The sequence below is a fragment of the Haliea salexigens DSM 19537 genome (assembly GCF_000423125.1).
GTDB lineage: Bacteria > Pseudomonadota > Gammaproteobacteria > Pseudomonadales > Halieaceae > Haliea > Haliea salexigens.
In genome coordinates, this window is record NZ_AUHJ01000001.1 from 342,049 (window position 1) to 399,310 (window position 57,262).

The following is a 57,262-nucleotide window of genomic DNA, read 5'->3' on the forward strand; positions in this document are numbered from 1 at the left end:
ACTGTTGACGAAGCCCACCGCGGAGACGCCACTGGCTGCCACGGGCGCACTCTGGCCCTCAAGGCTGCCCGCCTGATACAACTGTTGGCCACCGAGCACGACCACCGCCGTCACCGAGGCCGCCACCGCCAGGCTGGCCAGTGGGCGCACCCAGCGCTCGCGCAGGCTGCTGCGGCTGGTTTTCGCGCCCGTCTCGGCCGCAATGGCCGCGCTTACACTGCGGGAAATATCCAGTCGCGCGTGACTCACGGGTTGGCCCGCCATGGCCGAGCGAGCCAGCTGATAGCGCACCCAGGTCTGGCGCAATGCCGTATCACTCTCGAGCTCGCCCAGTACCCGGTGCAGCTCCAGTTCCGTTGCCTCGTCGTCCATCAAGGCCGAAAGAGACTCACGCAGTTGCTCGGTCATTACCCACATCCTCTGCCTGTTGTCCTGATTCATACTGCGTGCGCTCAGATACCTTCACGCCACGCCGTCGATCTGCTGTTTCACCTGCCTGTCTATCGCTTCCCGGGCCCTGAATATCCGCGAGCGGACGGTACCGACCGGGCAATCCATGACTTCCGCGATATCCTCATAACTGAGACCATCAAACTCGCGCAAAGTTACCGCTGTGCGCAAATCATCGGGCAATTCCGCAATCGCCCGGTCAACAACCTGTTTCAACTCCTCACCGAACAGCGCACTCTCCGGCGTTTCAATCTCGCGCAGCGCGCCGCCGCCTTCAAAATACTCCGCATCATCAATCTCGACATCGGATCCTGGCGGGCGCCTGGAGCGTGCTACCAGGTGATTCTTTGCCGTATTGATCGCGATCCGATACAGCCACGTGTAGAAAGCACTGTCGCCACGAAACCTGGGCAGTGCCCGGTAGGCCTTGATGAAAGCCTCCTGCGCTACATCCTGTACCTCATCCGCATCGTGCACATAGCGGCTGATCAGGCCGAAAATCTTGTGCTGATACTTCAGTACCAACACATCAAATGCCCGTGAATCGCCCTTCTGCACCCGCGCCACGAGTTGCTGGTCGGTCTCTGCCGCTGTCACTCCGTGACTCCTTTCCTGCTCAATACCAGCATGTCATTGCTGCGAACCGGCGGCTCGGTAGCGACCACAATCTGTACAATCACACTCACGCCACGATGCCAGTAAGAGGGGCTGTTGCCCAAAAAGTTCCACAATGGTGTATTTCCTTATTCCGGGATACCTCGTTTATACTCGCCATCCCGGTGACCTGCTGTAAGCTGTGTTACGTAAGTTATTGAGCAACATACTATATTTCACATCCTGAGGCAGCAAGCACCCAGCCATGTCCGCCATTTTCCTGCAACACGATGTCCTTGTCATTGGTGGCGGCGCTGCCGGGCTCAGCGCCGCCTTGCGCCTGCCACAGCATTTGCGTATCGCCCTGATCTGCAAAGGCGATCTCAACGAGGGCTCGACCTACTGGGCGCAGGGTGGCATGGCGGCGGTGCTGGATTCATCCGACACCGTGGACTCGCATGTGGCCGACACACTGGTCGCCGGTGCGGGACTGTGCAACCCGGAGGCCGTGCACTTCACCGTGAGCAACAGTCGCGCCTGTGTAGAGTGGCTGGTTGAGCAGGGTGTCGACTTCGACCTGCGCCACGGCGCCAGCAGCGAGTTCCACCTGGCCATGGAGGGAGGCCACAGTCACAGGCGCATTATCCACGCAGCCGATCGCACCGGTCGAGCAATTTCTGAGGTTCTCACCGAACGTGTGCTTGCGGCAGACAACATCGAGGTTTTCCCACACCGCGTCGCGGTCGACCTGGTTACCCGTGAAGGCCGCTGCGAGGGCGCGTATCTACTCGACCGTGAACGCGACCGGGTGGACCTGTTCCAGGCCCGGGCCGTGGTGCTGGCAACGGGCGGCGCCAGCAAGGCGTATCTCTATACCAGCAACCCGGACGGTGCCAGCGGCGACGGCATTGCCATGGCCTGGCGCGCGGGCTGTCGTGTGGCCAACCTGGAGTTCAACCAGTTCCACCCCACCTGCCTGTACCACCCGAAAGCCAAGTCGTTCCTGATTACGGAAGCGATTCGCGGTGAGGGCGGCAAATTGCGCCTGCCGGACGGCAGTCAGTTCATGCACAACTTCGACCCCAGAGCGGAGCTCGCGCCGCGGGATATCGTGGCACGCGCCATCGATCATGAAATGAAGCGTCTGGGGGTAGACTGTGTTTTTCTCGATATTTCACACAAACCCCGGGCCTTTCTCGAAGAGCACTTCCCCACTATCAGCACGCGCTGCATGGAACTGGGCATCGACATCGCGCGCGAGCCGATTCCCGTGGTGCCAGCCGCCCACTACACCTGTGGCGGCGTGGTAGTAAACACCGCGGGCCGCAGTGATGTAGGCGGCCTTTATGTCATTGGTGAGGCGTCGTGCACCGGCCTGCACGGCGCCAACCGCATGGCCAGCAATTCGCTGCTCGAGTGCATCGTTTTCGCCGAGTCAGCAGCCAACGATATCGCCGCCAACATTGCACAATGCCCGCCTCCCCAACCAGCCCCACCCTGGGACGAAAGCCAGGTAACGGACTCCGACGAGGACGTAGTGATCTCACACAACTGGGACGAACTGCGGCGTTTCATGTGGGATTACGTGGGCATCGTGCGCACCAACAAACGCCTGGCTCGCGCCGAGCATCGAATCCGGCTGCTGCAGGACGAGATCAACGAGTACTACAGCAACTACAAGGTCAGCAATGACCTGCTCGAATTGCGCAACCTGGCGATGGTCGCGGAACTGATGATCCGCTGTGCACAGGCGAGAAAGGAAAGCCGGGGCCTGCACTACACACTGGACTACCCCGAACTACTGGAGCAAGCGCGGGACACTGTCCTCACGCCTGCGCAAAGCGAAAATCAAGAACGGCGCTGATGTCTGCACAGTGCGCTGGATAAGAATAAGTTAGCCAATCGCATAACCTGCGATTTTCGAGACCACAGGAGTGTCTATGAAAATCAGTGCCCTGCTGCTTGTACTATTGGGCGCCTGCTGCATCCCCGCGGCGGCACAGCAGCTTCCCCTCGAAGACTTTACCCGCCACGGTGATTTCCTCGATATGAAGCTGTCACCGGATGGCAAACACATCGCCGCACGCGTGCGAAACGAGGGCAAAGTCGGGTTCCTCGTCCTTGAGACCGACACCATGCAGGTGGTGGGCGGCGTCACTTCGAAAGCGGGCGAAGAGATCCATTCGGTAGAGTGGATCAACGACGAGCGTCTTGTGTATCAAAACGCTGAAGAACACATCAAATATGACCACCCCGTGGCAACGGGGGAGCTCTTCGCCATCAACTATGACAACACGCAGCACACGGTTCTGTTCGGCTATGGCGCAGGGCAGGCGTTCAAGGCCTCGCGACTGAACAAGCGTGAAGACTCTATCGCTTCAGCGGAAATCATCAGCTATCTGCCCGAAGACGACCGACGCATACTCATTGCCGAGTACCCTTGGGAACGCCGGGGTAATTACTACTACGCCACCAGGGAAAGGCCCCCCAACATTGTTCTGCTGGACGTGTATAAAGGCCACAAGAAGACGCTTGAGACCCTACCGTATCGGGTGGCCGTGCCACTGGCATCCGATACGGGGGAAGTCAATTTCGTCCGCTACCAGGATGAAAGCGCGCATTTTCGCGCCGCTTTCAGAACCGATCGGGACAGCGACTGGCAGGATCTCTCGGAAGAGCTGGGCAGCGGCTATGTGCCTCTGGCTTTGAGCAACGATGGCAAACGGGTTTTTCTCCAGGCGAACGCAGGGGTTGCGCGGCTTACCACCATGGTCGAATTCAACCTTGAAACGCGGTCGCTGACAACGCTCTTCGAGGGCATGCAGACCGACATTCAGGAATTCCTCTGGGACCCTCAGCTCGAGCGCCCGGTGGTGGGCGTGTCCTACCCGGCGAGACACCAATACCACTATGCGCCAGGAGACAGCGACACCGCGCGCTGGCACCGCATGCTGGCAGCGAGTTTCGACGGGCAAAAAGTTATTCTGGAAAGCCATAGCAAAGACCGCAAACGTATCCTGCTGCACGTTTCGAGCGACACCAATCCCGGCGAATACTACCTGTTCGATACGCAGAGCAAACGCGCATCATTCCTGTGGGCGAACCGATCGTGGCTGGACCCGCGCACTCTCGCGCCCTCAACACCGTTTGCATTCACCACAAACGATGGGGTACAGGTGCACGGCTATGTGACGCTGCCAAAAGATCGCAAAGACGGTGAAACGCTACCGTTTGTCACCATGGTTCATGGAGGCCCACATAACGTTCGCGACTACGCAAACTTCAACAGCGAAGTGCAACTGCTGGCGAATCGCGGCTACGCCGTTGTGCGCGTCAACTTTCGCGGCAGCGACGGCTACGGTGACGCATTCCGGCAGCTCGGCTATCGCCAATGGGGCGGGGCCATGATTGATGACATTCTCCAGGGCACTACAGAGGCGGTCGACAGGTTCTCACTGAATCCGGACAGAGGCTGTGTCTACGGCGCCAGCTACGGTGGCTATGCGGCCATGATGTCCGCGGTCCGTGCACCGGACATGTTCCAGTGCGTTATCGGCTACATCGGGGTGTACAACCTGCACTATGCCTTTTCAGAGAGCGATACGACAGATTCCTTCGGCGGACTGGCCTACCTGAAAAGAGCGCTGGGCACCGACGACGCCCAGCTGAGCGCCTATTCACCCGTAAATCATGCCGCCAAGATTTCCGCGAAGGTCCTGATCATTCATGGTGAACAGGACACGCGGGTGCCGGTGATCAACGCGGAAAAAATGGCGGAACAGCTTACCCTGGCGGGGAACAAGCCCGTTTACCTCAGCTTCGGCCGCTCTGGCCATGGCGTGTTTGACGAAGCCGGGAGAAAAACGCTCTACCAGGCGCTGTTGGATTTCCTGGCGGCACATATCGACTGAACCTGGCGGCGGTGTCAGGCCCGGGCACGGACTGTAATATTGCCGGAAAGCAGTTGACCAGGGGCCTGCCTGTGGGTGTATCTTCCACAACAGGCAAGAGGCTCACGCAATGAAGAGCATACGCAGGGTGACAGGACTTTGGCGATTCGGATTGGCACCCGCATTGCTACTCGCCTGTCTTCTGGGTACTGCTTCGCTCCCGCTTGGTGCCCACGACGACCTCGCCAGCGGCTTTGCCGACAGTGTTGATACGGCAGAAAACCCGATCGCCGAGGACAACAACAGTGAAGCAGCGGCAGCACCGGGCGCGTCAGCGGTAACTGCCACACCCCTTCGCCACGTCGCCGCCATCGGTGAACGACGCCGTCTCGCAACCGCACAGCCCTATCCACCGCACAACCCCAGAGCACCACCTGCCCGCTGAACCTCCACCGTCACGTTTTTTCTTATACGACAGGACGCACGCCTCGCGTGTGCCCAAGGAGAAGTTCAATGGACGCTTTCAAAGCCCTGCACACACTGCCGCTGACCGACGTCAAGCGTATTCACCAGCCCGAGCTGCCGCGCGACCTGCAGCTATCCAGCCCCGCCAGCAAGGCGCTGCTGGACTTTGACTACAACGCCCCGCCGCTATTGGAAAGCAACACCGGTGTCGCTGAAGCGCTCATGCTCCTCGAGCGTGAGCACGCCAGCCTGAAGTTGGTCATTAACATGGATGAGCAGTTCAAAGGCATCATCACGCGCCGGGATCTGGTGTCATCGCGCCTGATGCAGATTGCAGTCGCCAGCGGCAAGGTGCGGCAGGACCTCACGGTCGGCGATGTCATGACCCCGTGCTCAACGCTACAGGGTGTGCGCCACGACCAGGTTCTACACGCGAGCGTTGGCAGGATCCTGCAAACGATGCAGCAGCTCGGTCAGGATTACCTGATGGTGATCGCCAACGATGGCATCAGCCTGCGCGGACTGCTCGATGCGCGACAGATCGCGCGGCGCCTGCATGTGGACTACCAGGACCACACCCAGGCGCGCACGTTTGCGGACATCTGTGAGGCCTTGCTGCACTAGCGGCCCCGGGAAGGCCCTAGGGACCCCCAGCCGCCTGCGCGGCTGCAGCGCGCATCTGCTGCATTTGCTGCATCTGTTGCATGATGCGGTCAATGGTGAAGCTCGCTGTCGGCTGGCGCGGCGGAAACTCGCGGAATGTTGCCAGCCACTTGCCGACCTCCTGCTGTACCGGCACAAACAGCCACAGCTGGTCGGCAAAGAAGCGCGAATACAAACCCGAGTCGATCGAGGTTTCGTAAGGATCGCTGCGCAGGTTAATGATACGCGGGAAGTTCAGTGCCTCCCGCGGGCCGGTCCAACCCTGCATCGCCCAGGCGAAATGCACCTTCCAGTCGCCCCAGCGCAGCGCATTGAAATTGGCGTTGTCATCGAAGTAGAACAGGGTGTCGCGTTTCCCCGGCCCCTCACCCGCCAGCAGTTCGGTCTGGTCGTAGCCATCGAGGTACACCTTGAATTCCCGGCCACCGACGCGGTGCCCGCCAAGCAACTTCTGCTTGATACCCGGCTCACCCGCCGCCGCAAGCAGCGTGGGCAACCAGTCCAGGTGAGAGAAGACGTCGTTGATGACGGTGCCGGGGGCGACTACGCCGGGCCAGCGGATCATCGCCGGAACGCGGAAGCCACCCTCCCAGGTCGAGCCCTTTTCGCCGCGAAATGGCTCCACGCCACCATCGGGATAGGTGTTGGTTTGCGCCCCGTTGTCCGTCGAGTAAATCACGATGGTATCGTCGGCGATACCCATCGCATCCAGTTTGTCCAACAGCTGGCCGACGTGATTATCGTGCTCCATAAGGCCATCGGCGTACAGGCCGTAGCCCGACGCGCCGTCCCATTGCGGCGCCAGGCGGGTCCAGTTATGCATGCGGGTAGCGTTGAACCAGACGAAGAACGGTTTGTCGTCGCGTTGGGCCCTGGTCATGAAATCCAGGGCCGCATCGGTAAACTCCTGGTCGACCGTCTCCATGCGTTTGCGATTCAGAGGCCCCGTATCCTCAATGCGTCCGTCCGCGTAGGAGCGAATAACGCCGCGCGGGGCGAAGCGCTTGCGGAATTCCGGGTCTTTTGGATAAAAATACGTTTCGGGTTCTTCCTCCGCATTCAGGTGGTACAGATTGCCGAGGAACTCGTCGAAGCCATGATTGCTCGGCAGGTATTCATCCTTGTCACCCAGGTGGTTCTTGCCAAACTGCCCGGTTGCATAGCCGTGGGGCTTGAGCAACTCCGCAATCGTCGGGTCCTCCGCCTGCAAACCGATCTCCGCCCCCGGCATGCCCACCTTAAGGAGGCCGGTGCGCAGGGGATGCTGCCCGGTGATAAATGCCGAGCGCCCGGCGGTGCAGCTCTGCTCACCATAGTAGTCTGTGAAGCGCGCACCCTGCTGAGCAATGCGATCAATATTTGGCGTGCTCCCGCCAAGCATACCCTGGTGGTAGGCGCTGAGGTTCGACCAGCCGATGTCGTCTCCCCAGATCACCAGAATATTGGGCTTTTTCGCCGCCGCAGTCACCGAGCAAACACCGAGCAGCAAAACAGCCGCCAGCAGTCGAGTGGTATAACGGATCGGGTTACGCGTGCTCATACAAATCGCCTCAGGTCGAAGAACACGAGCATTAGGGCACGACTGACCACCGTGTTGCCACTGTGCGACCGGGATCCACCGCGGCGGCACAAATACGCAAACCCGCTACCGCGGCACGCCGCAACGCCACGCTGCGGTCGCCGGCACGCACTACGACATGCCGGCGCGCACGGGAATTGCTACAATCCCCGCGCCACATTGGAAGGGAACGCCCCATGAAACTGCTGTTCATCAACCGTATTGCCCTGCTCCTGCCCCTGTGCCTCGGCGCCATACTGCTGCCGCAGGCAGTGACGGCGGACGAAAACACCGCGAGCGCACCACCCGAGGCCGCCGCAATTCCGGAACCCCTGCATGCAGAAAGCCGCGGGCGGGTGCGTATTGACGGCAAGAACATCGACTACCGGGCAACCGCCGGCACCCTGGAAATGAAAAACGATGACGGGGAAGTGATTGCGCATTACGGCTACACTGCCTATGTGCAAGAGGGCGCGGATTCCCGCGCCCGGCCGCTGCTGTTTGCCTACAACGGCGGGCCGGGCTCCGCATCCATGTGGCTGCACATGGGCATACTGGGCCCCCAGCGCACCGTGGTGGAAGACACGGCCTTCACCACGCAGGGGCCCTTTCGCTATGCCAATAATGAGTACAGCATTCTCGACCGGGCCGACCTGGTCATGATCGACCCCGTCGGCACCGGGTTTTCGCGGGCGGTCGGCAAAGGCAAGAGTGAAGACTTCTGGGGGGTGAGCAACGACATCCACACAGTATCCGACTTCATCGCGCGCTATGTCACCGCGAACGGCCGCTGGACTTCACCCAAGTACCTGCTCGGCGAAAGCTACGGCGGCATACGCAGCGGCGGCGTCGCCTGGGACCTGCTCAGCCGCCACAGCATTGCGCTCGACGGTGTCGTGCTGGTGTCACCCTACATGGACTACGTAGCCGGCAATGCGGGCACACCGAACGATCTGCCCTACGTCAACTACCTCTCCACGTATGCGGCGACAGCCTGGTACCACGGCGTCAGCGAGTACCGCCCCGAGACCCTGGAGGAAATGGTGGCGGAAGCGGAGCGCTTCGCCATGGAGGAGTATGCACCGCTGCTGCTGCAGGGGCACGCCGCCAGTGCGTCTGCACGGCAGAACGTGTTGCAGGGCCTGCAGCGATTCACCGGCATCAGCGCCGACTACTGGGAGCGGGCCAACCTGCGCATCGACGAGGCGCGCTTTGCCAAGGAATTGCTGCGCGCCAAACGCAAGACCGTGGGGCGCATTGATTCCCGCTTCGTCGGCGATGCCATCAACCACGTGGCGGAAGATTTTTCCTACGATCCCTTCTTTCCCGCGGTGGGCCCTGCCTTCGTCGCCACCTTCAACGACTACTACCGTGAAGTTGTCGGGGTCAAAACCGACATGGCCTATGTGACTTCCGCGGGCCTGTGGCGGGACTGGAAGCAGGAACACACCCACCCGGGCCCAGTGGGCACGCAACCCGTGGGCAATACTGCGGTCGACCTGGCCTACGCCATGACCCAGAACCCCCATATGCGCGTGCTGGTGCAACAGGGCTACTACGACCTCGCCACGCCGCTGGGTGCCACACGACACTTTCTGCAACATATCGACCTGCCCGACACACTGCGCAACAACATCACCGAGGCCTACTACGAGGCGGGCCACATGATGTACCTGCACCCGCCGTCCATGGCCCGGTTCAAGGACGACCTGGCGAGCTTCATTCGCTAGCGGCGACCTTGCACCAGCCACCAGCGGCGCAGTGCGCGGTAGTCAGCATCGCTGAAATCCGCCGCCCAGAGCCAGAGGCTCTGGCGTCGCTGGCTGCCCAAAGGTATCCACTGCAGCACACAAACGCGCGACAGCAACACGCTGTGAGCGGTGATGGCAATCGGCGCCAGCGCACCGCGCGGCGTGCTGCTCAGCCAGCACTGGCTGCCCTGAATTTCCAGCTGCCAGTGGTAACTGGCGGCGGGCATTCCTGCGCGCGCAACGCCCACCCACAGCGGCAATGCCAGCACCGCGTACAGGCCGTAACCGCGTGCGGCCACTTCGGCAATGGCCAGCAGCAGGCACAGGCACAGCAGGCACCAGGCGGGACGTGGGCGTCGGTCAGTCCAGGTCAGGACGAGTAAAGGTGAGTATGCTGCGGACAATAGCGGCCAACTCCGGGTCGTCGGGCATTTCCCTGCTCAGGAACCAGCCGAACAACTCCTGATCCTCGCAGAGCATCAGTTGCCGGTAGCGCTCGCGGTCGATGGCATCGAGCTGGGGGTAGCACTGGTTGACGAAGGGCTCCAGCACCAGGTCAAGCTCCAGCATGCCGCGCCGACTGGCCCAGCGCATGCGATTGTGTTCTTCCGTGTCGAGCATGACAGCCCCCATGCAGTACGCAAACATCAAAAACCGCTATTATAGCGTGTCGCCGTCACGCAAGGCTAAGCCGTGGCCGTTTTCCATCGCACAGGAGGCGCAGTAGGTACCGTGTCAGACAAGCAGAACACCCACAGCAGCGCCGCAGGGCTGTCCCTGACCCGGCTGCAATCGGAAGCACTACTGGAGGTGAGCGGACCCGATGCCGTGAACTTCCTGCACAATCAGGCCAGCTGTGATATTCGCCAGCTCAACACCGGCCGGGCGTGCTACGGCAGCTTTTGCAATCCGCAGGGACGCGTGCTCGCCGACTTTATCGCCCTCGCGGTCACCGCCGACACCCTACTGTTGCGACTGCAGCGGGATATTCTTGCGCGCACGCTGGAGAGCCTCGGTCGGTTTGCCGTATTTTCCAAAGTCACGCTGCGCGATGCCACGGAGGACTGGCAGCTGTTGGGGCTTCAGGGGGAGAACTGGCAGGCAGCCCTGCGCGAGCACGTCGCCGAAATCCCTGAAGACGCTCTGGACTGGACGGCAGCGCCCGGAACCCTGTTGCTGCGACCGACTACCGACCCGCAGGCGCTTGAACTCTGGGTGCGCGTGGCGGCAGAGGGGGCCCTTGCTGAAGCGCTCATGACGCAAAGCACGTCACAGCCGGACGAAGAAAAGTGGCAAGCCGCGAACCTGCGTCAGGGCATTGCGCGACTGCAGGCAACCACCAGCGGCGAGTTCCTGCCACAACAGCTGAACTACGACCTCTGCGGGCACATCAACTTCCGCAAGGGCTGCTACCCCGGACAGGAAGTGATCGCGCGCATGCACTACAAGGGCAAGGCCAAACGTCGCATGCTGCTGATGACTCTCCCCGCCGACGCCAATCTGCAGGCGGGTGCCCCCGTGTACCGGGCCGGCCAGGACCAGGCAGCGGGTGCCGTGATCAATACGGCACTGGCGAGCGACGAAGAGCGCCTGGTGCTGGTGACAACAACCGCAACAGCCGCCGAAGACGGCCTCTACACGGCCCCCGAAGCCAGCGTCCCGCTGCAGGTGCTGACGCTACCCTATTCGGTACCGTTTGGTTGAGGCGGAAGCTGCCAGTCGACGGGTGGCTGGCCGTGTGCCGCCAACCACGCATTCGCTGCACTGAAATGCCCACAGCCAATAAAGCCGCGGTACGCGCTCAGCGGTGAGGGGTGTGGGGCCGTGAGCACACAATGACGCTCGCGGTCTATCGCGGCGCCCTTGCGCTGGGCGTAGCTGCCCCACAGCATGAAGACAACGCCGCTACGCTCGCGGTTGACCAGCTCCACCACCCGATCAGTGAACTGCTCCCATCCCTTGCCCTGGTGTGAGGCCGCGCGGCCTGCCGCGACCGTCAGTACGCTGTTCAGCAGCAGCACACCCTGATCGGCCCAGCGGGTGAGGCTACCGTGCGCCGGCCGCACGATGCCGAGGTCACGCTCGATCTCCTTGAAGATATTCTGCAGAGATGGCGGCGTGGCAACGCCCGGTCGCACAGAGAAGCACAGGCCGTGGGCCTGACCGGGGCCGTGATACGGGTCCTGCCCAAGAATAACGACCCGGGTACGCTCCAGCGGGGTGTGGGCAAAAGCGTTGAAGATTTCGGCGCCGGGGGGAAAGACCTGCACACCGGCGGCTTTCTCCGCACCCAGAAACGCCCTGAGTTCCCGCATATAGGGCTTTTCGAACTCAGGCGCCAGGTGCTTCAGCCAGCTCGCTTCAAGCTGTATCGAAGCAGACACGGCTCAGTTGCAGGCCGCCATCATCACCACCTGCTCCGGCGGCATAGCGGCGGGGACATCGACGTGCGGCAAGAGCCGTTTATCCCGGGCGTGCTTGCCTGCATCGGCGTTCTCTATGGGCACCAGGGGAATCGCCCGGTTGGCCACGGTGCGCCGCTCGGCGGCTGCATCCCCGTAAAGCGTGGTGCGCAAGCGGGGATTGCGACCCAGTGCGTGAATCCGCGCCTCCATGACATCCGGTGCCCACTCCTGTCCGTGCGCAGCGCCGGCAGCGCGGGTAATGCTCTCGTTCATCAGCGTGCCGCCAAGGTCGTTAGCGCCGGCATTCAGGCACACGTCCACCCCCGCCTCGCCCATTTTCACCCAGGACGTCTGAATGTTGTCGATGAAGCCGTTCAGCACCAGCCGCGACACCGCATGCATCAGCACCGCCTCGCGGAAGGTAGGACCGCGGCGGGCCTTGCCACGCAGGTACATAGGGGCTTCCATGTGCACAAACGGTAGCGGCACCAGTTCGGTAAACCCTCCCGTACGGGCCTGTACAGCGCGTAGCTGCAACAGGTGGCGCGCCCAGTGCTGCGGTTGTTCTATATGGCCGTACATGATGGTGGCTGTGGTACGAAACCCGAGGCTGTGGGCCGTCTCCATCACCTCCAGCCACTGCGCCGTGTTCAGCTTGTCCGGGCAGAGGGTGGCACGCACATCGTCGTCGAGGATTTCCGCCGCAGTGCCCGGTAGAGTACCGAGGCCCGCCGCCTTCAGCTGGCGCAGGTAATCCGCCAGGGTCAGGCCCAGGGTCGCCGCCCCCTGCCACACCTCCAGCGGGGAGAATGCATGAATATGCATATCAGGCGTGGCGGCGCGCACCGTGGCCAGAATGTCCAGATACGTCTGGCCGGTGTAGGCCGGGTGAATGCCCCCCTGCATGCACACTTCGGTGGCACCTCGCGCCCACGCCTCGCGGCAGCGCCGGGCGATCTCCGGGGCGCTGATATCATAGGGCCGGCCGCGCAGCTCTTCCGTGTGCTTGCCTTTGGAAAAGGCGCAGAACTGGCACTTGAAATAGCAGACGTTGGTGTAGTTGATGTTGCGGTTGATGACATAGCTCACGTCATCACCACAGCGCGCGCGGCGCAGGCGATCGGCGGCATCCACCACAAAACGGAACTCCGCGCCCCGCGCCGCAAACAGCCGCACCACATCGGCCTCACCGAGCGGCTCCGCGCGCTCGCAACGTTCCACCACCGCGCGCAGCTCGGATGACACCGCAAAGGCACTCTGCGGCGCCGACAGCAACTCTGCCTCAACCGCTGGCAGCGGCGCCTCTTCACCGGGCACCCAGCCATCGCGCCGCGCAAACCCGCCTGCATCCTGCTGCCTGAGCACCGGGGTTCGCAGCGCCGGGTCCAACCACTGTTCCGGCTGCTGCACATACGCGGGATAGATGGTGAGCCGCTGTTCCAGAAACTTGCCTGCCGCCGCGGTTTCCCGCGCGAGGTGCTCAAGGTGTGGCCAGGGCGCTTCCGGATTGACGTGGTCCGGCGTGACCGGTGAGACGCCACCCCAATCATTAATGCCGGCCGCGAGCAACTGCGGCAACACGCCGGGGCTTAAGTTGGGCGGCGCCTGCAGGTTCATGCTGGCGCCGAAAATAATGCGCGCCACCGCCAGGGTCCAGAGCAGGTCTTCAAGGTCGGGCTCTGGCGCACGGGCCATGAGGGTGCCGGGTTTGGCACGGAAATTCTGGACGATCACCTCCTGCAGGTGACCGTACTGCTCGTGCACGCGGCGCAGCGCAAGCAGGGACTCGATGCGTTCACGGCGCGTTTCACCGATGCCAATCAGAATACCGGAGGTAAAAGGCACGGCAGCCTCACCGGCCAATTGCAGGGTGCGCAGACGTTCCGCGGGTAACTTGTCCGGGGAACCGTAGTGCGGCATCCCCTTCGCACACAGACGCTCGGAAGCGGACTCCAGCATGATGCCCATAGAGGCGCTGACGGGGCGCAGCGCCGCGATTTCCTCTGCGGTCATGCAGCCCGCATTGATATGTGGCAACAGGCCGGTTTCGTCCAGAATGCGCCCGGCCACATGGGCCACGTATTCCAGCGTGGTGGCAAAGCCCATTTCAGCAAGCGCCTCACGCGCGGCGCGGTAGCGCAGTTCGGGCTTCTCACCCAGGGTCAGCAACGCCTCCTGGCAACCCTGGGCAGCGCCCTCCCGGCACAGTGCCAGAACCTCATCCACGCTGAGATAGGGTGAGGCAACCTGCTTCGGTGTCGTCGCGAAGGTGCAGTAATGGCAGACGTCCCGGCACAGTCGCGTGAGCGGCACGAAGACCTTGCGCGAGTAGGTCACCACATGCCCGTGCCCGCGATCGCGCAGCTCACCCGCCAGCGCCACGAGGTCGGGGGTGTCAGTACATTCAGCCAGCGACAGGCAGTCCGCTTCAGAGGGGAGCGCGCCGGTCATCAGATCGGCGCGCAAGGCGGCCAGACCGACGCGCGCCGCAGCACCGCCCTCTGCACTGCTACGGAGACGCGCCGAGGCGTATTGCGCCAGCCAGCCGCGGGTGTGTGCACCCAGCTCGGCAGTAGTCGAGGCGCACAGGCGTTCAATATCCACGGGGGTATCGATGTCACGTGCCAGGCCGGCGCGCAGCAACGCCCCCGCCGCTAGCTGCTGAGCGCGTGCCCAGCCCAGGTGCAGCGCGCAGGAGCCGGTACCGAACGCAAACTGCGGCGCTAGCCGGGCCTTGAACAACATCAGGTTGGTGCCGGTACCAGCTTCGTCGCTGCCGACAAGCAGGCCACTGGCAGCTTCAGGGCGCGCCAGTGCCGCGTCGAGGTCGGCAGCGCCCAGAAATGGCAGGTCGGCGTGCATGACCATCAACAGGGCATCGGGGTCCTGCAATTCCGAACGTAAGCGCTGACAGGCGGCGGTGAGCACCTGGTTCAGTGCCTGCAGGGGGAAAGATGCCATTGCGCCGCCTGCCGCGGAGCCAGCGGCGGCCGCCAGCAAGCCGGACTCCGACCACAGTCGCGCCTTGTTCACCGTCACCAGCGTCGCTGCTTCCGGTTCATCGGAGATCACGGTAATCGAGGCCACCGCAGGGTGTGCCGCCAGAACGGCCAGCACGTCACCCGCCATCGCCAGCACCAGGTCGCGACGCTGTACCGATGCCAACGTCTCAGCGAGACGGCTCTTCGCCGTGTCCAGGCGCTTCAACGGCAGAACCACGTGCACCGGTGTGGTCACAGCAGCTCCAGACAGTCGTTCGCCAGCGCCTGCTTTGCCGCGCGCTCCCGCATGATCGTTGATCTCACCTGCACCTCCATTCCGAGCGCCGCAATCTCTGGCGCCAGTGTAGCGTCACTGTGATCCAGCACAAACGTGGTGACCAGCCCGGGATAGTGCCGCGCGTAATGTTCTGCCACGCCCAGCGCTGTCACCGGCAGACCGAGTTCCGCCAACATCTTTGCCGCAGGCCCCTTCAGTGCCTGACCGGCGACAATAGGTGCCACTGCGACCACTTTGACCGCACACTCTCGCAGGGACTGCCAGAAATTGTCCAGCTGCAGCATGGGGTCGATGCTCACAAAAGGATTGGAAGGACAAATAATCACCCCGGCCAGACTCTCTCCCGTGCAGAGCGCCTTGAGCTCCGGTTGCAGACGGGCCTGATCCACGCCCTGAAAGCGGAAGCCCCTGACCTGCGGGCGGCACTGCTCGCGCACAAAGTACGCCTGGAATGCCAGCTCGCCCTCGTCCGTCTGCACCTGGGTTGGCACCGGGTCGTCGCTCATGGGATAGACGTTCGCCGCCACGCCCAGCCGCCGCGCAAGCTCTGCGGTGACCGCCGAAAGGGAAACACCAGCCGACAGCTGGCCGGCTCGCCAGAGGTGCGTTGCCAGGTCGCGATCGCCCAGCCGAAACCAGGTGTCGCCCTCCAGGCCCTCCAGCGCCTGCAGCACGTGCCAGGTCTCTCCCGCAAGTCCCCAGCCCTGGGCGGTGTCACTGCGCCCGGACAATGTGTAAAGCACGGTGTCGATGTCCGGGCAGATAGTCAGCCCCAGGTGCTGGAAATCGTCGCCCGTATTGCAGGCGATGTGCAGTTGCCCGGGAGGCAGGCAATCGTTCAGGCCGAGGCACAGTTTCGCTCCGCCCACACCGCCGGAGAGCGCCAACACCTGCCCTGCCAGCGGCGTCACCGGAACATGTCCTGTTCGCGAGGCCGCAACAGTGCGCGGGCGTCGCCCGTAGCAGGCCGCAACCGCGCACCGCGGGCCAGCACAACGGGCAGGCCCTCGGCTGCCTGCCCCTGTACAAGAGAGGCCGCGGCGGCCAACTCATCGGCCACGGCGGGCTCCGTCACTTCCAGACGGTTACCAAAACGATCGCAATCACCTATCTGGTTGAACAGCGGGTCGAGCCCCGCACAACCCAGCGCCAGGCCCACAGTCCCCACCCGCCAGGCCCTGCCCGAACTGTCGTTGATAATAATCTGCGGCGCGATGCCGCAGCGAGCACCGAGGGCCTCACGCAACCGCGCAGCGGACGCATTGCAGTCCTGCGGGAGCAGCAGCACGCGCGGGTCAGCGCTATCGTTCTGGATATTGGAGCGGTCGATGCCGGCGTTGGCGTGAACATAGCCTTCGCGGTGCTCGACGATAATCACCCCCTTGCGCACCCGCAAAACCTCGCGGGACTCGCGCAGGATGAGTTCTACCAGGCGGGGGTCCTTGTCCGCCTGCCGCGCAAGCTCGCACGCGCGCTCGCCCGGCTCAACCTCGGCCAGGCGGCGGTAGCGGTTTTCGGCCTTGGAAACGATTTTCTGCGCCAGCACCAGCACATCACCGGCCTGCAGTTGCAAACCGTTGTGCTCCAGGCTGGCGTGAATCAGTGTGGCGAGGTCATCCCCCGGCGCGACTTCGGGAAAGCCCTCCAGGGGAATCAGTTCAAGCCGTGCACTCATCCATGGCTGTCCAGGCCGGAAATCCGAATACCGGCATGGCAGCTGTACTGCTTGTTGATGGTGATCAATACCGAGGTCAGCGCCTCGGCCGCAGCGGCGTTGGCGATCATGCCGGCGTGGAAACCACGCAGACCGGCCGCTTCCACCAGCGTGATAACGGCGGCGCGGGCTTCTTTCTTGTTGCCACACACCAGCACATCGCAGTCCACGGCACCTTCATCCTGCAAATGCGCGGCGGCGACGTTCTGGAACGCCGACACAACATCCACAGTCTCACCCAGCAGGTCCTGGGCAATCTGTCCGGCACTGCCCTCCGGTGGCAACTGCACACGGGCAACGCGCGGCGGCACCAGGGGCACGGTGACATCGATCAGGATCTTGCCTTGCAGTGCCGGCGCGACCAGCTCCAGCGTGCTCTTCTGGTGGCTGAAAGGGACTGTGATCGCGACGATGTCGGCGGCCTCTGCTGCCGCCAGGTTCTCCATCGACTCCACTGCGACCGACACACCCCGCGCCGCCATGACCTCGCGCAGATCGCCGGCAGCCTGTTCGGCTTTCTCTTCTGTCCGCGAGCCGATGATGACCCGATAGCCTGCCTGCGCCCAGCGCCGTGCCAAACCCGTACCCAGATCGCCAGTGCCGCCCAGAATGGCAAGTACCGGCAGAGATTCTGTTGTCATAACTATCTACGTCCTGATTGCTTGGTGGAGAGGCAGGCAGTTCAGCAAAGTCTACCGACGGCGCCTCTGTTTGCCTGAAAATGGCCGCTTGTCCATCGCGGTTTCCCGTTTTTCTGTGACCGGGTTAGGATGCGCGAGGCCGAGGCATCTTAGGCAATTCACACGCCGATCACAAGTTGCCCGCTACGCGTAACAAGGAGCAGTGAACTATGCAGAACCCCATGGATTTCAACGGTCGCGTCGTGCTGGTGACAGGCGGCGGCAAAGGCGTCGGCCGCGGCATCAGCGAACGCTTTATGGCCGCCGGCGCGGAGGTTGCCATCTGTGGCCGTAATCCACCGGAGCAACTGCCCGCTGCGGGCGGGCGCGAGGCCTTTTTCGTCGCCTGTGATGTACGCAAATACGAGCAGCTGGAAGCGATGGTCGATGCGGTGGTGGCCCGCTTCGGGCGCCTGGACGTGCTGGTGAACAACGCCGGTGGCGCACCCGAAGCAGAGGCGGCGACGGTTTCACCCCGTTTTCATGAATCCATCATTGCGCTGAACCTGACGTCGGCGCTGCACGCCGCACAACTCGCCAACCGGGTCATGCAGGCGCAGCCATCGGGCGGCAGTATCATCAATATCGCCAGCGTCAGCACCATCCGACCATCGCCGGGCACCGCAGCCTACGGTGCCGCCAAGGCTGGCCTGGTCAACCTGGGGCAATCGCTGGCGGTGGAGTGGGGACCGCTGGTGCGGATCAATGCCATCATCGCGGGGTTGGTCGAAACCGAACAGTCACACCTGCACTACGGGGATGCTGAAGGCGTGGCCGCGGTGGGCCGCACCATACCCCTGGGCCGGATGGCGGTGCCCGAGGACATCGGCGATGCCTGCCTCTTCCTGGCCTCGCCGCTGGCGTCATACGTCAGCGGCACCAGCATTGCGGTGCATGGCGGCGGAGAAAAGCCGGCCTTCCTGCAGGCAGCCAATACAACCAGCGCCTCATGACGACGCCGCGTAGCCTGACCGCACTCCTGACCGCCTTTACCCTGGCGACAGGCTGCCATGCCGCAAGCGAGGGTGCCCCCACCGGTGTGGCCTCGGCTGACACCGGCACAGCTGCCCAGGGCTGGCCCCACTATGGCGGCAAGGACGCCGGACAGCACGCGGAACTCACCGACATTACGCCGCAGAACGTCAACCAGCTGAAACTTGCCTGGAGCCATCATTCTGGCGACTTCAGTGACGGCAGCGGTGAATGGGGCCTGAGCTCACTGCAGGTGACACCTCTGGTTGACGGCGACACACTCTACTACTGCACCCCATTCGGGCGTGTATTTGCCCTGAACGCCGAAACCGGTGAAGAGCGCTGGGTGTTTGATCCCGAGGTGGAAAACCGCCGCAGCGGCATGTACCCGGTGGTGTGCCGCGGCGTGGCCCTGTGGCGCGCAGGGGAGCCTGCCGAGGCGGCCGCGAGCTGCGGCGTGCGCATCCTCTATGGCACGCGCGATGCCGAGTTGATCGCGCTGGATGCGCGCAGCGGTGAGCCCTGTGCGGATTTTGGCAACGCGGGACGTGTTTCCCTGAAAGAAGATATCAGCGGTGCCGAACCGCTGGTGTACTACCCGACCTCGCCGCCCTGGATCCAGAATGACCTGGCGGTGATTGGCGCGCTGGTTCCGGACAACGAGCGCAAGGATGTTCCCTCCGGTGTCGTGCGCGCGTTTGACGTGCGTACGGGGCAGTTGGCGTGGGCCTGGGAACCGGTCACCGCTGACTACCGCGAGCGGCATCGCGACAGCCTCGGTCGCGCGCGCTACCACCAGGGCAGCCCCAATGTCTGGGCGCCCATCGCTGGCGACCCTGAACGCGGCCTGATCTATGTGCCCACCGGCAACCCGGCTCCGGACCTGTTTGGCGGGGAACGCGATGGCATAGATGCCTACGGCTCTTCCGTCGTCGCGCTGGATGCCGACAGCGGTGACGTGCGCTGGCACTTCCAGACCGTGCACCACGACGTGTGGGACTATGACGTGGCATCACAGCCAACCCTGTTCCGTATTCCCGGGGTCGGAGGTGGACGCGCCGGGCTGGCACAGGCCACCAAGATGGGGCACGTGTTCCTGCTCGACCGACAAACTGGCGAGCCGCTGTATCCGGTGGAGGAGCGTCCCGTGCCGCAGGCCGGTGTGCCGGGTGAGACCCTCTCCCCCACGCAGCCGTTTCCCACACATCCCGGCCCCCTGCACCAACCCGCGAAACTGGGGCCCGAACACATGGACGGACTGGTGTGGCTGGACAAGCTTGCCTGCCAGAAGGAGCTCGCACGCTACCGCTCGGACGGTATGTTCACGCCCCCCAGCCTTGAGGGCAGTGTGCTCTATCCCAGCACCACCGGCGGCATCAATTGGGGAGGCGTCAGCATTGATCCCGAGCGCGGCCTGCTGATCGCCAACCAGATGCACCTGGCAACGGTAGTGCAACTGCTTCCCCGCGCGGAATACGATGCGCTCAACCCGGAGGCAGGGTATCCCCTGGAACACTATGCGATGCAGGGCAGCCCCTATGGCGTGCGCCGTTTCCCGCTGTTCTCGCCCCTGGGTGCCCCCTGCAATCCGCGCCCGTGGGGCAGCCTGACGGCCGTGGATCTGCGCTCGGGTGAGGTCGCCTGGACGCGGCCACTGGGCACCACGCGCGGCCAGGCGCCGTGGCCTTTCTGGTTCGAGGCGGGCTCCCCCAACGCCGGTGGGCCGCTGACGACGGCGTCGGGTGTCATCTTCATTGCCGCTACCACGGACTCGTACCTGCGCGCTTTCTCCAGCGAGACTGGCGAGCAGCTGTGGCAATACGATCTGCCCTACACCGGGAACGCGACGCCTCTGAGCTACCGGGCCACAGTGGGCGGGCGACAATTCGTCGTGCTGGCGGCCGGCGGGCACGGCTGGTCGACAGCGGGGGATGCCATCATGGCCTTCGCGCTGCCGGAAAAAGCGCCCACCACACCCTAGCAACGGGCCTCGGCACACCACACCAGTGCTTGTCGCTGTGTGCTGTGCAGGTATACTGCGCCCAAAAGGTCGCCGTGCGGCGGGAGTTTCCCCATCCGAATCAGAGCTGACATGTCACCTGCCAACCTTAACGCAATGCGCGCAACACAGTTGCAGTGTTATCCGCCGGACGATGGTCAACAGTGGCCGTTGGCCGCGCCAGAGAGGTTCGCTTGAACGCGTTTGACACCTACCGCCAGATCAGTGAACGCGAACTGGAGCGACGCTTTGCGCGTTTTCTGGAGGAGCTCACGGAGAACCTCCTGCGCTCCTCGCCCTCGCCACGCCAGGGCCAGATATCACGCACCCAGGTCACCGATGCCATCGGCATTCTGCAAATCCACCAGCGTGGCATGCTGGCCAGTTTCCTCGGCCACTACCACAGCTTCCACGACAACCTGACCCCGCCCGCCGCCGAGCTGCATCACTGGTGGGATGTAATGGATGAAAGTGGAACGATGGACCTGGTGGACCTACACACCTTCGAGAACTATCTCGCAGTCGACCGCCTCGCCCACGTTGGCGAGGACCTGCACCGCATTGGCATGGAAGCCCTGCAAATCCGTGTGGCAGAGCTGGTGCAGACCGACCCGCTGAAACTGCGCCTGCCCGAGCACGTGGCACAGCTGGCCCGATCACTGCAACTGGTACTTGAGGAATACCGGGTACCGCAACAGCTCACCCAGCGCATTTACGACCAGTTTGCCCGGCACTTCGTGCGCAACCTCGACAGCCTGTACCGGCACTTGAACGACATTCTTGAGCAGGCGGGAATCCGGCCGGACCTTGAGGGTGAGATCCTGGCCAACGGCTCACTGCTGCGCAAGGCGGATGAGCGCCCGGATCGCACCCGCCGGCGCCAGCAGGACGCGGGGCTGGGAGGCAGCAGCGCGAACGGAGGTGGCGGTGCGGAGAGTCGCCCGCAGCAGCTGTACTCATCGGTCATCAACGCACTGAACTTCAAGCGTGAAGTGGAACAGCAGCCGCAACCAGCGGGCGCGGTGCTCGATACCCAGAAGTTGATCAACGCCCTCGCCCAATTGCAGCAGATCGGCAAGTCACCGCAGGCCGCAGCGGGTGAAACCGCCGTTGCGGACTTTTTGCTGGGCCAGACACCGGGATTGAAAGGTGACGCTGCGCTGAGCGCGGAAAACCGCAATCAGCTCGAGATGATCGACAGCCTGTTCGAGACCATTCGCTCGCAACTCGATGTCAGCAGCGAACTGCAGCCGGTACTGAGCGACCTGCAATTGCCGTTGGCGCGGCTGGCGCTCACCGAACCGCAGTTTTTCCTGCAGCCAGACCATCCGGCACGCACGCTGGTAGATAAACTGGCTGCGCTTGGCAGCTCGGCCAATTTCCCCAACCGCATGCTGGAAAGCCGCGTTGCCGAAATTGTAGCGGCTATCGTTCGCGACTATGACGGTGATTCCGCCGTATTCGTTGCAGCACTGGAGCATGTGGAGCGGCTGTCCAGGCAGCAGTCGCAAGCCCACGCGCGCAATATCGAGCGGGTGGTCAAGACCCAGGAAGGCAAGGAAAAGCTGCGCGGCGCACGCGATGCAGTGGAAAATGTGGTGCGCGAGTGCCTGCCCCCGGGGCAGATTCCCCGCATTCTGCAGGAACTGATTGACCACGGCTGGCGCGACCTCATGGTACTGACCCATGTCAAACAGGGCGTGGAGAGCGACGATTGGGAAGAGCAGAGACGCACGCTGCAGCTGCTGACCACCTGGTTGCTCGAGCAGCAGCGTGGCGAGGTCAGTGAAGACCAGAGCGTTGAAAGAAGCCTTGAAGCCGAGCCCTTCATCGACCTGATGGAACAGCAGATCAGCGGTGCCCTGCCCGGCAACGTCTCTATTCAGGCGGTGTTCGATGAGCTGCGTGGCGTGCTTGCCGGCGACATCGCCGTGGACATGCTGCAGCGCGACAGCGAAGCGGACGAGGATACGGACGGCGAGGCACCACCCACGCGCGAGGAACGCCTGGCAAAAACGCGACGGCTGCGCCGCTGGGTGCAGCGCGTCGATACCCTGGGCAAGGGCATGTGGCTGAACTACCGCGACAAGGCCGGGGTCAAGCATCGCATCCAGCTGGCCTGGATCAGCGACGACCGGGAGCGCTTCCTGTTCGTCAACGACCGCGGCCAGAAAGTCGCGGAGTTCAATCAGGTGCAGCTGGCGCGCCAGCTCAGCCGTGGCGCGCAGCCCCCGGCGCCTGCCGATCGCCTTTCGGTTGTCGACCAGAGTATGTACAACACGCTGGAGGACGTGCAGCGCACGCTGAGCTTCGCCCGCAACCACGACCCCCTTACCCGCCTGATCAACCGCGACATCTTCATCGACCAGGTCGGGCGTGCGCTGCGCCACGCGCACACCCACCACTCGCAACACGCCATATTGCTGCTCAACATCGACCGCTTCGGCCTGGTCAACGACATTTACGACCGCATCAGCGGCGACCAGGTGCTGCTTGAATTCTCCCGGCTGCTGGCACAGCTGCACGGGCGCAAAACATCTTCCGCGCGCCTGGAGGAAGACACCTTTGCCATACTGCTGGTGGATGGCAATATCGAGAAAGCGCAGGCACTCGCGGAGCAGGTGCGCAGCGATATCGCCGATGGCAGCGTGGACATTGACGGCGAAAAGGTCAGTTTCACTGTATCGGTGGGTATTGCGCCCATTCAGGACTACAGCCCGGACGTCGACTCGGTCATGGCCAACGCGCAGGCAGCGGTCACCCAGGCCAAACAGCTCGGCCGCAACCGCGTGCACCTGTACGAGGCCAGCGAAGAAACCGTGCGCACCCTGCGCAGTGAACAACGCCGCTCACGCAAGGCACTTGAAGACGAGCTTTCCAGCGAGCGCTTCATGCTGCGAGCTCAGCCTATCGTCAAAACCGCCATGACCGGCGACAGCTCCACCACGCGTCACTATGAACTGCTGCTGGCCATGCGTGACAAGAGCGGCAAACTGAGTTCCCCCCAGAGCTTCATTACGTCCGCTGAGCGTCACGGCATCATGACGTTGGTAGACCGCTGGGTGGTGCGCGAGGCCTTCATGTGGATCAACTCCCTGATGGATGCACAGAAAGTGGTGCCCAGTGTGGCGATCAACCTGTCTGGCGCCAGCGTCACCGATGACGCATTCCTCGACTTCCTGTTCGAGCAGATCTCCGAATTCGGCGTGGGCACCAACCGGCTGTGCTTCGAAATCACCGAAACCGGCACCATCTCCAACCTGGTCAAAGCGGCGGATTTCGTACGCGCCTTCCGCAATATTGGCTGCAAGTTCTCCATCGACGACTTCGGCACCGGCCTCGCCAGCCACAACTACCTGCGTGAACTGCCGGTGGACTACGTCAAAATCGACGGCAGCTTCATCACCGGCATCGACCAGGACAGCAACGACTACGCCATGGCGCGCTCGATCAATGACCTCGCCCACTTTCTGGGCCAGGAAACGATTGCAGAATCGGTGGAGAACGAGGCCATTATCCGCAAACTCCAGGAGATTGGCGTTGACTACCTGCAGGGCTGGGGCATCGGCCGCCCCAAACCGCTCGCAGAGGTCACCCTCGATCTGTCGAGTATCGAAAAATGAATGAGCGGAGTGATCCGCTCGATGTCGCTACGGTAGGCACAGTACCGGCAGCCTACGATGCGCTGGTGGCCGCGCTCTATCGTGGGCCGCTGGAAAATCCGCCCTGGTCATCAGCTCTGCCCCTGCTGCGCGAACTGATCGATTGCCAGGTCGTGTCGCTGGTGTTGCGTCCTCCGGCAGAAGATGACCGCGGTGTGATTCTCAACAGCGTGCGGCCAGCAGCAGACCTGGGGGCAGCAAAAGCCCTGTCGGACCCCGCTGACTGGGAGGTCACGGCCTACCGCGAACAGTTCTTTGCGCTGGACCCCTTCGTCAACCTGCCCCCGGACCGGGTGGTGGCACTGGAGGACATTCTCAGCGATGCGGAACTGGTCGCCTCGGAGTATTACGAGCACTACCTGAAATCTGCCGGCCTGTTCCGCATACTGGGCCTGGACACCGTTGAGCCTGGTGGCATGCTCGCCCGCCTGCGCTTCTCGCGGCGCCACGAGGAAGCCTCGTTCAGTGCCGATGAGCGCGCGGTTCTGGCCCGTATCGCCCCGCACCTGCGCCTCTCCATCCAGCTCTACGCCACGCTCGGGCGCACCGCTTCCGAGCGCAACCTGTATGCCGGCGCCGTCGAGCAGCTGGCGGTGGCCACTATCATCCTCGATGAACAGGGGCGCGTGCTGAGCGCCAACACTATCGCGCGGGCGCTGCTGGAGGATGACAACGGGCTCAGCATACGTGGACAACATCTGGTCGTTGAGAATCGGGACAAGAACCGCGAGCTGCAAACCGCGCTGGAGACCATTATCAAGGCGCTGCACCGCGGCGAGGCCTCGGTGATTCGCGCGCTGCGGGTGCCGCGTGGCGGCGAACGGGCACAGCTGGGCCTGGTACTGCGCCCGGTGCCGGTTTCCGAGTGGGGTGAGGGCCAGTCCAGCCCCTGTGTCGCCGTTTTCATTTCCGACCCGGACCTCAACGAACCGAGCTCCCAGGGCACACTGGGGCAACTGTTCGACCTCACTCCGGCCGAGGCCAACCTCGCCATTCTCCTGTCTCGCGGGCTCAGCCTCGCCGAGGTATCCGAAGCGCAGAACATCTCCCAGCACACTGCGCGTGCCCAGCTCAAGTCCATCTTCGCCAAAACCGGCGTCTCGAGGCAGGCTGAGCTGGTGCGGCTGGTGCTCAAAAGCGTGGCATCACTGGGCTAGTAACCGCTTAACTGCGCCTCGCCACAGAGGTTCAGTAGCCGTTGCAAATGCACTATACTGCCCGTCACGAATCAGGGGAGTTCTGCATGTCCATGCGCCTGCAAGATGTCAGTGAAGCCGCGCCGTTGCGCTCGTGTACCCACGAGTACAAGGTCAATTGCGAAACCTGCCGCCTGAGCCGCATCTGCCTGCCGCTGGCCATCAACCACCAAGACCTCGAACAGCTGGAGAGCATCATCCAGCGCAGCAAGCCCTTGCAGAAAGGCGAGCTGCTCTACCATGAGGGCAGCCCGTTCCAGTCCATTTATGCCGTTCGCTCAGGTGCCGTAAAAGGCTACCGCACCACCAGCGATGGTCGCGAACAGGTTACCGGCTTCTACTTTCCCGGCGAAATCCTCGGCATGGACGGCATCAGCAACAACAGCCACGCCTCCTCGGCACGCGCCCTGGAAACCGCGGCCATCTGTGCCATACCGTTCGATTCACTGGAACGCCTGAGCGCCTCCATGCCCAGCCTGCAACGTCACCTGTTTCAGCTCATGAGCCGGGAGATCACCGACGACCAGCTGCTTATCACACTGCTCAGCAAGAATTCCGCCGACGAGCGCGTCGCCACCCTGCTGCTGAGCATCGCCAATCGCAATGCGCGGCGGAACCTGAGCGCCAGCCAGTTCCGGCTGCCCATGTCCCGTGTGGATATCGGCAACTACCTCGGTCTGACCGTGGAAACGATCAGCCGGGTATTCAGCCGGATGCAGAAAACCGGCGTGCTGCGGGTGGACAACAAGGAAATTGAGATCCTGGATCAGGAAGCTTTGCAACAGGCCGCCAATCTCGCGGCCTGACACATCCCGGTGGACTGAGTCCGCCGCTTCTTGATCTGTATCATGGCCGTGTAACCACGGCCCGGTAGACTTCGCCTGTGCCCGGCACCAGTTAATCTTTGGGGAGAACAACAACACATGATCCAGCACACGATCGGTCTATTGACCAAACCCGGCGCCCAGTGGCGCAGCGTTGCCAACCTGCCGGCGAGCAGCCTGAACATTCTGGTGCTGTATCCCTGGGTGCTCGCCCTGATTCCGGCGGTAGCCTGGTATTTCGGCACTACCGATGTCGGCTGGACCGTCGGCAACGGCCCGGCCATACGGCTGACCTACGACAGCGCTCTGCAGCTGTGTATCCTGTTCTACTTCGCCATGGTCGGTTGCGTTATCTCTGTGGGTTATTTCATCCACTGGATGGCGGGGACCTATGGCGCCCAGACCACCTTTGCCAAAGGCGTCGTTATCGCCGGCCTGACCGTCACCCCCATGTTTGTCTTCGGCGTCGCCGGCTTCTACCCGCTGCTCTGGGTTGACCTGCTGATCGGCGTGGTAGCGGTAAGCTGGTCGGTATACCTGCTGTACCTGGGTATCCCGATCATGATGAATATTCCGGAGGAGCGGGGTTTCCTGTTCTCCACCGCCGTGGTCGGCGTCGGCCTGGTTATTCTGGTGTCCCTGCTGGTCACCACGGTGTTCCTCTGGGATCTCGGCGCCGGGCCAGCTTTTACCGATGTGTAAAGGCATCTATCGAGCGGGCGACCTGCCTGACATTACTGACATTGGAAACAAGACATGAGTGAACTCAACGCTGCACTGGAGCACTCGACCTACAACTACAAGGTCGTTCGCCAGTTTGCCATCATGACGGTCGTGTGGGGTATCGTGGGGATGCTGGTTGGCGTCCTTATCGCCGCCCAGCTCGCCTTCCCCATCCTCAACTTCGACCTGCCCTGGACGAGCTTTGGGCGCCTGCGCCCGCTGCATACCAACGCGGTGATTTTCGCGTTCGGGGGCAGCGCGCTGTTTGCGACCTCCTACTATGTGGTGCAGCGCACCACCCAGGTACGCCTGATTTCCGACAAGCTGGCGGCCTTTACCTTCTGGGGCTGGCAGGCGGTGATCGTATTGGCTGCAATCACGCTGCCACTGGGTCTGAATTCCACCAAGGAATATGCAGAACTGGAATGGCCCATCGACATCCTGATTGCCGTGGTCTGGGTCAGTTACGCCATCGTGTTTTTCGGCACCATCGTCAAGCGCAAGGTGAGCCACATCTATGTCGCCAACTGGTTCTTCGGCGGGTTCATCCTCACGGTTGCGGTACTCCACATCATCAACAGTGCGGCCATTCCGGTCAGCCTGACCAAATCCTATTCGGCCTACGCCGGCACCGTGGACGCCATGGTGCAGTGGTGGTACGGACACAACGCGGTCGGGTTTTTCCTCACCGCGGGTTTCCTGGGCATGATGTACTACTTTGTGCCCAAGCAGGCGGAGCGCCCCGTCTATTCCTACCGCCTCAGCATTGTGCATTTCTGGGCCCTGGTTGCCGTGTATATCTGGGCCGGCCCGCACCACCTGCACTACACTGCCCTGCCCGACTGGGCGCAGAGCCTGGGCATGGTCATGTCCATCATCCTGCTCGCACCGTCCTGGGGCGGCATGATCAACGGCATGATGACCCTGTCGGGCGCCTGGCACAAACTGCGCACCGACCCTATCCTGCGCTTCATGGTGGTCAGCCTGTCCTTCTACGGTATGTCCACGTTTGAAGGCCCAATGATGTCGATCAAGACGGTCAACGCGCTGTCCCACTACACGGACTGGACCATCGGCCACGTGCACTCCGGTGCGCTGGGCTGGGTTGCCATGATCTCCATCGGCTGTATCTACCACCTGATTCCGATCCTGTTCGGCAAGGAGCGCATGTACAGCACCTCGTTGATCAACACCCACTTCTGGATGTCGACCATTGGCACGGTGCTGTATATCGCCTCCATGTGGGTCAACGGCATTCTGCAGGGCCTGATGTGGCGCGCCTACAACGATGACGGCACGCTCACCTACACCTTTGTCGAGTCGGTCGCTGCCAGCTACCCCGGGTACCTTGTGCGCCTGGCGGGTGGCGCCATCTTCTTCGGCGGTATGCTGATCATGGCTTACAACGTCTACATGACCACGCGCAAGGATGTCGCCGCACAGCCCCTGCCCGCTGGTGCCGCACAGGGGAGTCACGCATGAAGCACGAAGTCGTAGAGAAGAACGTTGGCCTGATGATGATACTCATCATCGTGGCCATCAGCTTCGGCACGCTGGTCGAGCTGGTGCCGCTGATGTTCAGCAAGCAGACCAACGAACCCATCGCCGGCCTCAAGCCACTGCCGGCTCTGGAACTCGAGGGGCGCGATATCTACATTCGCGAGGGTTGCAACAACTGCCACTCGCAGATGATTCGCCCGCTGCGGGCGGAGACAGAGCGCTACGGGCACTACTCTGTCGCCGGTGAATTTGTGTATGACCACCCGTTCCTCTGGGGTTCCAAGCGCACGGGCCCGGATCTGGCTCGTGTCGGCCAGCGCTATAGCGATGACTGGCACCGCGCGCACTTCTACAACCCGCGCGACGTGGTTCCGGAATCCAATATGCCTGCCTATCCCTGGCTGTTCGAACGCGAGGTTGATGGCACGGTTACCGGCAGAAAAATGAAGGCACTGCGCACCGTGGGTGTGCCCTACACCGACGAGGATATCGCCGGGGCGGAGGCGGCAGTTGCGGGCAAACTGGAAATCGACGCACTGATTGCCTATGTGCAACAGCTCGGCACCCTGCTGCAAACGAGGCGCTAGAGACTATGGATATCAACGACCTTCGAGGTCTTAGCACTGGCCTGCTGCTGTTCGCTTTTGTTGGACTGTGTATCTGGGCCTGGAGCAGCAAGCGCAAGAAATCTTTTGACGAGGCCGCAAACCTGCCCTTCGCAGATGAGGAACTGAGTCAACGTAGCACGCAGGAGGAAGAAAGGAATGGCTAGTTTCTGGCATTGGTGGATCATCATCCTGACCACCGTCACCATCGTCGGCATTACCTGGATCCTGTTTGCCAACCGCAAGCGCGGCGAAGGCACCACCGACCAGACCACGGGCCACGCCCACGACGGCATCGAGGAGTACGACAACCCGCTCCCCGCCTGGTGGTTCTACATGTTCGTGATTACCATCGTCTGGGCTATCGGCTACCTGATCGTCTACCCGGGCATGGGTAATTACCCCGGGTTGATCGGCTGGACCCAGCTGGAACAGCACCGCGAGGAAGTCGCCGCGGCAGACGAGCGGTACAGCGAGATGCGCAGCCGCTACCTGGCTATGTCCGTCGAGGAAATCGCCGAAGACCCGGCCGTGGTAAAAATGGGCATGCGCCTGTTCGGCAACAACTGTGCCCAGTGTCATGGTGCGGATGGCAAGGGTCGCTATGGCTTCCCCAACCTGACAGACAACGACTGGTTGTGGGGCGGATCGCCCGATGCCATCAAGACAACGCTGTTGCAGGGCCGCCGCGCCGCCATGCCCGCCTGGGCCAGCGTACTCGGTGATGAGGGCATTGCCGCGGCCACCGAATACGTGGTCTCACTGAACGGCCGCACCACCGACCCCGAGCTGGTCGCGGCGGGCGAAAAGCACTACCAGATGTACTGTGCCGCCTGTCACGGGCCTGAAGCCAAGGGCAACGCTGTGTTCGGCGCACCCAACCTGACCAACGGCATCTGGCTGTACGGCGGCAAACGCGAACAAATTGCTCACTCCCTGCGCGCGGGCCGGAACGGTGTTATGCCCGCCTTCGGCGATAGCCTCACCGAGGACAAGATTCACATCCTCACAGCCTACGTGTACAGCCTCAGCAATTGATCGGCCCCGCCGGCCTTCCGCCCGGAAGGCCGGCATCACGACGCCCAGCGTCCCCTATCCTCGGTAATCCAGCATGAGCGACAAACACCTTATCGATGTACAGGAAGTTGCGCCGGCAGAAGTCAGCGAAATGGACCTCTACCAGCGTCGTGAGAAAATCTACACACGCAAGATCGAGGGCTTTTTCCAGCGTATCCGCCTGTATACCGGCTGGCCGCTGCTGATTGGCTACTTTCTCCTCCCCTGGCTGTCCTGGGATGGCCGTCAGGCCGTATGGTTTGACCTGCCCGAACGCAAGTTTCATATTCTAGGCCTGGTGTTCTGGCCGCAGGATTTCCCCCTCCTCGCTTTCCTGCTGATCATCGCGGCCTTCGGCCTGTTCGCGGTCACTGTTTTCGCGGGCCGCGTGTGGTGCGGTTACACCTGCCCGCAAACCGTCTGGACCAGTATTTTCATGTGGATCGAGCAGCGCTTCGAGGGCAGCCGCAACCAGCGCATGCGCCTCGACAAGGCACCCTGGTCGATGGAGAAGCTGGGGCGCAAAGTGCTCAAGCACGGCGGTTGGCTGTTTGTTGCATTCCTCACCGGCATGACATTTGTTGGCTATTTTTACCCCATCCGTGAGCTGCTGCCGGACTTGCTGACCCTGTCAGCTGGCCAGTGGGGTGTGCTGTGGACGATCTTCTTCACCTGCGCCACGTACATCAACGCTGGCTGGATGCGCGAGCAGGTCTGCAAATACATGTGCCCCTACGCGCGCTTCCAATCCGTGATGTTCGATCAGGACACCCTGATAGTGTCCTACGATCCCGTCCGCGGTGAACCGCGCGGCTCACGCAAGCGCGATGCCGACCACCGGGCGCAGGGGCTGGGTGACTGCATCGACTGCAACCTGTGTGTACAGGTCTGCCCGACCGGGATTGATATTCGCGATGGCCTGCAATATGAATGCATTGGCTGTGCGCTGTGCATCGATGCCTGCAACTCCGTGATGGATAAGATGTCCTATCCCAGGGGACTGATCAGCTACACCAGCGAACACCAGCTGCAGGGCGGCAAAACCCACTGGTTGCGTCCGCGCATGATCGGCTACGTGCTGGTGTTGTCGGTGATGGTCGGCCTGTTCAGCTACCGCGTAATCAGCCGGGTACCACTGGAAATGACGGTTATTCGCGATCGCAACGAGCTGTATGTAACCACCATGGACGGCGATATAGAGAACATCTACACACTGAGCCTGGTCAACATGGAGCAGTCCATGCACGAATTCGAAATTGCCATCAGCGGCATCGACGGCGCGGAAATCATCGGTGATACCCTGCATACGCTGGACGGCGGCGAAGTGCGCAGCATCAGCCTGCGGGTACGCATAGCACCCGAGTTACTGCAGCGCCCGAGCACGGAAATCGAATTCACAGCGCGCGCCACGGATCGTGAATCGCTGCAGATCAGCTCCGAATCGCGCTTCATGAGGCCGCTATGAACAGACCGCGGCTGGCCGATGACGACATCCACCCCTGGTATCGCCAGTTCTGGCCCTGGTTCCTGATTGCCCTACCCGCCAGCGTGGTGGTGATCAGCATGCACCTGATCTACACCGCCTACAATCACGCCGATGACCTGGTGGTGGATGAGTACTACAAGGTCGGCCTGGCCATCAACCAGCAGTTGGACCGGCAGGAGAAGGCGCGAGCGCTGGGCATTGCAGCGCGCCTGATGCTGACGCCGGGGCAAGTGACTGTGCACGTGTCCGAGGGCGCGATTAAGGATACATCCCTGGAGCTGGTGCTGTCCCACCCGATTGAATCGGACCGGGACTTCACGGTCGACCTGCAGCGGGTTGGTCCGGGCGTGTACAACAGTGCCCTGCCAGTCCCGGTCGCCGAACGCTGGCACTGGATTCTGCGCGATGGCGCAGAGGGCGCCTGGCGCCTTGATGGTGTGATAGGCGCCGCAGATCTTCTGCAGCAGGGCGTACAGGATACGCCGTGAACCTGTGATGACGGGCGTACAACCCTGCTTCCACTGCGGTGAACCGGTACCGCCGGGCAGCCACTTTGCGGTGGACATAGACGGTATCAGCCAACCCATGTGTTGCCCGGGATGCCGCGCCGTTGCCAGCCTCATCGCCGACAGTGGCATGGGCAGCTTCTACCGACAGCGCACCGCCTACAGCGAGAAACCAGCAAACGACACACCGCTGGCGACACCGGACGAGTACCTCCTGTATGACGACCCCACCCTGCGCGCGCAATATTGCCGACGCGAAAGCGCGGCAAGCGAGCACGCCAGCCTGCTGCTGGGCGGGGTCACCTGTGCTGCCTGCACCTGGCTTATTGAACAGACGCTGCTGCGTGAAACCGGTGTGCAGGACGCCCAGGTCAACCTGCAACAACAGCGCCTGAGCGTGCGCTACGACCCGCAGCAACTACAGCCAAGCCGTGTATTTGCCCTGCTGGAGTCCCTCGGCTACAGCGCGCGCCCCTTCCAGGCCAGCGCCCAACGCGAACAACTGGAACAGGAGTACCGCACCGACCTGCGCCGGGTGGCGGTTGCCGGCATTGGCATGATGCAGGTGGGCATGTTCGGCATCGCCCTGCATGCGGGTGACCTGCAGGGCATTGCCACGGAGCACCAGACCCTGCTGCGCACAGTGAGCCTGCTGGTGGCCAGCTTTGTGGTTGGCTATTCCGCCAAGCCGTTCTTCGTGACCGCCTGGCGACACCTGCGCCAGGGCGCTTTGGTCATGGACCTGCCCGTTGCCCTGGCGATCGGGCTGGCCTTCATCGCCAGCGTCTGGGCAACCGTGACCGGCTCCGGCGAGGTCTATTTCGATTCCGTGGTGATGTTCACGTTTTTTCTGCTTCTGGGGCGCTTTTTCGAAAAACGGGTGCGGCGTCGTCATGCCATCGCCTGTCGCGACGCCGAGAGTCATCTCCCGCTTGCCGTGCTCGTACAACAGCCAGACGGGCACTGGCGGCGCCAATCCCGGCGCCAGGTCCAGCCCGGCGACACAGTGCGGGTGCGCGCTGGCGAAGTCATCGCGGTGGACGGCACGGTTGCCACCGGCAGCAGCGCCGTCCGCGAAGACACCTTCAACGGCGAGCATGTACCGCGCGCCGTAGCGCCGGGCGATGCGGTGTTCGCCGGCACCCTTAACCTTGAAGGCAGCATTGACCTGTACGTCGACCAGCTCTACGAAAACAGCCGGCTGGCGGCGCTACAGAACAGCGTGGACCGTGCACAGCGGGCCAAGCCGGCACTCGCCCGCATGGCCGACCGCCTCTCCGCCTGGTTCGTCGGCGCTATCCTCGTCATCACCGCCCTGACCGGTCTGGTGTGGAGCCAGATTGCACCCGACCAGGTACTGTGGATATGCCTGGCTGTGCTGGTGGTCAGCTGCCCCTGCGCCCTGGCACTGGCCACTCCCGCAGCGCTGACAGCGGCGGCCAGTGCGTTGCGCGCGCAGGGCGTCATTGTGCATGGCGAAAACGCCATCGAGGCACTCGCCCACGCACAGCGCGTCGTCTTCGACAAAACCGGTACGCTGACCCAGGGCAAGCTGCGCCTGGAGACCGTGAGCGCCTGCGGGGAAGTCAATGACGCGTTCCTTACCGAGTTGGCAACGGCACTGCAGCAACATTCCAATCACCCTATCGCCCACGCCTTTACCGGCACGGCGATCACAGGTATCAGCGAGCCCCGTTACATCACCGGCGCCGGCATCGAGGCGAGCTGGAACGGCCAGCGCTACCGCATGGGCAGTGAGCGTTTCTGTCGTGAGCTCGCCCCCACATTGCCCAGTGCACCAAACAATGAACTCTATTGGGTGGCGCTCTGCAGCAGCGACCAGCCCCTGGCCTGGTTCGGGCTCTCCGACCCGCTGCGACCCGAGGCCGCCGAGGTGGTTGCCGCTGCCCGCAGCGCGGGCATGTCACTGGCGCTCCTCACCGGCGACAGCTCCAGCGCAGGGGCCCGGCTGGGCCGTGAGCTGGGGTTCGACTTCGTCGGCACCGGGCTTTCCCCCGAAGACAAGATGCAACAGGTGCGCGCCTGGCAGGAAGCCGGCGAAGTGGTTATGGCAGTGGGCGACGGCCTCAACGATGCCCCCCTGCTCGGCCTCGCAAACGCCTCTTTCGCCGTTGCCAGCGCCACCGACCTGGCCCGGGCGCAAGCCGATTTCGTGGTTGATGACGACAACCTCAACGCCGTTATCCGCAGCCTCGCCAAGGCACGCCAGTGCGTGGGGATTATCCGCCAGAATTTTGTCTGGGCGCTGAGCTACAATGGCCTTGGCATACCCCTCGCCGCGCTCGGCTATATTCCACCCTGGGCAGCGGCCCTGGGCATGTCATTCAGCTCATTGATTGTGGTCATGAACTCGCTGCGCCTGAATCGGGCGCAGCGCTGAGGTAGCAACACCGATGGAAAGCCTGTATCTCCTGATACCCATTGCCCTGGTGTTCTGTGTCATCGTCATTCGCCTGCTGATCTGGGCTATCGACAGCGGTCAGTATGAAGACCTGGACAAGGAGGCATCGCGTATCCTCATGGACGAAGAGCACAACAGCAACCGGGAGGAACACGATGATCGCGGAGCTCGGTAGCGCGTTCGCACTGGGCCTGGCCGGCGCCGGGCACTGTCTGGGCATGTGTGGCGGTATTGCCGCCGCACTGCAGTTAGGTGGTGTGAAGAGTACCGGCATGACGCTGGCCTATCACGGTGGCCGTATCGCGAGTTATACCGCGCTGGGCGCCGCACTGGGCTTTGCGGCCGGCAGCATTGATATCGCAGCGTGGACCATGGCCCTGCGCTACCTGGCGGGCATATTGCTGATTGCCATGGGGCTGTACATAGCGGATTGGTGGCGTGTACTGACCTGGCTGGAACGTGGGGGAGCCATTCTCTGGCGGCCGGTGCAGCGCTGGTCAAGCTCACTGCTACCGCTGCGCCACTGGTATCAGGCGATCGCCCTCGGCTTGTGCTGGGGTCTCATGCCCTGTGGATTGATTTACAGCAGCCTGGCTTGGGCGGCCACCGCTCAGGACGCGGGCCAATCCGCCCTGATGATGCTGTTTTTTGGCCTGGGCACATTGCCCGCCATGCTCGCCACCAGTTTTGGTGCGGGTGCCGTCCAATCAGCCCTGCGCCGCAAGGGCCTGAAGGTCGTACTGGGGCTGTTGCTGATTGTGTCCGGTTGCTGGAGCGTGTACCTGACAGCAGCCCATGCGCAACACAGTACGCACGCCATGCAACATGACGCACCCATGGATCACAGCCAGCATCACTGAACAGAAGGATTTGCGGAAAAACGACCACGGCAGGAACCGCCGCTGGAAAAAACACGGGGGTGAGCAGGCGCGCACCCCCAAAACAGTACGACGTTAGAAACGGTACGCGATGCCGACGTTGTAGACCCAGGGGTCGATGTCCACATCAAACGCAACGGTACCTACATCGGTGCGGATCTTGGCAGTGGTGTCGATATCGATGTACCAGACTGCCACATTGATGGCCCAGTTTTCAGACAGCGGAATATCAACACCCGCCTGGGCAGCCAGGCCGAAGGAATCGTCCAGCGACAAGTCGGCTTCCGTTGCGCCGATCAGGCCATTCAAGGCACCGGCAAGTGCAGGGTCGACTTTCTCATCGTAAATAAAGGTGTAGTTCACACCGGCGCCCACATAGGGCTGCCAGCCTTGCTGTCCGCCGCGCGGATACCATTGCATGCTCACCGTAGGCGGCAGGTGCTTGATTGAGCCCGCGGGAATACCCACGCCATTGACCGTGATGTCGTGCTCGAACGGTGTTGCCGCCAGCACTTCCACGGCCCAATTGTCGGTTAGCATGTAAACCGGAATGATGCTGAGCTGGGTGTCGTTGTCGACAGAAACCCCGGGGAGTACGGTGGGCGGAGCCGTGGGCAACACGATGTTGTCACTGTCCTCGTCTGGCGCCACGGTCACGGCGCCTGCACGCAGTATCCAATCACCTTGCTCGTAGGCAGCAGCGTTGACTGCCATGCCTGCGACCACTGCCGCGAGGGCGAGTTTAGTTACCTTTCTCATGATTAACTCCTTAATGTGGACCAGGGTGTCCATCACCCTGAGCACAGATTAAGGCAGCTTTGGATCTCGGGCATTGATGTCGGTCAACGCCGCGCGCAATGCGCGGCCAGGGAGGAACATCAGGAGGCGAGGCAGATGGCACGGCCGTGGTCGTGGGGTTCCACCAGGGTCGCGTGCAAGCCGCGAATGGCCTGCTCGTAGTCATCGTCGTTGACGATGAACTGGATATCCACCTGACGCATGGACTGGTGAATGGCCAGCACGCTGATATCGTGACTGGACAGGGCCGCGACCGTCCGCGCGAGCAAGCCAGGCACCTGCATGTCACTGCCGATGGCGGATACGATCGCCACCTTCTGTTCACGAATTTCCGCTTCCGGGAACGTCTCCTGCAAAGCCTTCTTGATGCGCTTGACGGTCTTCAGGTTGACGTCGAGGTAGTGGGTCACCGTATTGGCATTGATATCCTTGCCAACGATATGGCCCTTGAAGCGCTGCACGCAACGCAGGATCTCCGTGTCGTAGTGGGCCACGATGCCCGCCATGTCCTGGTCGAACAGCTCCAGCGCATACACACCCCGGCAACCCGCGATGATCTCCACGCACGCCGTGTCGCTGACGTAGTCGCCGGTAATGAGGGTACCGGTGTGCTCGGGCTCGAAGGTGTTCTTCACCCGCAGGGGAATGCCATTCTGGCGCAGACCCTTGGCCGCTTTGGGGTGAATGGCTTCCATACCCAGGTTGGCCAGCTGGTCCGCCACATCGTAATTGGTGCGTCCGATAGGCACTGCGTTGTCTTCACCCACCAGGCGCGGGTCCGCGCTGCTGAGGTGGAACTCTTTGTGGATAATGGCCTCGCGGGCGCCGGTAAGCACGGCGATACGACTGAAGGTCATCTCGCTGTAACCGCGGTCAAACTGGGTGATGAGACCTTCGCTACAGTGCGCATACCCGGTGACAATCGGCAGTTCGTGCTCCAGGTCGATATCGGCAAACGCCTGCTGCACGCACGCGTCCAGGGGCTGACTGCCCGAGCCCTGCCAACCGCTGAGGTCGACAAAGCGCGCGTTCAACCCATCGCGGCGCAGCAAAGTAGCCATGTTCCAGGCACTGTGGACCTCGCCCACGCTGGATAGCATTTCACGCACCGTCACCAGATGGTCTTCCACCGAAAAGTGACCGTGCCCACACAGGCTATGCAGGTCCTCAAGGCATTTGCGGGCATTCTCGAGACGCTCGCCGATGAACTCATTGGCTTCGAGCAATGCCTGGGCATCGGTAAAGAGCTCGGCGTTGACAGCAAACATGCTGTCGCGCACAGCGTCCAGTGCCTCTTCCCAGCTGCGGTCCTGAAAACTGCTGGCGAACAGGCCGTATACGCCGGGCTTGCCATCTTTCTTGTGCTCCAGCAGCTTGTCGGTCATGCCACCATAGGCGGAAACGACGAACACGCGCTGGTAGGGCGTTTCGCCATTGCGCTGACCGAAAACGATGCTGTCTCGAACGGCGGCATAGTTGCTCATTGACGTGCCGCCGATTTTCTCCACGGTATGCTTGTTCACTGCTTCCCCCGTATTGTGCCCGGAGCGCACTTTCGCACTGTGCTCGCCGGGCCCGGCAACCTGTGCGATGTTGGATACCTTACTCACGATACTCAGGCGCCCACGCGCTCGGCATGGAGTTCATAGGCGCCCTCGGCGTTGTGTACCTCCGTGCCATGCAACGGCGGGTTGAACACGCAGGCCATTTTCATTTCCGTTGTGGCACGCAGCTTGTGCTCATCGTGTTTGTCGAGTATGTACAACGTGCCTGGAGCGATGGGATAGACCTTGCCATCCGCCAGTGTTTCCACCTCGCCTTCACCCGACATGCAGTACACCGATTCCAGATGATTCTGGTAGTGCATGCGGAAGTCCGCGCCCGCGTAGATCGTGGTGATGTGAAAGGAAAAGCCCATATTGTCGTCTTTCAGCAGCAGGCGCGTGCTGTCCCAGTTGCCACCGGGATCCTTGATCATGCGGCCTTCACGTGCCGCGGTGTCCATATCTCGTACAATCATGTGAATATCCTGTGTTCTCTGTGAATAGTAATAACGTCAGGCTGCGGCGGCTCCGGCCGCCGCAGAGCACTCAGCTTGCCTTGCGGAAACGATCGTCATCGGAGACGCTGTACTCATCTTCGAAAAAGTCGACGACTTCGGGAATCGCGCCTTCGGAGGCACACACTTCGGCGATGGCCTGCTCAACGATATCAATGCCACGCTTGAGGTTCTCCTGCGAGATCGTGAGCGGACAGAGGAACTTCACGACCTGGTCGTCCGCACCGCTGGTCTCGATCATCAAACCCTTGGCAAAGGCCTTGCGCGTGATACGCCCGGCGATTTCGCCGTTGACACAGTTGATGCCCTGGAACATGCCGCGCCCGTGTGTGCTGAAGTTACCCTCACCATAGCGCGCCACAATCGCCTCGAGCCGCTCCGAAACATAGCGCCCCTTGGCCTGCACGCCTTTCGCGAAGGCATCGTCAGACCAGAACGTGTCGATTGCCGCCTTCGCGGTAACGAACGCCAGATTGTTGCCGCGAAAGGTGCCGTTGTGTTCACCCGGCTTCCATTGGTCCAGCTCCGGCTTGATCAGCACGACCGCAAACGGCAGACCGTAGCCACTGAGCGACTTCGACAGGGTGACAATATCCGGCTTGATTCCCGCTTCCTCGAAGCTGAAGAACGTACCCGTGCGACCACAACCCGCCTGAATATCATCCACGATCAGCAGCATATCGTGCTTGCGACACACCGCCTCGAGGTTGCGCAACCACTCGAAGCTGGCCGCATTGATGCCACCCTCGCCCTGCACCGTTTCCACCAGAACTGCAGCCGGTGCGTCGATACCGCTGCTGGAGTCCGACAGGACTTTGTCAAGGTAAGCGGTGGTGTCGATACCATCGCCCAGGTAGCCGTCAAATGGCATGCGGCTGCTGCCACCGAGGCTTACGCCTGAAGCACCGCGGTGATGCGAATTACCGGTGGCTGCCAGGGAGCCGAGGCTCACGCCGTGGAACCCGTTGGTAAAGGAAATGACGTTTTCCCGACCGGCAATGTTACGCGCCAGCTTGAGCGCCGCCTCTACCGCGTTAGTGCCCGTGGGGCCGGTAAACTGAACGACAAACTCCAGATCGCGCGGCTTCAGGATTTTCTCGCTGAAGGTTTCAAGGAACTCGGCCTTGGCCTTGGTGTGCAGATCCAGGCCATGGCTGATGCCATCCGCTTCGATGTATTCCAGCAGTGCTGTCTTGAAGGCGGGGTTGTTGTGACCGTAATTCAGGGTGCCCGCACCCGCCAGAAAGTCCAGGTACTGCTTGCCGTCTTCGTCGTACAGATACTCGCCCTGGGCACGATTGAACACGCGCGGAAAGGAGCGAGCATAGCTTTGTACTTCGGATTCAATCTCTTCAAAAATTTTCATGCATAACCTCAATGTTGTTGCCGTCATTCATTCTGCGGGTACGGTTTGGGGCAAAGGCCAAAGTCAGCGGGCGACCGCACGCAGATCCGACGCCGTGAGCGGCCCGATTCTCGCGCGGATCTCGCTGTCGTGGCTGCCCTTGAAGTGAGCCTCGCGGTCGAACCACACCTCGCGCGCAAGTGTCGCGCCACGCCGAGTGGCAAAGCCCTGAAACAGGCCCCAAGACGCGGCGTTGTCTTCCGTAATGGTGGTTTCCATGTGCTGTATCCACTCATTCCCCGCGCGGTCCACGATCGCGTCGAGCATGCGGCCGGCCAGGCCCTGTCCGCGGCCACTCTCGCCAACCGCTACCTGCCAGATGAACAGTGTATCCGGGCGCTCGGGAATGCGGTGACCGGAAATGAACCCGGCCACCTCGCCGTCCGCCTCTGCCAGCACCGATGTACTCGCAAAATGAGAACATTGAACGAGGTTGCAGTAAGCGGAATTCGTATCCAGGGGCGGACAGGCCGCAATCAAGTGGTGCACGGCCATGCCATCCGTCGCCGTTGGCGGCCTCAGTGTCAGCTCTTGCGCCATAATCGTTGCCCTCCAATCTTTAGTACGCTAAACATTATACCTCATGAGCGATTTTTATCAAAACCACATTCCTAGGAATTTGATTCATTTCGGCGCAAATTGTGACGTATTGATGAATTTTTTGTTTTTTGTTGCCTAAATATTTACACTGCACTCGAATTGCACCGCTTTGTGGCGGGGCATGTACGCAGGGAATTAACGCCAGAGCGGCAAGCGGAGGTACACTGTGCTGGGTTTTGCTACCGAGAGAGATATCCTTTTGGCCCGTATCGATGAAGTCCTGGTTGCGCTGCGCCGCGTCATCCGCGCCACCGACCTGCATTCGCGGCATCTCGCCAAGACTACGGGCCTGACAGCGCCGCAAATTCTGTTGCTGCAGACCATACGCCAGCGCGGAGAAGTCACCATCGGCGAGCTGGCAACCGATATCAGCCTAAGCCAGGCCACGGTTACCACGATTCTGGACCGGCTGGAAAAGCGCGGCCTCGTCTACCGCAAACGGTCAGACACCGACAAGCGCAAGGTGCACGCACACCTCACACCTCAGGCGATGGAAGTCCTCATCAGCGCGCCCATCCCGTTGCAGGAGCAGTTCAAACGCCAGTTCGATGACCTGCAGGAGTGGGAGCAGACCATGATCATCTCGTCGCTGCAGCGCGTGGCCAAAATGATGGATGCGGAGCACATCGACGCAGCCCCGGTGCTCGACCTGGGCACGCTTGACCGGCAGAGCAACCACTACGGCGCGGACCGTGCAGGCGACAAGGGCAAACCACAGTAGTCACGTGCAGTGCGAAATCTACCTGCGCTCGCACGCAGGCTGAGCGAGAGCTCAACCCTGTATTTCCAGGATTCGGCACCCGGACCGCCGCATGGCAGTCACAGGCGCCCTTTGCAGAAGGGGTAAGGAAGGCGAGCGGTCAGGCGCTCTTGCGGTCGCGTGCCATATCCATGGCCAGGTCTTCAATCATGTCTTCCTGCCCGCCTACAGTGCGACGACGGCCGAGTTCAACCAATATGTCACGCGCCGACAGGCCGTGCTTGGCAGCGCTGCGCTTGGCAAACAGCAGGAAGCTGGAGTAGACGCCGGCCCAGCCCAGGGTGAGTGAATCCCGATCCACCCGCACCATGTGGTCCATCAGCGGCACAATCAGGTCTTCCGCAACGTCCATGGCCTTGAACAGGTCAACCCCGGTTTCAACACCCATACGGTCACACACCGCCAGGAACACTTCCAGTGGGGTATTCCCCGCACCGGCACCCAGCCCGGCGAGCGACCCGTCAATACGGTTGGCTCCCGCGTCTACGGCCGCCAGCGAGTTGGCAATCCCCATGCCCAGGTTGTGGTGACCGTGGAAGCCCAGTTCGGTTTCCGGCTTCAGTTCCGCCCGCGCCAGCGCGATGCGCTCGGTGACATCGTCAGGCAGCATGTACCCGGCGGAGTCGGTGATATACACACAGTTGGCCCCGTAGGATTCCATCAGCTTCAACTGCACCACCAGCTCTTCCGCCGGAATCATGTGCGCCATCATCAGGAAGCCGACCGTGTCCAGCCCGCTGATCTGGGAGGCCATGCTGATATGCTGCTCCGAAACATCCGCCTCGGTGCAGTGCGTGGCCACGCGAATGGTGGAGATCCCGCAGTCCACCGCCATCTTCAGGTGGTCAACCGTGCCGATACCCGGCAACAACAGCGCCGACACCTTGGTCTTTTTCACGGCCTTGCACACCGCCGTCAGGTATTCCTGGTCGCTGGCGGCGGGGAAGCCGTAGTTTACCGATGCCCCGCCCAGGCCGTCGCCGTGGGTAACCTCAATCAGGGGGATGCCGGCTTCGTCCATGGCGACCGCAATGTCCACCATCTGCTGCACGGTGATCTGGTGCTGCTTGGGGTGCATGCCGTCGCGCAGCGACATATCGTGCACCTGAATTTTCCTGCCTTGCAAGTTCATAGTGTCTCTCCTCAGGCCGCTGCCGGCACAAAGCGCCCGGCCAGGATTTCTTCGGCATACATTTCCGCTGTACGCAGGCCTGCCGCCGTCATGATATCGAGGTTGCCAGCGTAGCGCGGCAGGAAGTCGCCCAGCCCCGCCACTTCCATGTAGATGCTCACGCGCTTGCCGTCGAAGGTCGGACCATTCTTCAGCGTATAGCCGGGCACGTACTTCTGCACCTCGGCCACCATCTCGTGTACCGAGCGCGTAATCGCTTCCTGGTCCGGCTCATCTGCCGTCAGGCAGTGGATGGTATCGCGCATGATCAGTGGCGGCTCCGCCGGGTTGATCACGATAATCGCCTTGCCCTGCTGGGCACCGCCAATCAATTCGACGCCTTTGGCGGTGGTGCGGGTGAATTCGTCGATGTTCTTGCGCGTACCCGGGCCTACAGAGCGGGAGCTCACCGTGGCCACGATCTCGCCGTAGGTCACCGTCTGTACACGGCTCACCGCCGCCACCATGGGGATGGTCGCCTGGCCGCCGCAAGTGACCATATTGACGTTCATCGCCTTCGCGGCCACGGCGTCCTGCAGGTTGACCGGCGGCACACAGAAAGGGCCGATGGCCGCCGGGGTCAGGTCCACCATCACGGCACCCTCGGCATTCACCTTGCGGCTGTTGTCCGCATGCACATAAGCGCTGGTGGCATCAAAGCAGATCTGGATGTTGTCCTCACGCATGTGCGGCACCAGGCCATCCACGCCGTCGCAGGTGGTTTTGATACCCATGTCGCGGGCGCGGGCCAGGCCGGGAGAATCCGGGTCTACACCCACCATCCACACCGGCTCGATAACCTCACTACGCATCGCCTTCATCAACAGGTCGGTGCCGATATTTCCCGGGCCAATAATGGCCACCCTGATTTTTTTACTCATTGCTCGCTTTCCACATCGTTGATCCGTTGCTTACACAAACCGGCAGCTGCACTCGCCGATTCCCTCAAGTTCAAGCCGCATGCTGTCGCCCGCCACTACCGGGATCAGTGGCGCCAGTGAGCCCGACAGAATAACCTCTCCCGCCTTGAACGGAATGCCGAACTCGCCGAGGGTATTGGCCAGCCAGGCCACCGCCGTCAGCGGGTTGCCCTGCACCGCACTGCCCAGGCCCTCGGAGTGAAACTCGCCGTTCTTCCAGATGCGCATCTTCAGGTTGGGCAGGTCAAAGTCACGCGGGTCCACGGCATTCTGGCCCAGCACGTAAACGCCACAGGAGGCATTGTCCGCCACCGTATCCTGGATCTTGATCTCCCAGTTGCGGATACGTGAATCCACAATCTCGAAACAGGGCATGATCGCTTCGGTCGCGTCCAGTACGTCCTGCTCGGTGACCCCTGGGCCCTGCAGATCGCGCTTGAGGCGAAAGGCAATCTCGCCCTCGGCGCGCGGCTGTATCAGGTGGCCCGCCACAGGAATATCCGCGCCATCCGGGTATTCCATGGCATCCGTTAGGAAACCGAAATCCGGCTGGAAAACGCCCAGCATATCCTGCACCGGCTTGGAGGTAACACCGATCTTCTTGCCCACCACGCGCTCACCGTCCTGCTCCACACGCCGGCTCAGCATGTGCAGGCTGATGTGATAGGCATCGTCAATGGTGATATCCGGCGCGCGCTCGGTGAGCGGCGCCACGGTGCGGAATTCGCGCAAGGCGCGGTAGAGCTCATCGCCCAGAGCTGTGCGGCCGGCCTTATCCATGGCGCAGGAAGTCCACACATTCACGATTGAAAAGATCCTCGTGCTCCACCATCACCCAGTGGCCGCACTCCGAGACCAGTATCATGCGCATATGTTTCAGATTCTTGGCCATCGCCAGGATGCCGTTCTCCGGCATCATTTTCTCATCCATGCCCCAGAAGCCCAGCACCGGGCACTGGATTTCCGGCAATCGCGCCGTGAGTACAGGAATTTTCATGCTGGCCATAACATGACCGTTCATGATCTGCATGATCTGCATGCGCTCCTCGACCAGCTCGTCCGTCGCGTGGCGGGGGTCGTACATGAGGCCCGTGGCAAACAGGTCTTTCATGACCTCATGCGTAACCGGCTCACCTGAACCAAAGACCTTGAACACCTTTTGCATACCTGGCATCTGCTGATATTCGTGCAGTTCACTCAGGCCACCGGGGGCCATCAGAATCAGCTTTTCCACCAACGCCGGGTGCTGTAGCGCCATGCCCAACGCGACCGCACCACCCAGTGAATTTCCCACCACTGTACAGCGCTCAACACCCGCGCTATCCAGCGTTTGTTTGATGCACTCGACAAAGAAGTCCAGGGTGTGGTCTACGTCGTCAGGCTTGTCGGAAAAGCCATAGCCGATGTGGTCGGGTACGATGCAGCGGTAGCCCGCCTCCACCAGAGCAGGGTAGTTGCCCTTGAAGTTGCTATAGCCACTCGCGCCCGGGCCGGAGCCGTGCAGAAACACGACCACGTCGCCCTGCCCTTCATCGAGGTAGTGAATGCGGTAGCCGTTAGCGCACTCCGCGTAATTGCCTTCGGGTAATAGTCCCTTATTAGCCATGCTGTTTACCCCTGTTACCAATCAGACCGCGAAATCGCGATTTTCTTCGCCGAACAACACCGCGCCCATGTTATCGGCGAAAGGCAGCGAGTTGTTAGCGACATGCGCCTGACTCGCGAGTATATCAAGATGACGGGCCAGCAGGTCACTGCCCACCCGGATACCGCCGCTGCCCGCCGCCTTCAGCATGCGCCCGGACAGTTCCAGGCAGCGGTCGGCCACCACCGCGGAATCGTAGCGATAGCGCACACGGTCCTCCACCGGAATCGGCTCACCGGCTCGGGTGCAGTTCATCATGGCATCAAAGTTGCGCAGCATGGTCAGCTTCATTTCTTCGATGGACCCCTTCACCTCCGCCGCAAGGCGACGCACGGTGGGGTCCGCACTCATGATATTCGGGCCTACGCGGCGGGTTTTCGCCACTTCCACAAAGTCGTCGAGTGCGCCCTGCAGGGCACCCAGGCTGGCGGTGCACACGGCGCGCACAAACACCTGCATGAAAGGCAGGTGATACAATGGTGCATCGTTGACGGCGTTGCCCGGATTGTCGCACTTGTAGCCGTCGATCGAACGGTGGGTGCGATGCTCCGGCACAAAAGCGTCCTCCACGACGATATCGTGGCTTCCGGTGCCCTGCAGGCCAACCACGTCCCAGTTGTCCACGATGCGGTATTCGGTAGCGGGCACGAGGAAGGTGCGATAGTTCATCATGTCAAAGGGTGCATCCGCGGTGGGCACCACGGCGCCGAGGAACGCCCACTGGCAATGCTCGCTACCGGAGGAGAAGCTCCAGCGACCGCTCAGCCGGTAGCCGCCTTCCACTGGCGTAACCTTGCCTACCGGCGCGTAAGAAGAGGAAATCAACACCGAGGGATCCTCGCCCCAGACATCGGCGGCGGCGCGGTCATCAAACACGGCCAGTTGCCAATTGTGCACAGCGACTACTCCAAGCACCCAGGCGCTGGACATGCAGTGCCGCGCCACTTCCAGCCCCACACTGTAGAACACCTGCGGGTCCATCGCGTAACCGCCCCACTGTTCTGGCTGCAACATCTTGAAAAAGCCTGCTGCGTGAAAATCAGCGATGGTCTCTGCCGGTACCTTGCGTTCCGCACGACACTGGGCGGAGCGCGCACGCAACGTGGGTCCCAGCGCGCGCGCCGCTTCAAGCAGTGACTCAGCGCGGGCTGAACCCAGACTGTAGGAATCCGCTGCGGAGAGCGCAGCAGCCGATGATGTTGTCATGGGAACCTCCTTGGAACCTGTTATTGGTATTGTAGGCCGGGCTGGGCCATTCTTTGCTGCAGGCGCCCATTAAACGCCAGTGGCGCCGGTGCATCATCCTTCATTTAGGGTATGCCTACTCGACAACGGCGTCGCCAAAGGTCGTTGGCGGGCCGAAAAATGCCCGGTGCGATGGGGGCTGGTTACCGTTGATATCCTTTACGCCGTAGGCCTCACCGAGTTCGGCACCGATACAGACGGTGCCTGTGTGCGCCATCCTGTCGGGATCGGCCCACAGGGCTGCAATCACCCTGCCGCTGAACTCCGGGTGCTCCGCCGTGGCCACGAGATCGGCGTATTTGTCTGGCTCGGCATCAAACACCTGCCGCGTGCGCTCAGTGAGCAACAGCCCCATCCACAATGAAACAACCGCGACCTTGTGCGGGCGGAAATCCACCGCCATATCGTGGGCCATCTTGTCGATCGCGGCCTTGCCGGCACCGTAGGCGGGGCCGTGCATGTAAATGCGACCGCCAAAGGAGGAGGTGTTGACAATCAAACCCTCTCCGTTGGCCAGCAACAGCGGTGCCGCATACCAGCTGGCGGTATAGTGCGACCGCATGCCCACATCCCACAGCGTGGTGAGGTCTCGGGGTTTTTCCCAGAACGGCCCGGTTTGTGTGAGCGCCGGGTGCAGACTGGTGGCGTTGTTGACAAGAATATCCAGCCGCCCGTGCTCTGCTTTCACCCGCGCGAACAGCGCTTCAACCTCAGCGTCCACACTGTGATCGCAGCGCACCGGCACCGCGGTGCCGCCGGCCGCTTCAATGGCCTGGGCTGTTTCCGTGAGCGAACCGGGCAACGCAGCCTCACCGGCCGCCCAGCTGCGTCCGGTGATGTAGACTGTGGCGCCAGTGGCGCCGAGCGCCACGGCGATGCCCTTGCCGGCGCCCCGGCTGGCGCCTGTGACCACCGCGATACACGCTTTACCCTGTTGCATAACTACCTCTGCTTGCTTGCCCGGCCGGATTGGCCGACCATGCTACTGACCCCGGTCGCGATGACCAAGTACGCAGCGTAGAAGGCTGACCAACATATTGAGCCATTCTGGAAAAAAAGCCACGGCCTGCCTGCTGTGCCTGCAGCTGGCACTGCCCGCAGCTGCGGCAACCGGAAACACAGACCCGCGCCAGCGCCTGTCCGCCGCGTCACCCTTGTGGTTGCGCGCAATCGGCCAGCTGACGGTACCGGGCCTGAAAACCGAACAGGGCCACGCCCGGCATCACACCGAGCGCTGCAGCGCCACACTGATTGCGCCCGCCGGCGAGTCGCAGGCTGAGCTGATCGTCACGGCCTGGCACTGCCTGGAGAGCTACCGCGACCTCACCCGCACCATCACCTTCACGCTGCTGCCGGCCTCTTCCACGCCGCTGGTCATCGGCGCCCGCCCTGTCGCCGATGGCGGCAGCATGGCGGCAGACTGGGCGCTCTTGCGTCTGGAACACGCCGTGCCACAGGCGGAGATACCGGCGCTGGCTTTACAGCCGGGGCCGCCAGATCCGCAACGCACCGTGCTGATGGCGGGCTATTCGCGCGACGCCGGCATGGGCGACCAGGGCAACGTTCTGAGCTACGATCCGGCCTGTCGCATCACCCGCAGCAGTGCGACGCTGGGCTACAGCAACTGTCGGGCGCACAAGGGTGCATCGGGTGGAGCGGTAATTCAGCTCAACGAGCGCGGACAGCCACTACTCAGCGGCATCATTTCCGCGGGCGACGGCCAGCAGGACAGCCGTTTCGTGCCGATTGTGGCACTGCGCAGCGCTTTGCCCATCACGGTCCTGACGCCGGGAGTACAACCTCGCTGATATCCGACGAGCCGCGCTCATACCCTCATGACTCAGTAGCGGTGGCGCGACGCTGGCGCAAGGGCGGTGCGGCGCCCACGTGCTGCTCGCCCCGTTGTGCCGCCAACTCTATCTGGCGCTGGCGCTCGGCGAAACGGGCCTTCTGGTCGTCCGTGAGGCTATCGAAGCACTGCGGGCAACACACCCCCGGCTGATAGCGTCCCGAGGCCTTGTCCGCCTCGGTGATAGGGTGGCGACAACCGTGGCACTGGTCGTACTGCCCCTTTTCCAGCTGATGGTTAACCGCTACGCGGTTGTCGAAGACGAAACATTCGCCCTCCCACGTGCTCTCCTCTTGCGGCACCTCCTCCAGATACTTGAGGATGCCACCCTGCAGGTGATACACCTCCTCAAAGCCCTCCTGCAGCATGAAAGCACTCGCCTTCTCGCAACGAATGCCGCCGGTACAGAACATGGCAACCTTGCGGTGTCGGGACGGGTCGAGATTTTCGCGCACATAAGTGGGGAATTCGCGAAACGAGGTTGTTTGCGGGTCGACCGCCCCGCGGAACGAACCGATGCCGTACTCATAGCGATTGCGTGTGTCCAGCAACAATACCTCGGGATCGTTTACCAGGTCGTTCCAGTCTTGCGGCGCGACATAGGTACCGACCACGCGATTGGGGTCGATGCCGTCGATGCCCATGGTGACGATTTCGCGTTTCAGCTTGACCTTCATGCGGTAGAACGGCATGTCGGTATCGATGGATTCCTTGTGTTCCAGCAACGCAAGCCTCGCGTCACTGCGCAGCCAGCCCAACACGCGGTCGATGCCGGCACGCGGCCCGGCAATGGTGCCATTGATGCCCTCACCGGCGAGCAACAGCGTGCCCTTGACCCCGGCCTCCAGACACACATCCAGCAAAGGCTCTCGCAGTGCGCGGTAGTCGTCGAGGGACACGAAACGGTAGAGCGCTGCAACCACAATATCGGTCATGCCTGCGCCTCCGGCGACGTGGCCTTGCTGCCGCCCAGACAGTCCGGGGAGGTCGGCGCCGAGTTCTCACGTTCCTGCCACTCGCCGGGCGAATAGGTATGCAGGGCAAGTGCGTGCACCGGTCCCTCCAGCTGCGCGGCCAGCAGACCGTACACCTGCTGGTGCCGGGCCACCTGACGCTTTCCTGCGAACGCGTCGCTGACCACTACAACGCGAAAATGCGTCTCCGAGTTCGGGGGCACACTGTGCATATGGCTCTCGTTTGCCACTTCCAGGTGCACAGGTACCAGGCCGGCAGTCAGCTGCTCACGGATTTGTTCTTCAACGGACATAAATACCTCCAAATAGTAGGGGCAATTTTACCCGAGATCGGTCCGTTGCGGTACTCAGTCGCCCCACGGTGCCCTGGTGCGCTAGCGGCTGCGACGACGTGCGCTGCGGTACTGCCCCGGCGTCTGGCCGGTCCATTTGCGAAACGCGCGATGGAAGGCAGAAGGGTCAGTGAAACCCAGCCGCAGCGCCACGTCTTCGATAGAACCGTCGGGGCGATCCAGTGCCCGTCGCGCCGCTTCGCAACGCGCCGCATCCTTCAGCGCCTGAAAGGTGGTGCCCTCGCGCCGCAGTTTGCGCCGCAACGTGGGGGGTGACATCTCCAGCGCCTGGCTGATGGTCTCGAAAGCCGGAACGCCCTGGCTGAAGTCGTGGCCGAGCATGGCGCTTACCTGCGCCGCCACCCGGCCATTACTCTCACGGTCATCCATCAGCAGCAACTGGTAGGGAGCCGTGCGCAGAAAGTCCTGTAGCGAGTGCTCGTTGTGCACTAGCGGCCACGCAAGGCAGCTCGCATCGAAGTACAACAGGTCCCTGGGTTGACCGAAGGTCAGCGGGCACTGAAACAGGTCCGCGTATTTCTCCGGGTTGGGTGGCGCGCTGGCACGAAAGTCCACGCGCTGCAGAGGCAGGGGACGGCCGCAGAGCCAACCGAAGAAACGGTGCCAAAGTGACAAGCCGTATACATCCGCAGCGCCCACCGTAGGCCAGGCCAGAGGACCGTCATGCAGATAGCCGACCCGCGCGGTATCCTCGCTGAAATTGGCGTACAACTGGCTCTGCTCGTCAAAGAAGGTCCGATAGAATTCCGCAGCGCGCAGTATCGCCCCGCCCAGGTCACGGCAGGACACAATACAGAAACACATCATGCGGAATGCGCCCGGCCCGGTGAAGCCGCTGCGCACCACACCAAACGTGGAATCCTGCAGCAGCCGCAGGGCCTGCTGATAGACGCGTGAGTACTCCATTGCGGAGACCTGTTCGCGGTAACCCGGCGCTCCTTCCTGCAGTGGGTTGAAGTCCAGTTCCGCAGCGGCCAGTACCGCCGCTGGATCGTGACCGTGCTCCTCTACCAGACGCAACAGCGTGCGAACAAACCGGCTGGGCAGGTGCTCTGACATTGCGAGATCAAATGCTCCTGAATGGACTCGACCGGGCCGGATGCTACCAGAGTTCCCCCAGTTTGCCATGCTCAGCGCACGGCACGGCAGAAGTCACCCGATGCGGGAACACCGGGGCTGATGGCAACACCCCCTGACTTACCACGCATCGCGGCGCATCACGAAGCCCTTGCGGGTGGTACCATGCTAGCCATCTCTGCGGACGTGAGCCAAGCCGTGACGGTTCCGCGGTGATCTGGAGGCTCCCGCCGGCATCAACAGGCGCAGGGGCATCACAACCACAATAAGACATGGAGTTCATCGGCCTTGTTCAAAACCATAGCTCTGCTCAAATGCAAACCCGGCCTTTCGAGGACGGCGTTCATCGACTACTACGAAAAGCATCACGTTCCCCTGATCCGCAGCCTGCTGCCACAGATCTGCGGGTATCGCCGCAATTTCATCGACCCCGAGGGTGCCTTTATCAGCGAGGGGGCGGCAGAACGCGATTTCGATGTGGTCACCGAGATCTGGTTCCCGGATCGTGCGGCCTATGACGCGGCGATGGCCCTGCACGCCAGGCCTGAGGTCGGAGCGCGCATTGCAGAAGACGAGGAAAACTTTCTGGATCGTCGCTATACCCGCATGTTTGTGGTGGATGAGCACGTGTCCAGCTTTCACTGACGCGGCGCGCGCACCAGCTCTACCCAACGACAGCAATCACGCAGAACGGGAGGAAGGATAATGAGGGATAATCTGCTTGCGGGGCGCAGCGCCATCGTCACCGGCGCGAGCGACGGCATCGGTCGCGCCATGGCCAAACGACTGGCCAGCGAAGGTGCTGTAGTTCTCGTTACCGATATAGATGACAAGCAAGGCGAAGCCGTCGCCGCGGCCATTCGCGACGCCGGTGGCCGCGCTGAGTATCAGCATGTTGATGTCACCCGGCGCGAGGACGTGGAAGGCATGGTAGGCCACTGCCTGGCACACTGGGGTAGTGTGGACATCCTGATCAACAATGCCTACCGGGGTCAGCCCCCCGAGCGCCTGGAAAACAAGTCCGACGAGGACTTTGAGCAGAACCTGCGGATGAATTTCTGGGCCGGCAAATGGTCCATGCTCGCCGCCTATCCGCACATGCGCGAGCGCGGCTGGGGGCGGATCATCAACATCTGTTCACTCAACGGTGTTAACGCCCACATGGGCACCGCCAGCTACAACATCAGCAAGGAAGCCCTGCGCAGCCTCACCCGTTCCGCAGCCCGGGAATGGGCACCCTACGGCATTTGCTGCAACGTGATCTGCCCGGCAGCGATTTCCTCTGCTTTCCGCCGCTTCGAGGAGGCCCAGCCGGAACTCGCCGCCGCCACGCAGGCAGCGAACCCGATGGGGCGCATGGGCGACCCGGAGCGGGACATTGCCGGCGTTGCCGCCTTCCTGGCCAGCGAGGACGCTCGTTACCTGACCGGCAACACCCTGTACGTCGATGGCGGCGGGCACATCAACGGAGTGGCCTGGGTACCCGACCTGCCGGAATGACAAATGCCCGCAGCGGGTCGCCCTCAAGAATGTGCTGCTATGACACAGCAACCGGCAGCTGTTCGAAACGGTACTCGCTGAAATCCGGGTTCAGCATATCTTCACGATACCGTTGCGGCAGCCAGGGATAGATGTTGGGCGTGCCCGTTGCATCCAGATACCAGCTGTCGCAACCGCCGGTGGCCCAGGTGGACTTGCCGATATCCCTGGACATTGCGCGGTTGTAGGCCTCGTAGGCTTCCTGTTTGGGTGCAACCACTGCCACGCCCTCCTGCTTCATCCTGTCGATGATGGCGATGACACAGGCAATCTGGTGCTCGGAAATATCGATCAGTGAGGTGTTGCCGAACACCCCGGTGGGCCCTTCGAGCATGAAGAAATTCGGGAAGCCGGGAAACGTCAGTGCACGATGTGCCCGCGGCGCATCGCGCCAGAACTCCGCCAGCTCCAGGCCATTCTCCCCGGTGACGCGCGTCGGCAGAATGAAATCAGAAACCTTGAAACCGGTCGCCAGCAGCAGGACATCCAGCTCATGGACCTTGTCGTCTGCGGTTTTGACACCCTCAGGTACGATTTCAGCAATCCGGTCGGTTATCAGCGCCACGTTGTCCTGCTGCAACGCGGGGTAATAATCGGAACACATGATCATGCGCTTGCAGGTCGCCTTGTAGTCGGGCGTTAACCTGGCCCGCAGTTCAGGATCGGGAACCTGTTCCTGCAGAAACGCCTCACAGGCATCCTGAACCCGCTGCTGTTGCTTTTCATCACCCAGGGTTGCTCTGGCAAACGTGTATTCCATCAACCAGCGCATGAAGTTTCGGATCGCCAGTTGCAGGCCCGGGACCCACCGCAACATGAAACGCCAGGTGGCAGAATACTTCTTCTGCGGCATGGCGTTTAACCAGTGTGGCGTGCGCTGGAACACATCGAGGTGCGCCACCTCCCCGGCAATTGCCCCGACAATCTGGCAAGCGGTTGACCCCGTACCGATAATACCCACACGTTTACCTTGCAGGGACACATCATCGCGCCAGCGGGCAGAGTGCCACTGCAGGCCTGCGAAACTGTACAGGCCCTTGATTGCCGGGTAAGCGGGATTCACCAGCACGCCGGTGGCCGCAATCACCAGATCGAATATTTCCACATCGCCGTGCTCAGTAGTCAGCTGCCATTGCGGGCCAAGGTATTTCAGGTCTGTCACTCCGCAGTTGAGGTGAATATCCCGCTTCACCTCGTACTTGTCGGCCACCTTGTTCATATAGGCCCAGATCTCCGGCCCGTAGGAGAAGCGGTGTGTCCAGTCAGGGTTGGGCTCGAAGGAATACGAGTAAAAGTGGGAAGGCACATCGCAGGACAGGCCCGGGTAGTGGTTGTCCCGCCAGGTGCCGCCTATTTTCTCCGCTTTTTCGAAACAGGTCAGATCCGTGTAACCCTGTTTGCGCAACTTAATGAGGGCACCGATCCCGGAGAATCCCGCACCGATGATGGCAATGCGGGGCTGACGGCCTTGCGCGGCCCAGGCACCTGCGGGTTCAAAATGTTCCCGTGCAACACTCATGTTCATGGCATGTTCTCCCAGACGGCTTTTCTGTATTCGGCCCAGTCACACAGACCGGTGCAAACTGTTGGGGACTTTACCCGTTGCGGGCGATTTTGCCATGTGGCGAGAGGACAATAACTTTTGAATATCGGCCACAGCGCATCTAGAATCCCAGATTTCCCAGTTTTACTGGGTTCCTAATGGGTATAATGGGCCATGTACGCGACCGACCACCACATCAACGGCATCCGCATCGTGCGCGAGCTCCTGCCGACACTGGGCCTATCCGCAGCCGACAGTCTTTGGCAGGAGTTCCCACTGGATCTTGTTCGGGAAAACGCGGCCTTCAACATGCACCTGCAGCTCAAATTCTATCGCCGGCTGATACAGGTCATGGACGATCCGCTGCTGGGACTGAAGGTGTCTGCCCTCTTCCCTCCCCAGGCCTACGGCATGTTCGGGTACGCCATGATGGCCGCGCCGGACATCCGCACCAGCCTGCGCATCGCCGACCGCTTCGATCGGCTCACCTACACGCTTCAGACCCTGCATTTCATTGAAAAGGACGGTATCGGCATTCTGCAGTTCACCGCCACAGGCCTCAACCTCGACCCTGTGCTGAAAGCTTTTTTTGCCGACCGCGATCTCGCCTCTTCCACCCTGGGGGCACGCAGCATAGCGCTGGAGCAATCGCCGGCAATTCTGAAAGTCACGCTGGAGCACGGCGACAACGGCCACGCCGGCGCGTATGAGGCGTTTTTTTCCTGCCCTGTTGAGTTCAACGCTGCAAGCAACAGTGTTGCCTTTTCCGCGCAACAACTGGACCGCCCCAACCCTTACCGCAACGCGGCGGCCTTCGAAGTCTGTGTCCGCGAGTGCGAGAGGCAGCTTGCGGAACTGGCCAACAGCCGGGACATTGTGGCTCGGGTGCGGAGCGAACTGTTCCAGCGCCCGGGGTACTTGCAGGATATCGAATCAATCGCCCGGCAGATGAGCGTATCGGCACGCACCCTGCGCCGACGCCTTGAGGAAACCGGCACAAGCTTCACCGACTTGCAGCAGGATGTACGCTTTCAGCAGGCACGGGAGCAACTGCGCAACCCGCAGATGTCCATCGCGGAGATTGCCGATATGCTCGGCTATTCAGAAGCCGGCAACTTCACCACCGCCTTCAAACGCTGGACCGGCGGCGTACCCCCCCGCGCCTACCGACGGTCCCTGTCGGTAGGCGCGGGGCTGTGATATAAGCGTAGCCGGTGCAATTTCGAGCACCGGATCTACTGCCGTAAACTCGCGCTACCAAGGAAAACCCCCATGAAAGCCGTACGCTGCCACAACCACGAAATCCATGTCCACGATGTGCCTGCGCCCAGCGGCGAAGGTGTGCGTGTCCGGGTCGCCTCGGCGGGCATCTGCGGCAGCGACCTGCACTTCTGGCAACAGGGCTTTCCCATTCCCTTCACCCTGGGCCACGAAATTGCCGGCATCACCGCGGACGGCACGCCGGTCGCCATTGAACCGACTGTCTACTGCGGCCACTGCGAACGCTGTGTGCGTGGCGACTACAACCTGTGCGTGCGTGGCAGTGAAGCCGTCATGGGCGTGGGCCGCGATGGCGGTATGACCGAAGAGTTGATTGTCCCCGAGAAATGCCTGGTGCGCCTTCCCGGCGGAATCCTGGCCGAGGACGCCTGCCTCGTCGAGCCACTTTCTGTCGCGGTTCGCGGCATCGGCCTGGCGGGTATCAGTAGCAAACACAAAGTGGCGATCATTGGCGGCGGCAGCATCGGCCAGTGCGCGGTAGCGATTGCCCGTCAGGCCACCGATCGGGTGCATTTGTTTGCCCGCCACGACGCACAGATGCGCGCCGGCGAGATCCTCGGGGCGACGCTGGGTGGAGACACCGAAGACTACGACCTGGTCATCGACTGCGCCGGCACCGACAGCGCCATGGCTCAGGCGGCCAATCTCTGTCGTCCCGGCGCCACCATCCTGATGTTGGCAACCTACTGGGGCGGTCTGACCATGCCCGCCATGCAAATGACGATGAAGGAGTTGCGCACGGTGACCTCCATGGCGCAGGCCCGTCAGGGGCTTGTGCGCGATGTGGAAGTTGCGGCCGCCGCGCTGGCCCGCAACCCCAAAATTGCGCCCACGCTTATCACCCATCGCCTGCCGCTGGAAGCTGCGTCAGAGGCCTTTGCCATTGCCGCAGACCGCAGGCAGGGCGCCATCAAGGTCGCTTTCATCCCCTGAGTCGGCGCGACGCCGCATGCCCCTGACCGCACGGGGGCCGGGGTGACTCTTGGTCTGCTGGCCGGCAGCGCCTATACTCGAAGCAGGCAAGCTCAGGCAGGACAGCCCATGGATACCCGCTACGATGTGATGTTTGCAGGAGAACTGCGCGAAGGCCAGGACAAGGCAACTGTGCGTCGTAATTTCGCGCGCCTGTTCAAGGCCGGCGATGCGACGCTGGACAAGCTCTTCAGCGGCAAGCCACAACTGCTCAAGCGCGATTGCGACGCCGCGGTGGCGCAAAAGTACCGTGAAGCCATGGAAAGTGCCGGTGGCAGGCCCATTATCAGGGAGGTGCGCGCAACCGATCAGCCCGCGTCCTCGGGGCTCACCCTGGCTCCCGCAGGCAGTGATGTTCTGCGCCCCGAAGAGCGCGAGCCGGAAGCCCCCGCAATACCCGCACCGGCACTGGACGTTGCCGCGGTTGGCAGCCGTCTTGCTGCACCGCGGGAGCCATCGCCACCCGCCCCGGACACCAGCCATATTACCCTCGGCAACGTCGGGGAGCGCATCCCGAATCTGGAGCGCAGCACTGCGGTTGCACCCCTTGCCGACTCCGGGCTGACCCTGGCAGACCCGGGCAGTGACCTGCGCGATGGGCAAGCACACTCCCCGGCCCCCCACGATGTCGACGTGTCAGCCATCAGCCTGGCCCCACCCGGTGCCGAGGTGCTGGAAGCGCAGTACCGTAAGCGCGACACAGCGCAGGCACCGGACACCAGCGCTATCAGCCTGGCTGATCCACCGCCGGCAGAATAACCTCCACGCGCAGGCCCGGTTCATTGTCGTCGAGCAGAATACGACCGGCATGATAGTGCACGATTGCCTGCACCAGGCTGAGACCCAGGCCATGCCCCGGCTGCTCACCGCGGCTGGACTCCACGCGGAAAAAGCGCCGGAACACATTCTTTCTGTCCAGCGGATCGATACCCGGGCCGGAGTCAGCCACCACAATCTCGTTGCCCTCGGGCTGACGCGATAAACCGACTTCGATGCGGCCACCATCCGGCGTATATTTGATGGCATTGTCCAGCAGGTTGGCACTCATCTGGAACAACAAATCGGTGTCACCGGGACAGGACAGGCCACCGGCCAGCGACAGCTGCAATGCTATATTGCGCTCGTTGGCCACCGGCTCATAAAGCTCAACCACATCGCCCAGCAAAGCGGAGAGATCAACCTCGGCGTGTACCGGCGGACGACTGCCTGACTCCAGCGCAGATATCCGCAACAGAGCATTGAAGGATGACAGCAGGCTGTCGCAGTCCTCGATAATGCGGTCCACCTCATCCTGCCCGGTCGGGTCCAGCCGCTGCCGCAGCTGGCTGAGCTGGTTGCGAATACGGGTCAGCGGTGTGCGCAAATCATGGGCGATATTGTCTGACACCAGGCGCACGCCCTGCATCAGCGAACCGATCTGATCGAGCATCTGGTTCATTGCCCGGGCCAGCTCGCGCGGGTAGCCCTGCTTCCCGGCGACCGTCAAGCGCTGGGAGAAATTCCCGCGCACAATGCTCGAAAGCTCGCTATTGAGTCGTTCGAACCGGTGCAAGGTTGTCGCCGCACTGAAAAAACCGCCCACAATGCCCAGCAGCAAAGTCGCAATCATGGCCCGGAACAGCGTGTTGAACACCAACCCCCCGCTGGCAATGGCGTCCGCATAATTGCGCGCCACCAGCGCATTGATGCCGTCACCGAGTGGCGCGCGCCGGGCGAGAAAATCGACATCCATCGGCTCGCCCCAGTTCAACAGGGCCAGCTGAAAACCCAGCCAGCCGCCGGAGAACTCACGG

54 protein-coding genes (2 of these 54 running past the window's edge) are annotated in these 57,262 nt (G+C 62.1%); 28 read left to right on the top strand and 26 right to left on the bottom strand.

The genetic code is table 11. The features are described 5' to 3' along the window. Both G533_RS0101655 and rpoE read right to left on the bottom strand, forming a co-directional pair. Positions 1-408, bottom strand: the 5' portion of a protein-coding gene (locus tag G533_RS0101655) for a sigma-E factor negative regulatory protein (protein WP_240472338.1). The gene continues 195 nt to the left of window position 1, outside the view; only the first 408 of its 603 coding nucleotides appear in the window; it begins with the start codon at positions 406-408; the stop codon falls past the left edge of the window. A 54-nt stretch (positions 409-462) separates the two neighbouring features. Then, a complete protein-coding gene (gene rpoE, locus G533_RS0101660) occupies positions 463-1,047 on the bottom strand; it encodes an RNA polymerase sigma factor RpoE (protein ID WP_027948460.1) in 585 nt (194 codons plus the stop codon). A 262-nt stretch (positions 1,048-1,309) separates the two neighbouring features. On the opposite strand from rpoE, the gene nadB reads away from it, so the two are divergent. From nadB to G533_RS0101680, 4 genes are all read left to right on the top strand, one after another. After that, complete coding sequence (gene nadB / locus G533_RS0101670) at positions 1,310-2,908, top strand: L-aspartate oxidase (RefSeq protein ID WP_027948461.1); 1,599 nt, start codon at positions 1,310-1,312, stop codon at positions 2,906-2,908. Between the two features lie 76 nt (positions 2,909-2,984). Continuing rightward, positions 2,985-4,955 (top strand): alpha/beta hydrolase family protein, encoded by a 1,971-nt coding sequence (locus G533_RS0101675; protein ID WP_027948462.1) that lies wholly within the window; start codon positions 2,985-2,987, stop codon positions 4,953-4,955. Positions 4,956-5,064: 109 nt separating this feature from the next. Further along, a complete protein-coding gene (locus tag G533_RS24405) occupies positions 5,065-5,379 on the top strand; it encodes a hypothetical protein (protein WP_144079753.1) in 315 nt (104 codons plus the stop codon). A 68-nt stretch (positions 5,380-5,447) separates the two neighbouring features. Next, complete coding sequence (locus tag G533_RS0101680; RefSeq protein WP_027948463.1) at positions 5,448-6,023, top strand: CBS domain-containing protein; 576 nt, start codon at positions 5,448-5,450, stop codon at positions 6,021-6,023. A 16-nt stretch (positions 6,024-6,039) separates the two neighbouring features. Here the strand turns inward: G533_RS0101680 and G533_RS20110 are convergent, their stop codons facing one another. Then, positions 6,040-7,602 (bottom strand): arylsulfatase, encoded by a 1,563-nt coding sequence (locus tag G533_RS20110; RefSeq protein WP_051229869.1) that lies wholly within the window; start codon positions 7,600-7,602, stop codon positions 6,040-6,042. A 215-nt stretch (positions 7,603-7,817) separates the two neighbouring features. On the opposite strand from G533_RS20110, the gene G533_RS0101690 reads away from it, so the two are divergent. After that, positions 7,818-9,350 carry a S10 family peptidase gene (locus G533_RS0101690; RefSeq protein WP_084638736.1) on the top strand — a complete coding sequence of 511 codons (1,533 nt, stop codon included), beginning with the start codon at positions 7,818-7,820 and terminating at the stop codon, positions 9,348-9,350. On the opposite strand, the gene G533_RS0101695 is transcribed toward G533_RS0101690, so the two are convergent. Continuing rightward, a complete protein-coding gene (locus G533_RS0101695) occupies positions 9,347-9,775 on the bottom strand; it encodes a hypothetical protein (RefSeq protein ID WP_144079754.1) in 429 nt (142 codons plus the stop codon). The genes G533_RS0101690 and G533_RS0101695 overlap by 4 nt on opposite strands. Beyond that, positions 9,732-9,992: an FAD assembly factor SdhE gene (locus G533_RS0101700; RefSeq protein ID WP_027948466.1), complete on the bottom strand. Its 261-nt coding sequence runs from the start codon at positions 9,990-9,992 to the stop codon at positions 9,732-9,734. Before G533_RS0101700 ends, G533_RS0101695 begins: the two co-directional genes overlap by 44 nt. 111 nt (positions 9,993-10,103) lie before the next feature. Here G533_RS0101700 and ygfZ point away from each other — a divergent pair, with 111 nt between their 5' ends. Continuing rightward, complete coding sequence (ygfZ, locus tag G533_RS0101705; protein ID WP_027948467.1) at positions 10,104-11,075, top strand: CAF17-like 4Fe-4S cluster assembly/insertion protein YgfZ; 972 nt, start codon at positions 10,104-10,106, stop codon at positions 11,073-11,075. On the opposite strand, the gene ung is transcribed toward ygfZ, so the two are convergent. The 5 genes from ung to npdG are packed head-to-tail and all read right to left on the bottom strand — an operon-like array spanning position 11,054 to position 17,410. Beyond that, positions 11,054-11,755, bottom strand: coding sequence for a uracil-DNA glycosylase (gene ung, locus G533_RS0101710; protein WP_035525882.1), 702 nt, complete (start codon positions 11,753-11,755; stop codon positions 11,054-11,056). The genes ygfZ and ung overlap by 22 nt on opposite strands. Before the next feature lie 3 nt (positions 11,756-11,758). Continuing rightward, positions 11,759-15,013 (bottom strand): 5-amino-6-(D-ribitylamino)uracil--L-tyrosine 4-hydroxyphenyl transferase CofH, encoded by a 3,255-nt coding sequence (gene cofH, locus G533_RS20115; RefSeq protein ID WP_240472339.1) that lies wholly within the window; start codon positions 15,011-15,013, stop codon positions 11,759-11,761. Next, a complete protein-coding gene (gene cofD / locus G533_RS0101720) occupies positions 15,010-15,966 on the bottom strand; it encodes a 2-phospho-L-lactate transferase (protein ID WP_144079755.1) in 957 nt (318 codons plus the stop codon). The genes cofH and cofD overlap by 4 nt, the downstream gene beginning before the upstream one ends. Continuing rightward, positions 15,963-16,730 (bottom strand): coenzyme F420-0:L-glutamate ligase, encoded by a 768-nt coding sequence (gene cofE, locus G533_RS0101725; RefSeq protein WP_027948470.1) that lies wholly within the window; start codon positions 16,728-16,730, stop codon positions 15,963-15,965. Before cofE ends, cofD begins: the two co-directional genes overlap by 4 nt. Further along, a complete protein-coding gene (gene npdG / locus G533_RS0101730) occupies positions 16,727-17,410 on the bottom strand; it encodes an NADPH-dependent F420 reductase (protein ID WP_027948471.1) in 684 nt (227 codons plus the stop codon). The genes cofE and npdG overlap by 4 nt, the downstream gene beginning before the upstream one ends. Positions 17,411-17,619: 209 nt before the next feature. Between npdG and G533_RS0101735 the strand changes: the two genes are divergently transcribed. From G533_RS0101735 to G533_RS20135, 15 genes are all read left to right on the top strand, one after another. After that, the gene (locus G533_RS0101735; RefSeq protein WP_027948472.1) at positions 17,620-18,402 is read left to right on the top strand and encodes an SDR family oxidoreductase; all 783 of its coding nucleotides are present in this window, start codon (positions 17,620-17,622) and stop codon (positions 18,400-18,402) included. Continuing rightward, positions 18,399-20,402 (top strand): pyrroloquinoline quinone-dependent dehydrogenase, encoded by a 2,004-nt coding sequence (locus G533_RS20120; protein WP_051229870.1) that lies wholly within the window; start codon positions 18,399-18,401, stop codon positions 20,400-20,402. Before G533_RS0101735 ends, G533_RS20120 begins: the two co-directional genes overlap by 4 nt. 212 nt (positions 20,403-20,614) lie before the next feature. Continuing rightward, positions 20,615-24,043, top strand: a complete 3,429-nt coding sequence (locus G533_RS20125) for a DUF1631 family protein (RefSeq protein WP_051229871.1) — start codon at positions 20,615-20,617, stop codon at positions 24,041-24,043. After that, on the top strand, positions 24,040-25,239 hold the full coding sequence (locus tag G533_RS0101750; RefSeq protein ID WP_051229872.1) for a helix-turn-helix transcriptional regulator: 1,200 nt from the start codon (positions 24,040-24,042) through the stop codon (positions 25,237-25,239). The genes G533_RS20125 and G533_RS0101750 overlap by 4 nt, the downstream gene beginning before the upstream one ends. A gap of 86 nt (positions 25,240-25,325) precedes the next feature. Continuing rightward, entirely contained in the window at positions 25,326-26,084 is a 759-nt protein-coding gene (gene fnr / locus G533_RS0101755; protein WP_027948474.1) for a fumarate/nitrate reduction transcriptional regulator Fnr, read from the top strand. Between the two features lie 117 nt (positions 26,085-26,201). After that, complete coding sequence (locus G533_RS0101760) at positions 26,202-26,804, top strand: Yip1 family protein (RefSeq protein ID WP_027948475.1); 603 nt, start codon at positions 26,202-26,204, stop codon at positions 26,802-26,804. A 54-nt stretch (positions 26,805-26,858) separates the two neighbouring features. Then, complete coding sequence (gene ccoN / locus G533_RS0101765) at positions 26,859-28,307, top strand: cytochrome-c oxidase, cbb3-type subunit I (protein ID WP_027948476.1); 1,449 nt, start codon at positions 26,859-26,861, stop codon at positions 28,305-28,307. Next, on the top strand, positions 28,304-28,912 hold the full coding sequence (ccoO, locus tag G533_RS0101770; protein WP_027948477.1) for a cytochrome-c oxidase, cbb3-type subunit II: 609 nt from the start codon (positions 28,304-28,306) through the stop codon (positions 28,910-28,912). The genes ccoN and ccoO overlap by 4 nt, the downstream gene beginning before the upstream one ends. 5 nt (positions 28,913-28,917) lie before the next feature. Continuing rightward, positions 28,918-29,097, top strand: a complete 180-nt coding sequence (locus G533_RS0101775) for a CcoQ/FixQ family Cbb3-type cytochrome c oxidase assembly chaperone (protein WP_027948478.1) — start codon at positions 28,918-28,920, stop codon at positions 29,095-29,097. Then, complete coding sequence (ccoP, locus tag G533_RS0101780) at positions 29,090-29,968, top strand: cytochrome-c oxidase, cbb3-type subunit III (protein ID WP_027948479.1); 879 nt, start codon at positions 29,090-29,092, stop codon at positions 29,966-29,968. The genes G533_RS0101775 and ccoP overlap by 8 nt, the downstream gene beginning before the upstream one ends. 73 nt (positions 29,969-30,041) lie before the next feature. Further along, positions 30,042-31,451, top strand: a complete 1,410-nt coding sequence (gene ccoG, locus G533_RS0101785; RefSeq protein WP_027948480.1) for a cytochrome c oxidase accessory protein CcoG — start codon at positions 30,042-30,044, stop codon at positions 31,449-31,451. Next, positions 31,448-31,960 carry a FixH family protein gene (locus G533_RS20130; protein ID WP_035525888.1) on the top strand — a complete coding sequence of 171 codons (513 nt, stop codon included), beginning with the start codon at positions 31,448-31,450 and terminating at the stop codon, positions 31,958-31,960. The genes ccoG and G533_RS20130 overlap by 4 nt, the downstream gene beginning before the upstream one ends. A 7-nt stretch (positions 31,961-31,967) precedes the next feature. Further along, positions 31,968-34,379, top strand: a complete 2,412-nt coding sequence (locus G533_RS0101795; RefSeq protein ID WP_027948481.1) for a heavy metal translocating P-type ATPase — start codon at positions 31,968-31,970, stop codon at positions 34,377-34,379. A 13-nt stretch (positions 34,380-34,392) separates the two neighbouring features. Next, the gene (ccoS, locus tag G533_RS0101800; RefSeq protein ID WP_027948482.1) at positions 34,393-34,575 is read left to right on the top strand and encodes a cbb3-type cytochrome oxidase assembly protein CcoS; all 183 of its coding nucleotides are present in this window, start codon (positions 34,393-34,395) and stop codon (positions 34,573-34,575) included. Then, entirely contained in the window at positions 34,556-35,260 is a 705-nt protein-coding gene (locus G533_RS20135; RefSeq protein WP_035525891.1) for a sulfite exporter TauE/SafE family protein, read from the top strand. Before ccoS ends, G533_RS20135 begins: the two co-directional genes overlap by 20 nt. A gap of 93 nt (positions 35,261-35,353) precedes the next feature. Here the strand turns inward: G533_RS20135 and G533_RS0101810 are convergent, their stop codons facing one another. From G533_RS0101810 to ectA, 5 genes are all read right to left on the bottom strand, one after another. Further along, complete coding sequence (locus tag G533_RS0101810; protein ID WP_027948483.1) at positions 35,354-36,037, bottom strand: OmpW/AlkL family protein; 684 nt, start codon at positions 36,035-36,037, stop codon at positions 35,354-35,356. 119 nt (positions 36,038-36,156) lie between these two features. Beyond that, complete coding sequence (locus tag G533_RS0101815) at positions 36,157-37,599, bottom strand: aspartate kinase (RefSeq protein WP_027948484.1); 1,443 nt, start codon at positions 37,597-37,599, stop codon at positions 36,157-36,159. A 92-nt stretch (positions 37,600-37,691) separates the two neighbouring features. Next, positions 37,692-38,096 (bottom strand): ectoine synthase, encoded by a 405-nt coding sequence (locus G533_RS0101820; protein ID WP_027948485.1) that lies wholly within the window; start codon positions 38,094-38,096, stop codon positions 37,692-37,694. 70 nt (positions 38,097-38,166) lie between these two features. After that, on the bottom strand, positions 38,167-39,501 hold the full coding sequence (ectB, locus tag G533_RS0101825) for a diaminobutyrate--2-oxoglutarate transaminase (RefSeq protein WP_027948486.1): 1,335 nt from the start codon (positions 39,499-39,501) through the stop codon (positions 38,167-38,169). A gap of 63 nt (positions 39,502-39,564) precedes the next feature. After that, positions 39,565-40,080: a diaminobutyrate acetyltransferase gene (gene ectA / locus G533_RS0101830; protein WP_035525893.1), complete on the bottom strand. Its 516-nt coding sequence runs from the start codon at positions 40,078-40,080 to the stop codon at positions 39,565-39,567. A 259-nt stretch (positions 40,081-40,339) separates the two neighbouring features. On the opposite strand from ectA, the gene G533_RS20140 reads away from it, so the two are divergent. Further along, complete coding sequence (locus tag G533_RS20140) at positions 40,340-40,861, top strand: MarR family winged helix-turn-helix transcriptional regulator (RefSeq protein ID WP_035526111.1); 522 nt, start codon at positions 40,340-40,342, stop codon at positions 40,859-40,861. Between the two features lie 139 nt (positions 40,862-41,000). Here the strand turns inward: G533_RS20140 and dmpG are convergent, their stop codons facing one another. The 6 genes from dmpG to G533_RS0101865 form a co-directional block, all read right to left on the bottom strand. Further along, positions 41,001-42,032, bottom strand: coding sequence for a 4-hydroxy-2-oxovalerate aldolase (dmpG, locus tag G533_RS0101840; RefSeq protein ID WP_027948488.1), 1,032 nt, complete (start codon positions 42,030-42,032; stop codon positions 41,001-41,003). 11 nt (positions 42,033-42,043) lie between these two features. Beyond that, entirely contained in the window at positions 42,044-42,952 is a 909-nt protein-coding gene (locus tag G533_RS0101845) for an acetaldehyde dehydrogenase (acetylating) (protein WP_027948489.1), read from the bottom strand. A 30-nt stretch (positions 42,953-42,982) separates the two neighbouring features. Then, positions 42,983-43,771, bottom strand: a complete 789-nt coding sequence (locus tag G533_RS0101850) for a fumarylacetoacetate hydrolase family protein (protein ID WP_027948490.1) — start codon at positions 43,769-43,771, stop codon at positions 42,983-42,985. Next, positions 43,764-44,597 carry an alpha/beta fold hydrolase gene (locus tag G533_RS0101855; protein ID WP_027948491.1) on the bottom strand — a complete coding sequence of 278 codons (834 nt, stop codon included), beginning with the start codon at positions 44,595-44,597 and terminating at the stop codon, positions 43,764-43,766. Before G533_RS0101855 ends, G533_RS0101850 begins: the two co-directional genes overlap by 8 nt. A 21-nt stretch (positions 44,598-44,618) precedes the next feature. Then, a complete protein-coding gene (locus G533_RS0101860) occupies positions 44,619-45,842 on the bottom strand; it encodes an acyl-CoA dehydrogenase family protein (RefSeq protein ID WP_084638739.1) in 1,224 nt (407 codons plus the stop codon). Positions 45,843-45,957: 115 nt separating this feature from the next. Further along, positions 45,958-46,821: an SDR family NAD(P)-dependent oxidoreductase gene (locus G533_RS0101865; protein WP_027948493.1), complete on the bottom strand. Its 864-nt coding sequence runs from the start codon at positions 46,819-46,821 to the stop codon at positions 45,958-45,960. A 97-nt stretch (positions 46,822-46,918) separates the two neighbouring features. Here G533_RS0101865 and G533_RS0101870 point away from each other — a divergent pair, with 97 nt between their 5' ends. Further along, on the top strand, positions 46,919-47,689 hold the full coding sequence (locus tag G533_RS0101870; protein ID WP_027948494.1) for a trypsin-like serine peptidase: 771 nt from the start codon (positions 46,919-46,921) through the stop codon (positions 47,687-47,689). A 25-nt stretch (positions 47,690-47,714) separates the two neighbouring features. Here the strand turns inward: G533_RS0101870 and trhO are convergent, their stop codons facing one another. The 3 genes from trhO to G533_RS0101885 all read right to left on the bottom strand — a co-directional run bounded on the left by trhO (position 47,715) and on the right by G533_RS0101885 (position 50,116). Beyond that, positions 47,715-48,665 (bottom strand): oxygen-dependent tRNA uridine(34) hydroxylase TrhO, encoded by a 951-nt coding sequence (trhO, locus tag G533_RS0101875; protein ID WP_027948495.1) that lies wholly within the window; start codon positions 48,663-48,665, stop codon positions 47,715-47,717. Beyond that, positions 48,662-48,997: a BolA family protein gene (locus G533_RS0101880; RefSeq protein ID WP_027948496.1), complete on the bottom strand. Its 336-nt coding sequence runs from the start codon at positions 48,995-48,997 to the stop codon at positions 48,662-48,664. The genes trhO and G533_RS0101880 overlap by 4 nt, the downstream gene beginning before the upstream one ends. Positions 48,998-49,078: 81 nt before the next feature. Then, positions 49,079-50,116, bottom strand: coding sequence for an AraC family transcriptional regulator (locus tag G533_RS0101885; RefSeq protein ID WP_027948497.1), 1,038 nt, complete (start codon positions 50,114-50,116; stop codon positions 49,079-49,081). Between the two features lie 306 nt (positions 50,117-50,422). On the opposite strand from G533_RS0101885, the gene G533_RS0101890 reads away from it, so the two are divergent. Then, positions 50,423-50,779, top strand: coding sequence for an EthD domain-containing protein (locus G533_RS0101890; protein ID WP_027948498.1), 357 nt, complete (start codon positions 50,423-50,425; stop codon positions 50,777-50,779). 60 nt (positions 50,780-50,839) lie between these two features. Beyond that, positions 50,840-51,634 (top strand): SDR family NAD(P)-dependent oxidoreductase, encoded by a 795-nt coding sequence (locus G533_RS0101895; protein ID WP_027948499.1) that lies wholly within the window; start codon positions 50,840-50,842, stop codon positions 51,632-51,634. 37 nt (positions 51,635-51,671) lie between these two features. Here G533_RS0101895 and G533_RS0101900 read toward each other — a convergent pair whose 3' ends face one another. Then, entirely contained in the window at positions 51,672-53,198 is a 1,527-nt protein-coding gene (locus G533_RS0101900; protein WP_051229874.1) for a flavin-containing monooxygenase, read from the bottom strand. A gap of 192 nt (positions 53,199-53,390) precedes the next feature. On the opposite strand from G533_RS0101900, the gene G533_RS23260 reads away from it, so the two are divergent. The 3 genes from G533_RS23260 to G533_RS20150 all read left to right on the top strand — a co-directional run bounded on the left by G533_RS23260 (position 53,391) and on the right by G533_RS20150 (position 56,228). After that, positions 53,391-54,416: a helix-turn-helix domain-containing protein gene (locus tag G533_RS23260; protein WP_051229875.1), complete on the top strand. Its 1,026-nt coding sequence runs from the start codon at positions 53,391-53,393 to the stop codon at positions 54,414-54,416. Positions 54,417-54,488: 72 nt separating this feature from the next. After that, complete coding sequence (locus G533_RS0101910; RefSeq protein WP_027948501.1) at positions 54,489-55,430, top strand: zinc-dependent alcohol dehydrogenase; 942 nt, start codon at positions 54,489-54,491, stop codon at positions 55,428-55,430. Positions 55,431-55,538: 108 nt separating this feature from the next. Next, complete coding sequence (locus G533_RS20150; protein WP_051229876.1) at positions 55,539-56,228, top strand: hypothetical protein; 690 nt, start codon at positions 55,539-55,541, stop codon at positions 56,226-56,228. On the opposite strand, the gene G533_RS20155 is transcribed toward G533_RS20150, so the two are convergent. After that, a protein-coding gene (locus tag G533_RS20155; protein WP_035525895.1) for a sensor histidine kinase crosses the window boundary here: on the bottom strand, positions 56,197-57,262 show its 3' portion. Its footprint extends 317 nt past the window's final position; only the last 1,066 of its 1,383 coding nucleotides appear in the window; its start codon lies beyond the right edge, outside the window; its stop codon occupies positions 56,197-56,199. The two genes, G533_RS20150 and G533_RS20155, sit on opposite strands and share 32 nt — an antisense overlap.

Excerpts from the sequence above, each read along its gene's own strand:
- G533_RS0101845 (WP_027948489.1), bottom strand. The coding sequence starts at position 42,952 with ATGAGTAAAAAAATCAGGGTGGCCATTATTGGCCCGGGAAATATCGGC.
- trhO (WP_027948495.1), bottom strand. The coding sequence starts at position 48,665 with ATGACCGATATTGTGGTTGCAGCGCTCTACCGTTTCGTGTCCCTCGAC.
- G533_RS0101855 (WP_027948491.1), bottom strand. The coding sequence starts at position 44,597 with ATGGCTAATAAGGGACTATTACCCGAAGGCAATTACGCGGAGTGCGCT.
- G533_RS0101700 (WP_027948466.1), bottom strand. The coding sequence starts at position 9,992 with ATGCTCGACACGGAAGAACACAATCGCATGCGCTGGGCCAGTCGGCGC.
- ccoN (WP_027948476.1), top strand. The coding sequence starts at position 26,859 with ATGAGTGAACTCAACGCTGCACTGGAGCACTCGACCTACAACTACAAG.
- dmpG (WP_027948488.1), bottom strand. The coding sequence starts at position 42,032 with ATGAACTTGCAAGGCAGGAAAATTCAGGTGCACGATATGTCGCTGCGC.
- nadB (WP_027948461.1), top strand. The coding sequence starts at position 1,310 with ATGTCCGCCATTTTCCTGCAACACGATGTCCTTGTCATTGGTGGCGGC.
- G533_RS0101880 (WP_027948496.1), bottom strand. The coding sequence starts at position 48,997 with ATGTCCGTTGAAGAACAAATCCGTGAGCAGCTGACTGCCGGCCTGGTA.
- G533_RS0101860 (WP_084638739.1), bottom strand. The coding sequence starts at position 45,842 with ATGACAACATCATCGGCTGCTGCGCTCTCCGCAGCGGATTCCTACAGT.
- G533_RS0101865 (WP_027948493.1), bottom strand. The coding sequence starts at position 46,821 with ATGCAACAGGGTAAAGCGTGTATCGCGGTGGTCACAGGCGCCAGCCGG.
- G533_RS0101690 (WP_084638736.1), top strand. The coding sequence starts at position 7,818 with ATGAAACTGCTGTTCATCAACCGTATTGCCCTGCTCCTGCCCCTGTGC.
- ectA (WP_035525893.1), bottom strand. The coding sequence starts at position 40,080 with ATGGCGCAAGAGCTGACACTGAGGCCGCCAACGGCGACGGATGGCATG.
- G533_RS0101885 (WP_027948497.1), bottom strand. The coding sequence starts at position 50,116 with ATGTCAGAGCACCTGCCCAGCCGGTTTGTTCGCACGCTGTTGCGTCTG.
- npdG (WP_027948471.1), bottom strand. The coding sequence starts at position 17,410 with ATGACAACAGAATCTCTGCCGGTACTTGCCATTCTGGGCGGCACTGGC.
- G533_RS20150 (WP_051229876.1), top strand. The coding sequence starts at position 55,539 with ATGGATACCCGCTACGATGTGATGTTTGCAGGAGAACTGCGCGAAGGC.
- G533_RS0101775 (WP_027948478.1), top strand. The coding sequence starts at position 28,918 with ATGGATATCAACGACCTTCGAGGTCTTAGCACTGGCCTGCTGCTGTTC.
- G533_RS0101795 (WP_027948481.1), top strand. The coding sequence starts at position 31,968 with ATGACGGGCGTACAACCCTGCTTCCACTGCGGTGAACCGGTACCGCCG.
- G533_RS0101680 (WP_027948463.1), top strand. The coding sequence starts at position 5,448 with ATGGACGCTTTCAAAGCCCTGCACACACTGCCGCTGACCGACGTCAAG.
- G533_RS24405 (WP_144079753.1), top strand. The coding sequence starts at position 5,065 with ATGAAGAGCATACGCAGGGTGACAGGACTTTGGCGATTCGGATTGGCA.
- G533_RS20130 (WP_035525888.1), top strand. The coding sequence starts at position 31,448 with ATGAACAGACCGCGGCTGGCCGATGACGACATCCACCCCTGGTATCGC.
- ccoP (WP_027948479.1), top strand. The coding sequence starts at position 29,090 with ATGGCTAGTTTCTGGCATTGGTGGATCATCATCCTGACCACCGTCACC.
- G533_RS0101735 (WP_027948472.1), top strand. The coding sequence starts at position 17,620 with ATGCAGAACCCCATGGATTTCAACGGTCGCGTCGTGCTGGTGACAGGC.
- G533_RS0101750 (WP_051229872.1), top strand. The coding sequence starts at position 24,040 with ATGAATGAGCGGAGTGATCCGCTCGATGTCGCTACGGTAGGCACAGTA.
- G533_RS0101760 (WP_027948475.1), top strand. The coding sequence starts at position 26,202 with ATGATCCAGCACACGATCGGTCTATTGACCAAACCCGGCGCCCAGTGG.
- G533_RS0101850 (WP_027948490.1), bottom strand. The coding sequence starts at position 43,771 with ATGGATAAGGCCGGCCGCACAGCTCTGGGCGATGAGCTCTACCGCGCC.
- cofE (WP_027948470.1), bottom strand. The coding sequence starts at position 16,730 with ATGAGTGCACGGCTTGAACTGATTCCCCTGGAGGGCTTTCCCGAAGTC.
- G533_RS0101900 (WP_051229874.1), bottom strand. The coding sequence starts at position 53,198 with ATGAACATGAGTGTTGCACGGGAACATTTTGAACCCGCAGGTGCCTGG.
- G533_RS0101910 (WP_027948501.1), top strand. The coding sequence starts at position 54,489 with ATGAAAGCCGTACGCTGCCACAACCACGAAATCCATGTCCACGATGTG.
- ccoO (WP_027948477.1), top strand. The coding sequence starts at position 28,304 with ATGAAGCACGAAGTCGTAGAGAAGAACGTTGGCCTGATGATGATACTC.
- G533_RS0101820 (WP_027948485.1), bottom strand. The coding sequence starts at position 38,096 with ATGATTGTACGAGATATGGACACCGCGGCACGTGAAGGCCGCATGATC.
- ccoS (WP_027948482.1), top strand. The coding sequence starts at position 34,393 with ATGGAAAGCCTGTATCTCCTGATACCCATTGCCCTGGTGTTCTGTGTC.
- G533_RS20135 (WP_035525891.1), top strand. The coding sequence starts at position 34,556 with ATGATCGCGGAGCTCGGTAGCGCGTTCGCACTGGGCCTGGCCGGCGCC.
- G533_RS23260 (WP_051229875.1), top strand. The coding sequence starts at position 53,391 with ATGTACGCGACCGACCACCACATCAACGGCATCCGCATCGTGCGCGAG.
- G533_RS20110 (WP_051229869.1), bottom strand. The coding sequence starts at position 7,602 with ATGAGCACGCGTAACCCGATCCGTTATACCACTCGACTGCTGGCGGCT.
- G533_RS0101810 (WP_027948483.1), bottom strand. The coding sequence starts at position 36,037 with ATGAGAAAGGTAACTAAACTCGCCCTCGCGGCAGTGGTCGCAGGCATG.
- fnr (WP_027948474.1), top strand. The coding sequence starts at position 25,326 with ATGTCCATGCGCCTGCAAGATGTCAGTGAAGCCGCGCCGTTGCGCTCG.
- G533_RS20120 (WP_051229870.1), top strand. The coding sequence starts at position 18,399 with ATGACGACGCCGCGTAGCCTGACCGCACTCCTGACCGCCTTTACCCTG.
- G533_RS0101895 (WP_027948499.1), top strand. The coding sequence starts at position 50,840 with ATGAGGGATAATCTGCTTGCGGGGCGCAGCGCCATCGTCACCGGCGCG.
- G533_RS0101675 (WP_027948462.1), top strand. The coding sequence starts at position 2,985 with ATGAAAATCAGTGCCCTGCTGCTTGTACTATTGGGCGCCTGCTGCATC.
- ectB (WP_027948486.1), bottom strand. The coding sequence starts at position 39,501 with ATGAAAATTTTTGAAGAGATTGAATCCGAAGTACAAAGCTATGCTCGC.
- ccoG (WP_027948480.1), top strand. The coding sequence starts at position 30,042 with ATGAGCGACAAACACCTTATCGATGTACAGGAAGTTGCGCCGGCAGAA.